Annotated in this window: 50 protein-coding genes, 1 tRNA gene, 2 rRNA genes, 2 pseudogenes and 1 riboswitch (2 of these 56 cut by a window edge); of the genes and pseudogenes, 50 read left to right on the top strand and 5 right to left on the bottom strand. The window is 62.2% G+C overall.

Annotated elements, in window-relative coordinates; genetic code table 11:
• The 4 genes and pseudogenes from AC4PTT_RS04465 to AC4PTT_RS04480 all read left to right on the top strand — a co-directional run.
• Positions 1–957, top strand: a 23S ribosomal RNA gene (locus AC4PTT_RS04465); it begins 1858 nt to the left of the window's first position.
• An 82-nt stretch (positions 958–1039) separates the two neighbouring features.
• Positions 1040–1154, top strand: a 5S ribosomal RNA gene (rrf, locus tag AC4PTT_RS04470).
• Positions 1155–1245: 91 nt separating this feature from the next.
• Positions 1246–1322 (top strand) — tRNA-Met (locus tag AC4PTT_RS04475).
• Between the two features lie 228 nt (positions 1323–1550).
• Positions 1551–2741 (top strand): annotated as a pseudogene (locus AC4PTT_RS04480) (integrase core domain-containing protein).
• Here AC4PTT_RS04480 and AC4PTT_RS04485 read toward each other — a convergent pair.
• On the bottom strand, positions 2683–3327 hold the full coding sequence (locus AC4PTT_RS04485) for a hypothetical protein (protein WP_492162177.1): 645 nt from the start codon (positions 3325–3327) through the stop codon (positions 2683–2685). The pseudogene AC4PTT_RS04480 and the gene AC4PTT_RS04485 overlap by 59 nt on opposite strands.
• A 458-nt stretch (positions 3328–3785) precedes the next feature.
• Here AC4PTT_RS04485 and AC4PTT_RS04490 point away from each other — a divergent pair, with 458 nt between their 5' ends.
• From AC4PTT_RS04490 to AC4PTT_RS04505, 4 genes are all read left to right on the top strand, one after another.
• The gene (locus AC4PTT_RS04490) at positions 3786–4478 is read left to right on the top strand and encodes a ParA family protein (protein WP_492162178.1); all 693 of its coding nucleotides are present in this window, start codon (positions 3786–3788) and stop codon (positions 4476–4478) included.
• Complete coding sequence (locus AC4PTT_RS04495) at positions 4475–4816, top strand: hypothetical protein (protein ID WP_492162179.1); 342 nt, start codon at positions 4475–4477, stop codon at positions 4814–4816. The genes AC4PTT_RS04490 and AC4PTT_RS04495 overlap by 4 nt, the downstream gene beginning before the upstream one ends.
• Before the next feature lie 53 nt (positions 4817–4869).
• Entirely contained in the window at positions 4870–6132 is a 1263-nt protein-coding gene (locus tag AC4PTT_RS04500) for an abortive infection family protein (protein WP_492162180.1), read from the top strand.
• 529 nt (positions 6133–6661) lie between these two features.
• The gene (locus AC4PTT_RS04505; RefSeq protein WP_492162181.1) at positions 6662–6886 is read left to right on the top strand and encodes a hypothetical protein; all 225 of its coding nucleotides are present in this window, start codon (positions 6662–6664) and stop codon (positions 6884–6886) included.
• Positions 6887–6945: 59 nt separating this feature from the next.
• On the opposite strand, the gene AC4PTT_RS04510 is transcribed toward AC4PTT_RS04505, so the two are convergent.
• A complete protein-coding gene (locus AC4PTT_RS04510) occupies positions 6946–8049 on the bottom strand; it encodes a tyrosine-type recombinase/integrase (protein ID WP_492162182.1) in 1104 nt (367 codons plus the stop codon).
• 934 nt (positions 8050–8983) lie between these two features.
• On the opposite strand from AC4PTT_RS04510, the gene AC4PTT_RS04515 reads away from it, so the two are divergent.
• On the top strand, positions 8984–9685 hold the full coding sequence (locus AC4PTT_RS04515) for a hypothetical protein (protein WP_492162183.1): 702 nt from the start codon (positions 8984–8986) through the stop codon (positions 9683–9685).
• A 6-nt stretch (positions 9686–9691) separates the two neighbouring features.
• On the opposite strand, the gene AC4PTT_RS04520 is transcribed toward AC4PTT_RS04515, so the two are convergent.
• A complete protein-coding gene (locus AC4PTT_RS04520; RefSeq protein WP_492162184.1) occupies positions 9692–10585 on the bottom strand; it encodes a MurR/RpiR family transcriptional regulator in 894 nt (297 codons plus the stop codon).
• Positions 10586–10722: 137 nt separating this feature from the next.
• Between AC4PTT_RS04520 and AC4PTT_RS04525 the strand changes: the two genes are divergently transcribed.
• The 7 genes from AC4PTT_RS04525 to AC4PTT_RS04555 all read left to right on the top strand — a co-directional run bounded on the left by AC4PTT_RS04525 (position 10723) and on the right by AC4PTT_RS04555 (position 18705).
• Entirely contained in the window at positions 10723–12327 is a 1605-nt protein-coding gene (locus AC4PTT_RS04525) for an ABC transporter substrate-binding protein (protein WP_206547913.1), read from the top strand.
• Between the two features lie 74 nt (positions 12328–12401).
• Positions 12402–13379, top strand: a complete 978-nt coding sequence (locus tag AC4PTT_RS04530; RefSeq protein ID WP_113153095.1) for an ABC transporter permease — start codon at positions 12402–12404, stop codon at positions 13377–13379.
• Positions 13380–13384: 5 nt separating this feature from the next.
• Entirely contained in the window at positions 13385–14293 is a 909-nt protein-coding gene (locus AC4PTT_RS04535) for an ABC transporter permease (RefSeq protein WP_222474007.1), read from the top strand.
• A complete protein-coding gene (locus tag AC4PTT_RS04540) occupies positions 14290–15285 on the top strand; it encodes an ABC transporter ATP-binding protein (protein ID WP_492162185.1) in 996 nt (331 codons plus the stop codon). Before AC4PTT_RS04535 ends, AC4PTT_RS04540 begins: the two co-directional genes overlap by 4 nt.
• On the top strand, positions 15282–16322 hold the full coding sequence (locus AC4PTT_RS04545) for an ABC transporter ATP-binding protein (RefSeq protein WP_206547911.1): 1041 nt from the start codon (positions 15282–15284) through the stop codon (positions 16320–16322). The genes AC4PTT_RS04540 and AC4PTT_RS04545 overlap by 4 nt, the downstream gene beginning before the upstream one ends.
• 7 nt (positions 16323–16329) lie before the next feature.
• The gene (locus tag AC4PTT_RS04550) at positions 16330–17205 is read left to right on the top strand and encodes an alpha/beta hydrolase family protein (protein WP_224873341.1); all 876 of its coding nucleotides are present in this window, start codon (positions 16330–16332) and stop codon (positions 17203–17205) included.
• Between the two features lie 72 nt (positions 17206–17277).
• The gene (locus tag AC4PTT_RS04555; protein WP_492162186.1) at positions 17278–18705 is read left to right on the top strand and encodes a M20 family metallopeptidase; all 1428 of its coding nucleotides are present in this window, start codon (positions 17278–17280) and stop codon (positions 18703–18705) included.
• A gap of 51 nt (positions 18706–18756) precedes the next feature.
• On the opposite strand, the gene AC4PTT_RS04560 is transcribed toward AC4PTT_RS04555, so the two are convergent.
• Positions 18757–19545, bottom strand: coding sequence for an IclR family transcriptional regulator (locus AC4PTT_RS04560; RefSeq protein ID WP_222473977.1), 789 nt, complete (start codon positions 19543–19545; stop codon positions 18757–18759).
• A 240-nt stretch (positions 19546–19785) separates the two neighbouring features.
• On the opposite strand from AC4PTT_RS04560, the gene AC4PTT_RS04565 reads away from it, so the two are divergent.
• From AC4PTT_RS04565 to AC4PTT_RS04690, 26 genes and pseudogenes are all read left to right on the top strand, one after another.
• Positions 19786–20850, top strand: a complete 1065-nt coding sequence (locus AC4PTT_RS04565; protein WP_113153089.1) for an ABC transporter substrate-binding protein — start codon at positions 19786–19788, stop codon at positions 20848–20850.
• A gap of 28 nt (positions 20851–20878) precedes the next feature.
• Positions 20879–22387, top strand: a complete 1509-nt coding sequence (locus tag AC4PTT_RS04570; RefSeq protein WP_206544295.1) for a sugar ABC transporter ATP-binding protein — start codon at positions 20879–20881, stop codon at positions 22385–22387.
• Positions 22384–23349 carry an ABC transporter permease gene (locus AC4PTT_RS04575; protein WP_206544294.1) on the top strand — a complete coding sequence of 322 codons (966 nt, stop codon included), beginning with the start codon at positions 22384–22386 and terminating at the stop codon, positions 23347–23349. The genes AC4PTT_RS04570 and AC4PTT_RS04575 overlap by 4 nt, the downstream gene beginning before the upstream one ends.
• Positions 23346–24287 (top strand): ABC transporter permease, encoded by a 942-nt coding sequence (locus AC4PTT_RS04580; RefSeq protein WP_206547908.1) that lies wholly within the window; start codon positions 23346–23348, stop codon positions 24285–24287. The genes AC4PTT_RS04575 and AC4PTT_RS04580 overlap by 4 nt, the downstream gene beginning before the upstream one ends.
• On the top strand, positions 24284–25240 hold the full coding sequence (locus AC4PTT_RS04585) for an amidohydrolase family protein (protein WP_206994711.1): 957 nt from the start codon (positions 24284–24286) through the stop codon (positions 25238–25240). The genes AC4PTT_RS04580 and AC4PTT_RS04585 overlap by 4 nt, the downstream gene beginning before the upstream one ends.
• Complete coding sequence (locus AC4PTT_RS04590; protein WP_492162187.1) at positions 25233–26546, top strand: alanine racemase; 1314 nt, start codon at positions 25233–25235, stop codon at positions 26544–26546. The genes AC4PTT_RS04585 and AC4PTT_RS04590 overlap by 8 nt, the downstream gene beginning before the upstream one ends.
• Positions 26547–26598: 52 nt before the next feature.
• Positions 26599–26943: a RidA family protein gene (locus tag AC4PTT_RS04595; RefSeq protein WP_113153084.1), complete on the top strand. Its 345-nt coding sequence runs from the start codon at positions 26599–26601 to the stop codon at positions 26941–26943.
• A gap of 54 nt (positions 26944–26997) precedes the next feature.
• Positions 26998–28011, top strand: a complete 1014-nt coding sequence (locus AC4PTT_RS04600) for a M14 family metallopeptidase (protein ID WP_492162188.1) — start codon at positions 26998–27000, stop codon at positions 28009–28011.
• Between the two features lie 10 nt (positions 28012–28021).
• A complete protein-coding gene (locus AC4PTT_RS04605; RefSeq protein ID WP_492162189.1) occupies positions 28022–29617 on the top strand; it encodes an N-acyl-D-amino-acid deacylase family protein in 1596 nt (531 codons plus the stop codon).
• A gap of 59 nt (positions 29618–29676) precedes the next feature.
• A complete protein-coding gene (locus tag AC4PTT_RS04610; RefSeq protein ID WP_492162190.1) occupies positions 29677–30861 on the top strand; it encodes a hypothetical protein in 1185 nt (394 codons plus the stop codon).
• Positions 30862–31127: 266 nt separating this feature from the next.
• A complete protein-coding gene (locus AC4PTT_RS04615; protein ID WP_371685972.1) occupies positions 31128–31928 on the top strand; it encodes a transporter substrate-binding protein in 801 nt (266 codons plus the stop codon).
• A 75-nt stretch (positions 31929–32003) separates the two neighbouring features.
• Positions 32004–32666 carry an amino acid ABC transporter permease gene (locus AC4PTT_RS04620; protein WP_025031477.1) on the top strand — a complete coding sequence of 221 codons (663 nt, stop codon included), beginning with the start codon at positions 32004–32006 and terminating at the stop codon, positions 32664–32666.
• Positions 32667–32670: 4 nt separating this feature from the next.
• Positions 32671–33336, top strand: a complete 666-nt coding sequence (locus tag AC4PTT_RS04625; protein ID WP_206994717.1) for an amino acid ABC transporter permease — start codon at positions 32671–32673, stop codon at positions 33334–33336.
• An 11-nt stretch (positions 33337–33347) separates the two neighbouring features.
• A complete protein-coding gene (locus AC4PTT_RS04630) occupies positions 33348–34118 on the top strand; it encodes an amino acid ABC transporter ATP-binding protein (protein WP_113153077.1) in 771 nt (256 codons plus the stop codon).
• An 86-nt stretch (positions 34119–34204) separates the two neighbouring features.
• Positions 34205–34381, top strand: a pseudogene (locus tag AC4PTT_RS04635) (PLP-dependent aminotransferase family protein); the annotation flags it as partial.
• Between the two features lie 90 nt (positions 34382–34471).
• Positions 34472–34684: riboswitch (cobalamin riboswitch) on the top strand.
• Positions 34685–34779: 95 nt separating this feature from the next.
• Positions 34780–37677 carry a ribonucleoside-diphosphate reductase subunit alpha gene (locus AC4PTT_RS04640; protein ID WP_492162191.1) on the top strand — a complete coding sequence of 966 codons (2898 nt, stop codon included), beginning with the start codon at positions 34780–34782 and terminating at the stop codon, positions 37675–37677.
• A gap of 146 nt (positions 37678–37823) precedes the next feature.
• Positions 37824–38939 (top strand): ribonucleotide-diphosphate reductase subunit beta, encoded by a 1116-nt coding sequence (locus tag AC4PTT_RS04645; RefSeq protein WP_113153075.1) that lies wholly within the window; start codon positions 37824–37826, stop codon positions 38937–38939.
• A gap of 3 nt (positions 38940–38942) precedes the next feature.
• Positions 38943–39167, top strand: coding sequence for a hypothetical protein (locus tag AC4PTT_RS04650; RefSeq protein ID WP_492162192.1), 225 nt, complete (start codon positions 38943–38945; stop codon positions 39165–39167).
• Between the two features lie 76 nt (positions 39168–39243).
• The gene (locus tag AC4PTT_RS04655; protein WP_492162193.1) at positions 39244–41787 is read left to right on the top strand and encodes a heavy metal translocating P-type ATPase; all 2544 of its coding nucleotides are present in this window, start codon (positions 39244–39246) and stop codon (positions 41785–41787) included.
• Between the two features lie 130 nt (positions 41788–41917).
• On the top strand, positions 41918–43000 hold the full coding sequence (locus AC4PTT_RS04660) for a LacI family DNA-binding transcriptional regulator (protein WP_492162194.1): 1083 nt from the start codon (positions 41918–41920) through the stop codon (positions 42998–43000).
• A 32-nt stretch (positions 43001–43032) separates the two neighbouring features.
• Complete coding sequence (locus AC4PTT_RS04665) at positions 43033–44055, top strand: polyamine ABC transporter substrate-binding protein (RefSeq protein ID WP_206544282.1); 1023 nt, start codon at positions 43033–43035, stop codon at positions 44053–44055.
• Positions 44056–44128: 73 nt separating this feature from the next.
• Positions 44129–44956 carry an ABC transporter permease gene (locus AC4PTT_RS04670; RefSeq protein ID WP_113153071.1) on the top strand — a complete coding sequence of 276 codons (828 nt, stop codon included), beginning with the start codon at positions 44129–44131 and terminating at the stop codon, positions 44954–44956.
• Positions 44953–45732, top strand: coding sequence for an ABC transporter permease (locus AC4PTT_RS04675; protein WP_025030355.1), 780 nt, complete (start codon positions 44953–44955; stop codon positions 45730–45732). The genes AC4PTT_RS04670 and AC4PTT_RS04675 overlap by 4 nt, the downstream gene beginning before the upstream one ends.
• Complete coding sequence (locus tag AC4PTT_RS04680) at positions 45725–46750, top strand: ABC transporter ATP-binding protein (RefSeq protein WP_113153070.1); 1026 nt, start codon at positions 45725–45727, stop codon at positions 46748–46750. Before AC4PTT_RS04675 ends, AC4PTT_RS04680 begins: the two co-directional genes overlap by 8 nt.
• Before the next feature lie 37 nt (positions 46751–46787).
• On the top strand, positions 46788–47684 hold the full coding sequence (locus AC4PTT_RS04685; RefSeq protein WP_245447773.1) for a nucleoside hydrolase: 897 nt from the start codon (positions 46788–46790) through the stop codon (positions 47682–47684).
• Positions 47681–49459 carry an adenine deaminase gene (locus tag AC4PTT_RS04690; protein ID WP_492162195.1) on the top strand — a complete coding sequence of 593 codons (1779 nt, stop codon included), beginning with the start codon at positions 47681–47683 and terminating at the stop codon, positions 49457–49459. Before AC4PTT_RS04685 ends, AC4PTT_RS04690 begins: the two co-directional genes overlap by 4 nt.
• A 176-nt stretch (positions 49460–49635) precedes the next feature.
• Here the strand turns inward: AC4PTT_RS04690 and AC4PTT_RS04695 are convergent, their stop codons facing one another.
• Positions 49636–50805: a M20 aminoacylase family protein gene (locus AC4PTT_RS04695; RefSeq protein WP_492162196.1), complete on the bottom strand. Its 1170-nt coding sequence runs from the start codon at positions 50803–50805 to the stop codon at positions 49636–49638.
• Positions 50806–50950: 145 nt separating this feature from the next.
• Here AC4PTT_RS04695 and AC4PTT_RS04700 point away from each other — a divergent pair, with 145 nt between their 5' ends.
• The 8 genes from AC4PTT_RS04700 to AC4PTT_RS04735 all read left to right on the top strand — a co-directional run.
• On the top strand, positions 50951–51676 hold the full coding sequence (locus tag AC4PTT_RS04700) for a phosphoribosyltransferase (protein ID WP_492162197.1): 726 nt from the start codon (positions 50951–50953) through the stop codon (positions 51674–51676).
• 134 nt (positions 51677–51810) lie between these two features.
• On the top strand, positions 51811–52569 hold the full coding sequence (locus AC4PTT_RS04705) for a gamma-glutamyl-gamma-aminobutyrate hydrolase family protein (protein ID WP_492162198.1): 759 nt from the start codon (positions 51811–51813) through the stop codon (positions 52567–52569).
• A 115-nt stretch (positions 52570–52684) separates the two neighbouring features.
• Positions 52685–53161: a DUF3830 family protein gene (locus AC4PTT_RS04710; RefSeq protein ID WP_113153066.1), complete on the top strand. Its 477-nt coding sequence runs from the start codon at positions 52685–52687 to the stop codon at positions 53159–53161.
• Positions 53162–53240: 79 nt separating this feature from the next.
• Complete coding sequence (locus tag AC4PTT_RS04715) at positions 53241–54275, top strand: ABC transporter substrate-binding protein (RefSeq protein ID WP_113153065.1); 1035 nt, start codon at positions 53241–53243, stop codon at positions 54273–54275.
• 121 nt (positions 54276–54396) lie between these two features.
• Entirely contained in the window at positions 54397–55218 is an 822-nt protein-coding gene (locus tag AC4PTT_RS04720; RefSeq protein WP_113153064.1) for an ABC transporter permease, read from the top strand.
• A complete protein-coding gene (locus AC4PTT_RS04725; RefSeq protein WP_113153063.1) occupies positions 55211–56014 on the top strand; it encodes an ABC transporter permease in 804 nt (267 codons plus the stop codon). The genes AC4PTT_RS04720 and AC4PTT_RS04725 overlap by 8 nt, the downstream gene beginning before the upstream one ends.
• 3 nt (positions 56015–56017) lie before the next feature.
• A complete protein-coding gene (locus AC4PTT_RS04730; protein ID WP_492162199.1) occupies positions 56018–57070 on the top strand; it encodes an ABC transporter ATP-binding protein in 1053 nt (350 codons plus the stop codon).
• 78 nt (positions 57071–57148) lie between these two features.
• A protein-coding gene (locus AC4PTT_RS04735; protein ID WP_206547891.1) for an aminobutyraldehyde dehydrogenase crosses the window boundary here: on the top strand, positions 57149–57192 show its beginning. The gene runs 1387 nt beyond the window's last position; only the first 44 of its 1431 coding nucleotides appear in the window; its start codon is at positions 57149–57151; its stop codon lies beyond the right edge, outside the window.

The following is a 57192-nucleotide window of genomic DNA, read 5'->3' on the forward strand; positions in this document are numbered from 1 at the left end:
GTAGCGAAATTCCTTGTCGGGTAAGTTCCGACCTGCACGAATGGCGTAACGACTTCCCCGCTGTCTCCAGCAGAGACTCAGTGAAATTGAATTCCCCGTGAAGATGCGGGGTTCCTGCGGTTAGACGGAAAGACCCCGTGCACCTTTACTATAGCTTTACACTGGCATTCGTGTCGGCATGTGTAGGATAGGTGGTAGGCTTTGAAGTTCGGGCGCCAGCCTGGATGGAGCCATCCTTGAAATACCACCCTTATCTACATGGATGTCTAACCGCGGTCCGTTATCCGGATCCGGGACAGTGTATGGTGGGTAGTTTGACTGGGGCGGTCGCCTCCTAAAGAGTAACGGAGGCGCGCGATGGTGGGCTCAGAACGGTCGGAAATCGTTCGCTGAGTGCAATGGCATAAGCCTGCCTGACTGCAAGACTGACAAGTCGAGCAGAGACGAAAGTCGGTCATAGTGATCCGGTGGTCCCGCGTGGAAGGGCCATCGCTCAACGGATAAAAGGTACGCCGGGGATAACAGGCTGATGACCCCCAAGAGTCCATATCGACGGGGTTGTTTGGCACCTCGATGTCGACTCATCGCATCCTGGGGCTGGAGCAGGTCCCAAGGGTATGGCTGTTCGCCATTTAAAGCGGTACGTGAGTTGGGTTCAGAACGTCGTGAGACAGTTCGGTCCCTATCTGCCGTGGGTGTAGGAATATTGACAGGATCTGTCCCTAGTACGAGAGGACCGGGATGGACGTATCTCTGGTGGACCTGTTGTGGCGCCAGCCGCATAGCAGGGTAGCTATATACGGAACGGATAACCGCTGAAGGCATCTAAGCGGGAAACCGACCTGGAAACGAGTATTCCCTGAGAGTCGTGGGAGACCACCACGTTGATAGGCCGGGTGTGGAAGTGCGGCAACGCATGGAGCTTACCGGTACTAATAACTCGATAGGCTTGAATCATTCTCATTGCTTATGCTCATCAAGAGCGACAAAATACTGGCCAAAAGGCCAACCAGCTTCTCGATTACATGCGCTTTGCCGACCTGGTGGTCATGGCGGGGCGGCTGCACCCGTTCCCTTTCCGAACACGGCCGTGAAACGCCCCAGCGCCGATGGTACTTCGTCTTAAGACGCGGGAGAGTAGGTCGCTGCCAGGTCTGCCAAACGCATGTAAGCTTCTCGACACAAACCAAAAACAAAAGGCCGCAAGCGCGGCCTTTTGGCATGCAAAAAGAACACAAAAGTTGACGCGGGGTGGAGCAGCCCGGTAGCTCGTCAGGCTCATAACCTGAAGGTCGCAGGTTCAAATCCTGCCCCCGCAACCAAAAATGCCAGTAAAAACAGCATGTTATCAAGCCGCCTCGGACAGCCTCCGGGGCGGTTTTTCGTTTTAGGGGCAGTTTAGGGGCAGTGCCTTCCAACCGTTCTCAATAGCCCCCAACACCTGTCGGCCAAGTTCGTCCTGAAATCGGGGCGACGAGGTTGGCGCTGACGTTGCCCCAATGAATTAATCCAGGTTGAAGTAGGCTCTGGCCCCACGCGAAGGACCAGAGATGAAGCGCAACCGATTTTCCGAAGAACAGATCATAGGCATATTGAAGGAGCACGAGGCCGGTGTTCCGGTTGCGGATTTGTGCCGCAAGCACGGCGTCAGCAACGCCAGCATCTACAAGTGGAAAGCCAAGTATGGCGGCATGGACATCAGCGAGGCGAAGCGGCTGAAGACGCTTGAAGACGAGAATGCCAAGCTGAAGAGGCTCCTTGCCGACAGCATGCTCGACAACGCTGCGCTGAAAGACCTTCTGTCAAAAAAATGGTGACGCCCGCCGTCGAGCGAGAGGCCGTCGCACATCTCCAGATCGCGTTTGGAATGAGCGAGCGGCGGGCGTGCAAGATCCTTGGCTGTTGCCGCATGACGATGCGCTATCAGACCAGGAGAACGGACGACGTGGTTCTGCGCGAGCGGATGAAGGCGATTGCCCATGAGCGGCGACGGTTCGGCTATCGACGGCTACACGTCCTGCTGCGCCGCGAAGGGCATGTGGTCAATCATAAGCGCCTGTTCCGCATCTACCCGGAAGCGCTGGCTGTCGGTCAACTGGTCCGAGACGAAGTCGAGCGACCATCTCTCGTTCGGGGCCATGGGGATCAGCATCGGCCGCCTTGTGCCCATTGCCCGTTTCCGGCCACCTCGTCGACGTACCGACAGCCGGCGCTTCCGGGTCCTGACAATCGTGGATGACTGCACCCGCGAGTGTCTGGCCTTGGTCGCCGACACATCGCTCTCGGGTCTTCGCGTAGCCCGCGAACTGGAAGCGCTCCTGGCACGGCGCGGCAAGCCGAAGATGGTGGTCAGCGATAACGGGACCGAGTTCACCTCGAACGCCATCCTGGGCTTCGCTGATCGAATGCAGATCGACTGGCACTACATTGCGCCAGGAAAGCCCATGCAAAACGGCTTCATCGAGAGCTTCAATGGCCGGCTGAGGGACGAACTGCTGAACGAAACGCTGTTCCCGTCGCTCTCGCACGCCCGAGCAACTCTTCAGGCCTGGAGGAACGACTACAACCTCAACCGCCCACACTCCCGGCTCGGTTGGCTGACCCCGACCGAATATGCCGACACCTTGAACCCGAAACGGGATCTGCCGCTCCGCTCGCTCGCGAGCTCCGCGTCAGACCCCGTCAATCGCCCCGGCCATATCGGCCAAACCCACCGCCAGAGTCTCCGTCAAACTGGATAAAACTTGGGGGCAACGTCACCCCGTGCCGCTTGGCCAAGCGCACCAGCCGCATATCAAGAATCTGGCCTATTAGATCAGAGATTACGGGCGAGCACGGACTTCCCTGGGGCAACGCGGTTCCGTCGCACGCAATCTGGGCTATCAGCGTGGCGATTTTCTCGTTCAGTTCGAAATTTTTATCTTTGAGAAAATAGCCGCGCACTCTGCCGAAATGGAAGGTTGGAAAGTAGTCTTCGATATCCAGGTTGAATACGTGACGCCGCCGCTTGTGCACCTTGGCATTGGTGATGATGGAATGGCCACGACGGAAACCATGCGACACCGAATTTCGGAAGCCTTCTCTCTCAATCTCGTCGCGGCACACATAGAGAAGGTTGGCCAAGTGCTTTTGGAGCTTCTTCAGCTCAGGGCTGGGCGCCTTGATAATTCGGTCGGAGCCATCCTTTTTCTTGATTGGGAATGTCGTATACTTTGCCTCCATCGGAAGGTGGTAAAGGATGTAGGCAAGACCTTTTGGTGAATAGCCCAGTAGCGCCGCAAATTCGTGTAATGTTGTTGCCTGCTTCAGCTTCTCCAGTGCCGACACATGTCCCCCTCCTAATAGAAAGGCTTGCAGGCACTCCTATGCGCATGGGCAACCCTTGTCACTCGGATAAGATGACCGGGCAATAGACATCATGAGGAGCACAAGTGCTCTCCTGACGTTGGATCAGATGCCTCGATAACCGGGCAATTATTCTGCCTGCAAGCCTTTCGCAGACTATGCATGTGAGGCCAGAATCCGTCAAGCAGCTTGTCTTCGCTGCATGTGCTATGGCTCTGTGAATCCTATATTTTTGACCCTGGACTGGCCGCAGCAATCCACTAGGTAGCGACTTCCTAGCCAATGCCTAGGGAGCAGCCATCGCCTACCTAGCTGCCTCCTATGGCATTCCTGCAACTTACCTAGTTTCTTTCTCGTCACTATGTGGTCGCTTCATAGCGAATATGCTTGGCGGCAGCCTGTTCCGTCCTGTCCAATGAAAGAAAAGGGAGGGGAAAATTATGCCTGTTATCGTATTCGCAAATTCAAAAGGCGGCGTTGGCAAATCCACATCTGCCGTGGTGCTCGCTCAGGTGCTCGCCAATCGCGGTGCGAGTGTGAGCCTGATTGATGCCGACCCAAACCAGCCGCTGTCGCAGTGGTGGCAGCGCGACCCGGAGCACGTTCCAGCAAATCTGACTTTGGTGCCGAACGTCACTGAGAACAGCATTACCGATACAATTGACGAGGCGGCCGCCAAGAACGCTTTCGTAATCGTCGACCTGGAGGGGTCGGCCAATATGGCAGTGTCCTACGCCATCGGTCGCGCCGACCTTGTACTGGTGCCCATGCAGGGTAGCCAGTTGGACGCCGACCAGTCCCGCCGTGTTATCGAACTCATCCGGCGGGAAGAGAAGGCATTCCGGCGCGCGATTCCCTATGCGGTGTTCTTCACGCGCACCAGCCCTGTCATCCGGTCGAAAGACCTCTCGCATATCGAAGCTGACCTGAAAGCAAATGCCATCCGTATGCTGCCCGTCGAGATGACCGAGCGAGCAGCCTTCCGCACCATCATGCAGCTTGGCGGCACCATCTATGATTTGACGACGGCCGAGGTATCGAAGCCAGAGGCCGCGATTGAGAACGCTGAAGCGTTCGCTCGCGCTGTCGCGGCGTTGCTTGCGTCAGCAGAGAAGGGGAGGGAAGCCGCATGACCCGTCAACGTCCCCAGACCTTTGCAGAAAATGCCGACCCGTTGGACAACGTAGCATCTTTCGAGCCGCGCAGCGAAAAGCCCACCATCTCAGTTGAGGAAGCGCGACGGATAGGAGAAGCTAGCGGCTTCAGCGCCCGCGAAACCGAGCAGAAGGCACCAACTCCGATCGTTGATGCACGAAGTTTGCGCACTACCAATCGCACGGCACAATTGAACGTCAGCGTTACGCCCGAAACGAAAAATCGGTTCTGGCGATACGCACAGGAAAACGGCTTTGGCGCAGGGGAGGAGGCGCTTGTCGCGCTTCTCTCATTGGCGGCGCTCGACAATAGTTAACGCTGTTTGCCACTGTAACAGTATGTGGCGGCTAGGTGCAGAGGCGCGATCCCTTGAGCTATTTATCCGAAAACTACGAGACATACTTAGCAACCGCGACAGAACTGCTTGTTGCCGAGGGCATGACTGAGGCGGCTGATGTCCTGCGAGTTTCAACGCCCAGAGTGGACGAAACCGGATACGATAATTGGAACGGCGGCACGACGATCTGGACAATTTATCTTCGAATGGAGCCGGCACGTTATGCGCAGCTTGGCGCTAATCGCGAGGCACTGGAAGAGCAGATTTATAACCGCCTGAAAATTGTTCTGGAACAATTCACGGACGATTGGTTCAGCGTCAAAATCGTGCCCGAAGTCTCGCCCAAGCCGGAATGGCGACAAGCCCAGGGAGATGTTTCACGCGTCACGCGCCAGAACATCTTCGATGGCCTACGAATAGACAATGTTCCGTGGAGCGGCAGATTGGAGGAAGTTGAGTTCCTACAGCGCCTCTATGATCTCCAAACGCTTCCTTCTCACGATAGCCGCTTTCCCGACGCTGCGGGCGACATCTGGCAGCATCGGGTAAACAACCCGCAGGATTGGGACGACGATTGGATCTATGCCGACCCGCGTTTCAATCTGCTGCAAGGCTCGTCGGACAATTTCCTCCGCTTTCTGTGCGAAATGGTGCATCCAGTCGTTCGACCGGACAGGAATGAGGCTCTGAAGCTTGTTCAACAGTTCAACGACCAACTGCGGCGAGAGGGGTGGCATCTGGTCGAGGAAGAAAAGATTGCCGGACGGCCTCGCTTTGTCGGACAGCGTATCAGGAATTCCAGCTATCGCTCGGTTTCGCGTGCCCGAACCGTTGCAGATGCGCTGGACGCCGGCTGGATGCAGAAAGAGATTGAGAGGCTTGAAAATGCGGTTGAGCGCGACCCCGCACTAGCAATCGGCACCGCGAAAGAGCTTGTTGAGACCTGCTGCAAGAGCATTTTGTCTAAGCGGGGTGTCGCCGTGTCCCGTTCCGATGATCTACCCAAACTGACAAAGGCGGTGGCCAAAGAGTTGAAGCTTGTCCCCGAGGGCATATCGGATGAGGCAAAGGGCGCGAATGCCATTCGGCTCATACTGCAAAATCTGTCGGCCATGACGCAGAATCTGGCCGAACTTCGTGGACTGTACGGGTCCGGGCATGGACGCGACGGAAAGCACCGCGGTTTGGAGCCTCGCCATGCGCGTCTGGCCGTCGGTGCAGCAGTGGCATTTATCGATTTTGTTACCGAGACCTATCATCAGCGGCACACTGACAAACAGAAGGACGCGAGTTGACCTTACCTCACGTGGCGCCCTGATCGCCGCATAGATGCATTTTCCCGACACGCCGCGCCCCTTCGGCATTCAACCAGCCGAAAATGCTCTGAGAGGCCGTTGAGGCGCGACCGAGTCCACCTCAAGGACACATCGTTGTTGTTGACCGGCATGATGCTGGCCATGAACGCTCGCAGGTCGTGAGCTATCCAATCCCGTGCCGTCATCTGCCAGAGGTGCCGATCGATGCGGCAACAGGTTCGCATCTGTCCGCTCGTCGCTGCATCGAGTGCTATCGGCCGCTGGTCCGGTGTTCGCCCCGACAGTCACCATTGGCTTTCTGACCGCTGTTTCAGCCTTCAGGGACAACGCACGCCTCGCTTGCCTTTTGCTTCATGGGATTTGTGACCCGCCCCGGCGCTCGGCAAGTGGCTGCCCGCTCGAATCCGTGTTGCCACTGTGCCTTCGCGCCTCATGAGGCCGGTTCTCCTGACATCCATGAAAGGCAGCGAGGGGCGCTGTCTTCAGAAATTGAAACAGGAGAAAGACCATGGCGACCCGCAACACGAACACCACCAAGATCAGCAAGAAGCCGACCCACGCACTCTTTCACGTGACGGACGGCAAGGACGACAAGGCTCATTGGGTACGCATCGGCGCCGCCTGGCCGCATAAGGACGGCAAGGGCATGAGCCTCCAACTCGACCTACTGCCCCGCGACGGCCGCATCATTCTGCGCAGCATCGACAATGACAAGCAGGGGGAGGGGCACTAGGCTCCTCTTCAAGCTCTCAGAACAGCCCGCCGTCGCAGGCGGGCTTCGCATGCTCATTGTCAGAAAATGCCCTCGCTGAGCTTTTCGGCGAGACCCTTCTTGTGGTCTTGCGACAGGTGGGAGTAGCGCTTCACCATCTGCAACGTCTTGTGGCCCAGCATGTCTGCTATCTCCAGCAGGCCAGCGCCCTGCATGGCGAGATAGCTGGCGGTGCTGTGCCGCAGATCATGAAAACGGAAGTCCTTCACCCCCGACGTTTCCAGCGCGTTTTCCCACGCGGTGCGGATGTCGATGGCGGCTTTCAGGTCGCGGCGCGGAAACAGCCATCGCGTATCGGCATCGGGTAGGGCTTCATTGTAGCTGTCCTTCACCCATTCGATGTGCTCGACAAGCACATCATGCAGGTGGCCGACGATCGGCACTGACCGGGTTTCGCCGTTCTTCGTATCCCGCAGGACCGCCAGCCCGCGCGCCATGTCCACATCGGGCAACGTCAAGCCGAGGATTTCGCCTTTCCGCGCACCGGTGGACAGCGCGAAAATCACGATAGGGTAGAGCTGGCTGTTATCGCTGGTCCGGCAGGCTTCCAGCAGTGCCTTACGCTCACCGTCATTGAGATACCTGTCCCGCTGGTCGCGGATGCCGGTAATCTTGTTGACGCCATCGAGCGGATTGCCGCCGACCCACCCCCAGGTCCGAGCATGGTTGAACAACACGGCGAGGGTGTCGCGGTAGTGTTTCAGCGTCTTGCGCGCCTTCGGCTTGGCTTTGCCTTCTTCCTTGGCGCGCGCATCCGGCGCAGTTTCCAGCTTTTTCATCTGCTCCGCGATGACTTCGGGCGTGATGAAGGAGAGGGCATAGCTGCCCAACTCTCGCTTCCAATGCCCCAGATACGTCTGTGCGGCGCGCTGAGTGCTTTTTGCCTTATGGGGAAGGACTTCACCCTCGTACCGTTCAATAACGTCACAGAGCGTCTTACGCTGCGCCGTGCGCACCACGTTGCGGAACTCGCCGTTGCGGATGGCTGTTTCGGTTTTCGACGCCCATTGCTTCGCGTCGGTCAGACGCTGAAACGTCTTCTTCTGACGTGGGAAGCCAGCAATGCGAATATCCACCATGTAGACCGTGCGACCCTTGCGGTCGCGTTTCTCGATGGTCGCCATGTCGCCCCCGTGAGTGTGCCTCTGAAACATCAGGCAGAAACAACCTGATGGTGCGGAAAATCCCCTTTGGGGGCAGTTTAGGGGCACTAATGTTCATGAAACGTCCAAAAATGTCAATAGCGGTCAATAGGCAACGCATTGACAAAGTACTGAAATCACGCAACTTTTTGATTGGCGCTTATTGGTGGCAATTGTCTTTCAACAGGCTCATAACCTGAAGGTCGCAGGTTCAAATCCTGCCCCCGCAACCAAATCAACGAACAAACCCCGCTGCACACGCCGCGGGGTTTTTTGCGTTCTAACGCTCCAGAAAACCGACCAGATTCCCAGAAACCCAAAGGCGCGGGCACAGCTGACATGCGTTGCCCCCGTCGCTCAGAGACGCTCCCGGGACGCTGAACCGCGCCTGTCCTCACCAAGCCCCGGACCACCCCGGTAAAGACGCTGAAGCGTCGAAACCATCTCCTCGAAACTCTTGTCCAGCTCAACGCAGCTCCGGCGCGTCGGGACAAGATGCGTCGAACGCCCGCTGCGCACTCGCTCCAGAAATCCAGAAGCCTCAAGCTCAAGGATCTTCCGGTGCGTCGTCGAAAGCGGAAGACCCAACGTCATCGAAAGCGAAGATAGATCGTAAAATCGACCCTCAATCTTACCCGTGATGATCGTACGAACAATCAAAGCATCCAAAGGACCGCCCCACAAACCAGTCTCAATCGCATAAAAACGGCAGCTGGTGTGCTTTATCTGTCCATCCTTTCGGGCGGGGCGCGTTGGCGCTCAGGGAAGGGGGCGGTTCCCCAGATCGGTTCCGGCGTTCTCAACCGCTGAAAATTGTAAGACAGTCGCACTTGATAGGTGTTCTTGGTCGATACGCATTGCTTCGTGATAGAGGTGAAACGGATATCTGCTCGAAGCGGTGCGGGGCGAAGCTCCGTTGTCCGCAGTAAACTGGTTTGGACAAGCCGCGTTCGGTTCGCCTGAGTTTGATGACGATGCGGGCGCCCTGATCTCCTTGCCGGTTCCCCGCGAGCCCGTCGCCATCGTTATTTCGCCCGATCACCTTGCCGCCCTTGCCGAACAAGAGTGTAAAGGCGGGCGTCCGCATATCCGGCTCACAAAGGCCACGTCTCCCGATCGCTGGGCCCCACAGATGGCGCGCATGTTTCGGGATGAGCTGGCGGGCGGCAATGGCGTCAACGAACTCTATGTCGATGCACTGCTCACCAAGTTCGGGGTCGAGGTGTTGCGGAGATACGACGATGCCGCGCGCCCGAAGAAGAGCGCGACGGGCGGGCTTTCGTTTCGCAATGAGAAAAGGATACGGGAGCACCTGGCCGAGAATTTCAGACGCAAGCTCAGTGTAGCCGACCTCGTCGGCGTCTGCGACCTTCACCGGGGCCTTTCATCGTGGCTTTCACAAACACGTTCAGTGAGCGCCCGCATCGGTATCTTATCAACCTTCGGCTCGATTATGCCCGGTGTCTTCTCACCGAAGGAGACATGCAGATACCCGGGCAGATACCCGGGCAGATACGCGAGATCGCCCGTCTTCCGGGTTTTCATGCCAGAAGCATCTGGCGACGTCGCTCAGAATACACCGGGGCGTGCCCCCAGGAAAACCAGGTCCGAGCGGTAGCTGTCTTCACGAACCGTCAGGGTCCTTGCCCGAAACCTTTCCGATGTCGGGCATGTAGCGTTCTGCCAGGCGGAGCTGAACGTCCGCGCCGTCCGTGCTCTGATTGGCGATTGCCGCCACGAGCGCGTCGACAAGCGCGAAGGCTGATGTGGCTGAATTGGGGAGCAGGCGTCTCTTTGCCTCGGCGAACAGAACCACGTCTGCGTCGCGTGCGAACGGGCTGGTCGGGCTGTCGGTGATGCACAGAATGCGCGCGCCGCGGCGCTTGGCAACACCACACAGCTCCACCGTGTTGGGAGAATAGCGCGGGAACGAGATGAACACGGCGAGATCGTTTTCATTGCAGTGAACCAGCCGCCGATAGGCTGAATTGGCGCCGCCCGTTGCGCCCATCATCGTGACATTGCCGCGGCAGAAGGGCTCCAGCCCGTGTGTCAGCATGCCGGCGATGTAGTAGCTGATGCCGGAACCGAAGGTGAAAATGCGCTGCGCGTCGAGAATAAGCTCGACCGCGTGGCTGCAGCTGGCCTCATTGAGACCGTCGAGCGTGTTCTGCAGATTGTCCAGATCCTGCGTGAGCCCGTTGCGCATGATGTCGATATTGCTCGCATCATCGTCAATTTCTGTGCGCAGTTTCTCCACGGCTGCCATATCCATGCGCAGCGCGTCCATCTGGCTTGCGCGAAACTCGGGAAACCCCTTGAAACCTATGGCCTTGGCGAAGCGATTCGCGGTCGCGTTGGAGACATTGCAGCGCGATGCCAGTTCCACGTTGGTCATCATCGCCGCTTCGGCCGGGGAGCGCAGGATAAAGTCCGCAATCCGGCGGTGGCCAAGGCTCAGATCCTGATACGCCCTGCCGATGCGACTGGCCACTTCCGAGTGGTACATCGTGTCCATGTCAGCCCCCTTGACCCTAATGAATTTTCATGTTTTTCATTTCGATGAAAATTTTCTTTCATCGTTTCAGCATATCAGATGCAGAAATTCAATGGAGCGCTTTTGCGCGCATGAACCGGGAGGGTGAACTGGTGAAAATGAAGTCGTTTCTCTTTGCAGGCACGGCAGCCATTCTGGCGTCGGCAACAATGTCGAGCCAGGCTGAAGAACTGAAGATCGCGCTGTCCTCGGAGCCCACGGCTGCCGATCCGCACTACCACAATCTGTCGACCAACAACGCGTTCGTTCAGCACATTTTCGAAGCGCTGACGGCGACCGACGCCAACCAGAATGTCGGGCCTTCGCTCGCTGAATCCTGGGAAGGCGTGGACGACAACACCTGGGTCTTCAAGCTGCGTGAGGGTGTGAAGTTCTCCGATGGAAGCGACTTCAATGCCGATGACGTCGTCTTCACCTTCTGCCGCGTGCTGAACAACGAGAACAACGTTTCGGGCTCGTTTGCGCCGGACGTGGAAAACTTCGCCAGCGTCGAGGTCAGCGATCCCTACACGGTGAAGATCACCACCAAGCAGGTCGAGCCGCTTCTGCCGGAACTCCTGTCGCAGATCTACATTCTCAGCGACGGCATTCTCGAGCATGGCGACCTGTCCTTCGACCCGGCCAATGGCTGCGGCGTCACCGGCGAATGGCCGAGCGTCGACAGCTTCAACAATGGTTCCATGACCATCGGCACCGGCCCCTTCGTCCTTGATGATTTCACCAAGGGTTCGAAGATCAAGATGAGCCGCAACGACGCCTATTGGGGCGAGGCTCCGGCCTGGGAAAAGGTCGAGCTCGTGCCCGTTCCCTCCGCAGGTCCGCGTCTGGCAGGTCTACTCGCCGGCGATTACGACTTCATCGAAAGCCCGGCTGCCCGCGACGTGAAGCAGCTTGGCGAAGAGTTCGGTTACACGGCCAAGCCGTCGAGCCGCGTCATCTTCCTGCAGATGGACGTTGCCCGCGATGACAGCCCGTTCATCGAGGCTGAAGGCGGCAAGAACCCGTTCCAGGACGAGCGCGTTCGCCGCGCCGTTGCGCACGCCATCAACCGTGAAGCGATCGTCGAGCGCATCATGGACGGTTTCGCAGAGCCGGCCAGCCAGTTCGTTCCGTCCGAAATGTTCGGCGCGCAGACGGACCCGGTTCCGCTGACCTATGACCCGGAGAAGGCGAAAGCGCTGCTTGCGGAGGCCGGTTATCCCGATGGCTTCAAGGTCACGCTTTCTGCGACCAACGACCGCTACATCAACGACTCGCAGGTGGCTCAGGCCATCGCGCAGTTCCTGACGCGCGTTGGCATCGAAACCGACCTCGACGCGATGACCCGCTCGATCTTCTTCTCCCGCCGCAGCAAGCGTGAGTTCAGCTTCTCCATGGGCGGCTGGGGCTCCACCTCCGGCGGTGCGGCATCCTTCCTGCGCCAGTATGTGACGACCGGCGACAAGGAGCGTGGCGTTGGCGGTTCGAACTATGGCGGCTGGTCCGATCCCGAGTTCGATGCAGTCATTCTCGAAGCCATCGAGACCGTCGATGCCGGGAAGCGCGCAGAGATGCTGCAGCAGGCAGGCCAGATGGCGCTCGACAAGCTGGGCCTGATCCCCGTGCATTTCGAGAGCACGCTGTGGGCCTACCGCGATGGTCTGGAGTTCGATGGCCGCATGGACCAGTACACCATGGCCAAGGACATCCGCCCGGCCAAGTAGCCACTTCAAACAGTCTGAACCATCCATCGGCGCGTCTTCGCGCCGATGGTCATTAACGGGCGGGAGCGCTTCCGGTGCTATTGTTTACCCTGCAAAGGATGCTGCAAAGCATCGCTGTTCTTCTTGCCGTGTCGGTTGCGGTGTTTCTTGCCGTCTACGCGGTCGGCGATCCCGTCGAGCTTCTGGTCAATCCGGAAGCCACGCAGCTTGAGCGTGAGGCGATGGTTTCCCGGCTGGGCCTCGATCAGCCCGTCTGGATGCAATATTTCACCTTTCTGTCCAACGCCGTTCAGGGCGATATGGGCACCTCCTTCGTGCATGCCGAGCCAGCGCTTCAGCTCATTCTGAGCCGCATGCCGGCAACCTTCGAGCTGGTGTTTCTCGCCATGCTCGTCGCCAGCATCATCGGCATTCCGCTCGGTCTCTATGTGGGGCTGAAAGAGGAAAACCGCATCGCCCGCGCGATCATGACCGGCTCCATCTTCGGCTACTCGATCCCGAGTTTCTGGAAGGGCATGGTCCTCATTCTCTTCTTTGCCGTCTGGCTTCAGTGGCTGCCTGCCTCCGGTCGTGGCGAAACGGTTTCCGTCTTCGGCATTCCGTTCAGCTTCCTCACCGTTGACGGCCTGCGCCATCTGGCCATGCCGGTCATCAACCTGGCCATTCCCAATATCGCGCTGATCACAAGGCTGACGGCCGCCGGCGCTTCCGAAGCGCGCATGCAGGATTACGTGAAATTCGCCCGCGCCAAGGGCGTGCGCGAAAAGCGCATCGTGCGCCGTCACATCCTGCGCAACATTCTCATTCCCATCATCACGGTGCTGGGCGTCGAGTTTGGCTCCCTGATCGCCTTCTCCACGATCACGGAAACCGTGTTCGCATGGCCGGGCATGGGCAAGCTGCTCATCACCAGCATCTACCAGCTCGACCGCCCGGTCGTGGTTGCCTACGTGATGCTCGTCACCTTCATCTTCGTCGTCGTCAATCTGCTGGTCGACTTCACCTACGCGCTGCTCGATCCGCGCGTCAGCCTGTCGGAGCGCATGTCATGAGCGAGATGCAGAACATGTCTTCTCAAACGCGCCCGCCTCTGGCCGACACACCGCAGCGCGGGGCCAATCTGCGCCGCATCAAGCGCCGGCCGAGCGTCAGGAAGGCGCTCCTCCTTCTGGGCATCGTGGTGGCGACGGGGCTTCTCCTGCCCTTCTTCGCGCCGCAGAACCCTTATGACCTCGCGTCGTTCAGCGTCATGGACAACCGCCTGCCGCCCGGCAGCGAGGGCATGAATGGCGAGATCTTCTGGCTGGGCACCGATTCCCAGGGGCGCGACATGCTCTCGGCCATCTTCTATGGCCTGCGCATCAGTCTTCTGGTCGGTCTTGTCGCCACGGCCATCGCGCTCATCATCGGCGTCACGGTGGGTCTTGCCGCCGCTGTGTTCGGCGGTCGGGTCGAAACGCTGCTCATGCGGCTGGTCGACTTCATTCTCGGCTTTCCCACCATTCTGGTGGCGCTGGTGATGCTCGCTGTCATCGGGCGCGGCGTCGACAAGGTCATTCTGGCCATCGTCGTGGTGCAATGGGCGAACTACGCGCGCATCATGCGGTCAGCCGCGCTGGTCGAGCGCAAGAAGGAATATGTCGAGGCTGCCTACAATCTCGGCTATTCGCGCCTGCGCATCATGTTCCGCCACATCATGCCCAACAGCCTGAGCGCCGTGCTCGTCGTGGCGACCATTCAGGTTGCCTCCGCCATCACGCTTGAAGCGACGCTCTCCTTCCTGGGTGTCGGCGTGCCGGTCACCGAGCCTTCGCTCGGGCTTCTGGTCGCCAATGGCTTCGACTTCCTGATGAGCGGCGATTACTGGATCAGCTTCTTTCCGGGCCTTGCCCTTCTGGTGTTGATCTTTTCCCTCAACCTGGCCGGCGACCGCCTGCGCACGGCCCTCGATCCAAAGCGTTCATGATGTCTGATCAGTCTTCATCTCCGTTGCTCGCGGTCGAGAATCTGCGCACCGTGTTTCACTTCGCCGATGGCGCCTATCCCGCCATCGACAGTCTTTCCTTCGAACTCAGGGCCGGTGAGGTTCTGGGGCTTGTGGGCGAATCCGGCTCCGGCAAGTCCGTCGCCGGGTTCTCCCTGATCGGTCTGGTGGATGCGCCCGGCGAGATCGTCTCCGGCGAGGTCCGCTTCAAGGGACGTGATCTGCGCAAGCTGAGCGACGAGGAGCTGCGCCGTGTGCGTGGCAAATCCGTCTCCATGATCTTTCAGGATCCGCTGACCACGCTCAATCCCGTGCTCACCATCGGCGAGCAGATGATGGAGGCGATCAGCGAGCACGAAACGGTCGATCCGGCCACCGCGCGCCAGCGCTGCATCGATACGCTCACCAAGGTGGGCATCACCTCGCCGCAAACGCGTGTCGACCAGTTTCCGCACGAGCTTTCCGGCGGCATGCGCCAGCGCGTCGCCATTGCCACGGCGTTGCTCAACCAGCCCGAACTGATCATCGCGGACGAGCCGACCACCGCGCTCGACGTCACCATTCAGGGCCAGATCCTGGCTGAGATGCAGACGCTGCAGAAGGAAACCGGAACTGCGCTCATCTGGATCACGCATGATCTGGGCGTGGTTTCGGAACTGGCTGACCGCATTGCCGTGATGTATGCGGGCGGCATTGTCGAGATCGGGCAGGTCGATGACGTGCTCGATACGCCCCGCCATCCCTATACGCTTGGCCTGCTCAACTCCGTTCCCGGCGACACGCCACGCGGCGAGGCGCTGCGCCAGATCGAGGGTGCTGCCCCGTCGCTCACGGCAAGGCCGCTCGGCTGTCCCTTCCATCCCCGCTGTTTCCGCGCCAGCGATCTGTGTCGCACCGAGGCGCCGCCGCTGGCGCAGGCCGGCGATCACAGCTGGCGCTGTCACCATCCGCTTGATCCGGAGAAGACGCCATGAGCCCGCGCAACGACATCACGAGCGCTCCGGACAGGGATGAGGACGCGATCCTTGAGGTTCGCAGGCTCTCCCGCCGCTTTTCGCGCAAGCCCGTACTGGCTGAGCAGCTTCTCGGTCTGGTTGGAAAAGCGCCGGAAATTCCGGTTCTCACGGCCGTCAAGTCGCTCGATCTGACCGTGCGGCGTGGCGAGGTTCTGGGCCTTGTCGGCGAGTCCGGCTGCGGCAAGTCCACGCTTGGCCGCATGATGACGGGCATCAACCCGCCATCGGAAGGCGAAATCCTCTACAATGGCAAGCGCACGGATGAGATGAGCCGTCAGGAACGGCTCGCCTATACGCTCGCCGTGCAGATGGTCTTTCAGGACCCGTATGCGTCGCTCAACCCGCGACAGACGGTCGGCGAGATCCTTTCCGAGCCGCTGCGCGTGCACAATCGATGCAAGAACCGGGCGGAAATCAGCGAACGTGTCGATGCGGCGCTCAATGAGGTTGGGCTCGACCCGTCCTATAGGGATCGCTATCCGCATCAGTTCTCCGGTGGTCAGCGTCAGCGTATCGGCATTGCCCGCGCCCTGATTGTCGATCCCGAATTTCTGGTCTGCGACGAGCCCATTGCCGCGCTCGACGTGTCCATTCAGGCGCAGGTCATCAACCTGTTCCTGGAGCTGCGGGCGCAGCGTGCGCTGACCTATCTCTTCATCAGCCATGACCTGTCGGTCGTCTGGCACATCGCCGACCGGGTTGCGATCATGTATCTGGGCGAGATCGTCGAACTCGCGCCGACAACGGAGCTGTTCGACAGCCCGGCCCATCCCTACACACAGACGCTGCTAGCCGAGATCCCCTCGGTGAAGCGCCGTCGCCGCGCCTTCCAGCCGGTCAAGGGCGAGCTACCCTCGCCGCTCAACCCGCCATCCGGCTGCACCTTCCATCCCCGCTGCCCCATGGCCACCGACCGGTGCCGCAGCGAACGCCCGATCAGCCGGACGATTGCGCCGGGCCGCACGGTCGCCTGTCATCTGCACGAACCTTCTTGAGGACTTCATGGAACTTCAACGCCTGCTCGACGGCAATGGCTCCAACGCCCTGCCTTTCATCTTCTCTGGTCAGCCGGAAAAGACCGTCATCCTGAACACCTACAAGGCTGCCGGATATGAGCCGGGCAAGCCGGTCGTGTTCGTCCAGCACGGCATGCTGCGCAATGGCGACGACTATCGCGATTTCTGGATTGCGGCTGCCGACAGGCACGACCTCCTGATCGTTGCTCCGACCTTCCCGAATGGCGATTTTCCCGAGCCGGAAAACTACAACAACGGCATGGTTCTCGATGCCGAGGGAAAGCCGACCCCGCGTGAAAGCTGGATCTACCGCGCTCCGGCGCTGATCGCCGAGGCCCTTGAAGAGGCCGGCGTCATGAAGGGCGTGAAGCCGAAGATTTTCGGTCACTCCGCCGGTGGTCAGTTCCTGCACCGCATGGTGTCGCTGTTCGGCATGGGGCCGTTCGAGGCCGTCGGCGCGGCCAATGCCGGCTGGTATTCTCTCCCCGATCTGGAAGCGAATTTCCCCGCCGGTCTTGGCGGTCTGGGCTACGGGCAGCAGGATCTGGTGGCGCTGCTCGCCACGCCGCTGCACATCATGGCCGGTCTGAATGACTGCGAGTCCAACGCCGACAACCTGCCGACCCAGCCCGAGGCCATCGCCCAGGGGCCGGGCCGTCTTCACCGCGCCCGCAACTACTTTGCCAGGGGCAAGGCGAAGGCTGAAGAGCTGGGCGTCCCGTTCAACTGGCAGATGACCGAGGTTCCCGGCGTCGCTCACGATGGCTGCGCCATGTCGGTTGCCGCTGCCGGTCTCTGGTTCGAAGGCGCTCTGCCGGCCGGCGACCAGCTCGGCGCTGGCACCGGTGGTTTCAACGCCTGACGCATATGTGGCCCATCCCGGCCACGACCATCATTCGACGCACGATCATTCATCCGACAAGGAGAGCCAAAAATGAAGAACAGCGATGAGATCTGGGATCTCGTTGATGCAAAGAAGGCCGGTTTCGAGGCGTTGAGCGATCGTGTCTGGGGTATGCCGGAAATCGCCTACACCGAGTACCGCTCCTGCGCCGAGCACACCGCCATGCTGCGCGAGCAGGGGTTCCGGGTGGTTGAGGACGTTGCCGGCATTCCCACCGCCGTCATGGGCGAGGCAGGCGAGGGCGGTCCGGTCATCGCCATCCTCGGCGAATATGATGCGCTTCCGGGCCTGAGCCAGGAGGCCGGCATCGCCGAGCCGCGTCCCCTGCCGGGCAGTGGCCATGGTCACGGCTGCGGCCACAACCTGCTTGGCAGCGCCGCACTTCTGGCCGCCACGGCAATCAAGGACTGGCTGGAAGAGACCGGCCGTCCGGGCCGCGTGCGCTATTATGGCTGCCCGGCGGAAGAGGGTGGCGCTGCGAAGAGCTTCATGGCGCGCGCCGGCGCGTTCGAAGATGTCGATGCGGCCATCACCTGGCACCCGGCGTCCTTCACCCGTGTTGACGAGGCCATGTCGCTGGCCAACACGCGCATGGACTTCGCGTTCACGGGCCGTTCGTCCCACGCTGCCGCCGCACCGCATCTGGGCCGCAGCGCGCTCGATGCCGTCGAGCTCATGAGCGTCGGCGTCAATTACCTGCGTGAGCATGTGCCGGCCGACAGCCGCATCCACTACGCCCTGCTCGACGCCGGCGGCATCGCGCCGAACGTGGTGCAGGCAAAAGCAAAGGTTCGTTATGCGATCCGGTCCACCAGCCTGCCGGGCATGTTCGCTCTCAATGAGCGCGTGCAGAAGGTGGCGCGCGGCGCGGCGATGATGACCGAAACGAAGGTCGACATCTCCATCATGAGCGCGGTGGCCAATCTGCTTGGCAACACGCCGCTCGAAGAAGCCATGCAGCGTCAGATGGACCGTCTCGGCCCCGTCGCCTTCGACGATGAGGACCGCGCTTTTGCCGCCAAGATCCAGGACACGCTGTCGGACGAGGATATTCACAACGACTATCTTCGCATCGGCCTGCCGGTGAAGGACAACACACCGCTGTGCGATTGCGTGGTGCCGCGCGATCTCGAGGGCGTTCCGATGATCGGCTCCACCGATGTGGGCGATGTGAGCTGGGTGGTTCCCACCGTTCAGGCCCGTGTTGCGACCCATGCCATCGGCACACCGGGGCACTCCTGGCAGATCACCGCGCAGGGCAAAATGCCCGCAGCCCACAAGGGCATGGTCTACGCCGCAAAGGTGATGGCGGGAACGGCGCTCGATTTGATCGGCGACGCCGATCTGCTGGCGAAGGCCAGGGAAGAACACGCCGCCCGCACGGCCGCGACGCCCTACACCTGTCCGATTCCGGAAGATGTGCAGCCGCCGCTGCAACCGCGCCCTGCGGATATCTGATCGTGAAACTGAAACGGGCGGCCAAAGCCGCCCGTTTTCATTTCCGGGTGTCTAACGGCTGAGTGGCGGAACGCTTGTCTGTCCGCTCAGGCGCTGCGAGGCGCGTTTGAGGCAGAGCAGGTATTCTTCCCTGTTCTCGATCCCGTCTTCCCGTGGCGCGACAAGGCAGAGCGTCGCCACGCAGCGTCGGTTCGCATCGAGAACGGGAACCGCGAAACAATGGGTGAAGCTGTCCACGATGCTGTCGAAGGTGAACTCGCCCTTGAGCCATGCTTCGCGCACTTCGCGAATGAAGACCGCCGGTTCCAGCCATTCGCCATTGGGCAGCTGAAAGTCCTGCGGCGGGATGAAGTCGATGATTTCCTGATCCGAAAGATGCGCGACCAGCAGGCGGCCTGACGCCGTCCACGGGATCGGCACCGACTGCCCCACATCCGATGAGATGCGGAACGGGCGCGCGCCCTCCTTCATGCGAACGACGATGTATTTGTTGCCGTCCAGCATGCAGAACTGCGAGGTCTCGCGCGTTTCATGCGCGATCATCTCAAGGGCTGCTTCGCACTCGCGGGTGAAATCGAACTGCTCCTCATAGGCCGCGCCCAGGAAATAGAGCTTGCGCCCGAGAAAGACCCGCCCGTCGCCGCCGGCGAGTTCAAGGATCTCGTTGCGCAGGAGAAGGTTCACCAGTTCGTAGACCGAAGAGCGCGGCGCGCCGATCTGGACCGCGATCTCGTTGGGGCGCATCGGGCTTTTCTGATCACGCAGAAAATCCAGTATCTCGAATGCGCGGTCGAGACCACGTGCGCGCTTGGCAGTGCTGGTCGGTGCGGCGGTATCCAACGGCCTCGTCTCCATCGCTTCTGGCTCTGTCCTTCTTCTGAACTCGTTGCAGCCTGTCAATGCTCTTGGCGTCACACCCGGAGTCGAAGGGCTGTTCGCCGTGATTTTTCGACCGCCACTTGCAGGGGCGTCAAAACCGGATAATATGCACTTCCACTATAAAGATCACTTGTACATTATAGCGGACATTGATTGGCGGCAAGCCTTTTGGGGCGCCGCATCTTGTTGAGGGAGGAAGACATGCATTTATCGGGTTCTGAAAATTCCAGGCGTCGTCGCGGCCTGCTCATGGGCGTTGCGGCGGCATCCATGCTGGTTGCCGGCAGCGGAGCGGCTTCGGCTGCGGCCAACTGCATCCAGGGAGACCGCGAAGCGCCCTATACGATCGGTTGGGCAAACATCTATTCCGTACCGACCTGGATGAAGCAGACCGAAGGCACCATCGCTGCCGAGGTCGAAGAGCTGAAGAAGGCCGGTCTGGTCGACGATCTCATGATCACCGACGCCCAGGGCAATGCCCAGACGCAGATCCAGCACATCCAGTCCATGATCGACGCCAATGTCGACGCCATCGTCGTCATCGCCGGTTCGTCCAACGCGCTTGACCGCGTGATCTCTGACGCCTGTGACAAGGGCATCGCCGTCGTCAACTTCGACAGCCTGGTCAACACCGACAAGGTGACCGCGAAGATCAACACCGATTCCGGTGAATGGGGTGCGGCTGCCGCACAGTGGATGGTCGATCAGCTCGGCGGTGAAGGCAAGATCATCGTCATGAACGGCCCGGCAGGTATTTCCGTCAGCGATGACCGCCGCAAGGGCGCGCAGCCGGTTCTGGATGCCAATCCCGGCATCGAGATACTGACCGAGACCAACACCGAATACAATGTTGCGCCCGCGCAGGAGGCCATGACCAGCCTTCTGTTCGCCAACCCGGAAATCGACGGCGTTCTTTCGCTTGGCGGCGCGCTTTCGGCCGGTTCCGTTCTCGCCTTCGACCGTCAGGGCCGCGAGCAGGTTCCGACCACCGGTGAAAACGCACGTCAGTTCCTTGAGCTCTGGAAAGAGAAGGGTCTGGAAGGCTGGGCAACCATGCAGCCGAACTGGCTGGGCGCCCTGTCTGTCTACGCGGCGGTTCAGGCGCTTGAGGGCAAGGACGTTCCGGCTTTCATCAAGGTGCCGCTGCCGGTCATCGGCGACGACACGATCGACGGCTATCTCGCGCGCGCCGATCAGTTCCCGGCCGACGGATACATCTACTCCGACTACGACCGCGCGCTCTTCGACAAGCTGCTGGCGCAGTAAGACACGAAGACGAAAAGGCCGGTTCCTGATGACGAAAACCAAGCCCCTGCTCGAAGCCAGGCAGGTGTTCAAGGGGTTTTTCGGCAACCCGGTGCTCAAGGGCGTGGACATCGCCCTTGAGCCCGGACGCGTTCACGCTCTTCTGGGTGAGAACGGTGCTGGAAAATCGACACTGATCAATCTGCTCTCGGGCGCTTTGCAGCCCGACAAGGGCGACATTGTCGTGGACGGCAAGCCCGTCTCGCGTTTCAGCCCTGCTGCTGCGCGAGAGGCGGGCATTGCCGTCGTTCAACAGGAGCTGAGCCTTGCCGCCGAGCTGTCCATTGCCGAGAATATCGGCCTTGGCGCTCTGCCACGGCGCTTTGGTCTCATCGACTACAAGGCGCTTTCTGCCTCCGTCGCGGAGGTCTGCGAGCGGGTCGGCCTGACCGAACCGCTCGACATGCCCGTTGGCGATCTCTCGCTTGGCCGCCGGCAGATGGTGGAAATCGCCAAGGCGCTTTTCCGCAAGCCGCGTGTGCTCATTCTGGACGAGCCGACATCCTCCCTGTCCGCGCATGAGGCGGGCATTCTGGCAGGCCTCATCCGCAAGCTGCGTGATGAAGGCATCGCGCTTCTCTACATCTCCCATCGCCTCAACGAGGTTCAGGCGCTGTGCTCGCATGTCACGGTGCTGAAAGATGGCGTGGTGACCGCCGACCAGCCGCTGGCCGGCGTCGATGATGAAGGTCTCGTGCGCCTGATGGTGGGCCGCGATGCGGGCGACCTGTTCCCCGCCTGGCAGGACCATCCCGCCGGCGCCGAACTCATCCATCTGAAGAAATTTTCCGCAGGCACGGCCCTTGATGTCGATTTCCAGGCATCCGCCGGCGAGATTATTGGCATCGGCGGTCTGGTGGGGCAGGGACAGGAGGATTTCCTGCTCGGCCTGTACGGCGCAATTCCCGCTTCCGCAGAGAAGGCGGAAATCTCGGGAAGTCACCGCCCGCTGAAAAGCGTCGAGGCGGCCAATCAGGCCGGCCTTGCCTATGTGCCGGCTGACCGCAAGCATGAGGGGCTCGTTCTGCCGCATTCCATTGCGTCGAACCTCCTTCTGCCCTCGCTTGGCAATCTGGTGAAACATGGTCTGCGCGACCGCGCGGCCGAGCGCAATCTGGTTGCCGACCTCGCCAAACGCCTGACGATCAAGGGCGATGTGACCCGTCCGGTTCAGGCGCTTTCCGGTGGCAATCAGCAGAAGGTGGCGCTGGCCAAATGGCTGCCGCTCGATCCTTCGGTGCTGCTCCTCAACGACCCCACGCGCGGCGTCGATATCGAGACCAAGCGGGAAATCTATCTGATGCTGCAATCCTTCGCGCGCGAGGGAAAGCTGGTTATTCTTCTGAGTTCCGACACACCTGAACTCGTCCATCTTTGTGATCGTGTCGCCGTGTTCCGCGAGGGGCGCGTCGTGGCCACGCTGCCGCGCGCAGACATCTCCGAAGAAGCGATCGTCGGCGCCGCCATGGGCGTCTCAGCGAAGGGAGCTGCGGCATGAGTGCCACCACCGTTCCGGCAAATCTCTATGCCGCCGTCCAGAAGCGCCGCAATCGCGGCCTGACGGGCCTTTATCTGGTCGTCGCCGCGTTTCTCGTGGTCTACGCCATTCTGTTTCCGGGCCTTCTCAGCGTTGGCGGTTTTTCCAAGTTCACGCAGAACTGGTTCCCGCTGGCGCTCGTCACCATGGCGCAGGCCCTGATGATGCTGAATGGCGGCATCTCGCTTGCCATCGGTCCGATGGTCAGCCTCGGCGCGGTCATTGCCGCCGTCACCATGGGCGGTCCGCTGGGTGTTCTGGGCGGGCTGATCGCCGTCTCGGTCGCCGGCCTGTTCATCGGTGCGGTAACGGGCGGCATCGTCGCCTATCTGCGCCTGCCGGCCATCATCGTCACGCTGGCCGGATCGTTCATCATCACCGGCATCGCGCTCATTCTCCTGCCGCGTCCCGGCGGCTACATCCCCGACTGGTTTTCCGACCTGCTTGCCGGTCACACGCCGGTTGCCTTCGGCCTTCTGGTCCTGCTTCTGATCGGCTGGAAACTCTATCTGGCAACGCCGCTCGGCCTTGGCATCTATGCCGCCGGAAACAATCCCGTCGGCGCGTTCCGCTCGGGCGTTCCCGTCGAGCGCGTCAAGGTGTTCGCCTTCGCGCTTTCGGGTCTGCTTGCGGCCCTTGCCGGCCTTTTCGTTGCAGCCCAGACCGGCTCTGGCGATCCGGTCATCGGCACGCCCTTCACGCTCAACTCCATCGCCGGCGCGGTGCTTGGCGGCGTCGCCTTTCTCGGCGGCAAGGGCACGATGCGCGGCGTCATCTGCGGCAGCCTGCTTCTCTCGGTCATGATCAACGTCATGTTCTTCCTCGGCTTCCCGCCGGTCGCTCAATATGTGGCGCAGGGCCTCATCATCGTCGGCGCCGTCGCGATCCCGCAATTGACCAGCCAGTGGAGGGCAAAGCCATGAACGCTCTCAAGTCGGCCTTCCGCAATCCGCCGCTTCTGACGCTGATCCTGGTGATCCTCGTCTGGATCGTCGCCAGCCTCACGCTGCGTGGCTTCGGGGCCTTTGGCCACCTGCGCTACCTGCTGGAACTCTCCGCAGTCATCGGCATCGTCGCCGCCGGCCAGACGCTCGTGATCCTGATGGGCGGCATCGACCTTTCGGTCGGCGCGGTCATCACGGTCACGGCCATTCTCCTGCCGCTCATCTCGCCCGACATCGATCCCACCGGCCTCGTGGGCATCGTGCTTGCGCTGGGCATCGCGTCCAGCATCGGCTTTCTCAATGGCGTTGGCGCGGCCTATCTCAGAGTGCCGCCCATCATCATGACGCTGGCCATGGCGACCTTCCTGCAGGGCATGCTGGTCATCGTCGCCGGCGGCAGCGCCGTCTCCGTCACGAACGCAACCGTCATCTGGCTCGGCCAGGCGCGGCCCTTCGGCATTCCCGCCGGCGTTCTCCTGTGGGTGGCCGTGTCGATCGTGGTGCTGCTCATCATCCACCGCATGCCGGCCGGCGCGCGTTTTCTGGCGCTGGGGGCCAACCCGCTGGCAACCGAGCTTTCGGGCGTCAGCGTCAAGCGCAACACGCTGCTCCTGTTCACGCTTTCGGGCTTCTTTGCCGGTCTTGCCGGCATCCTGATCCTCGGCATGAACCGTCAGGGCTATGTGGGCATCGGCGATCCCTATCTTCTGACGTCCATCGCCGCCGTGGTTCTGGGGGGCACCTCCATTCTGGGCGGGCGCGGCACCTATGCCGGCACCATTCCCGGCGCGATCCTTCTCGTCACCACCACGGCGCTGATCACCGTGGTCAACGCGTCGCCCGGCTGGCGGTCCATTATGTTCGGATCGCTCATTCTGGCGCTGCTCCTGATCTCGGGGCGTGAGGCGCGACGATGAGTTCTGCCTATGCGGGTCCGGTCATCGACCCGCACCACCATCTGTGGGACCTGTCGCTTGGCAGGCACCCCTGGCTTGCGCCGCCTGAAGCCGCTGATGAGGAGATGGTGTTCGGCAGCATCGCGCCGATCCGTCGCGACTATGGCGTGGGCGAATATCTGTGGGACGCGGCCCGGCAGAACATCGTCGCCACCGTCCATGTCGAGGCCGGCTGGTCGGATGATTTCCCGCTGGAGGAAACGCGCTGGCTCGACAGTCTCGACAGGCGTTTTGGCGTTGCCGCGCGCTATGTGGCGCGCGTGCCGCTTGCCGGTGCGGATGCGCAGCGTCTCGTTGAGCGTGAGGCTGCAAATCCCGCTGTGGTCGGCATTCGCGATATCGTCAGCTGGCATCCCGACCCGGCAAAGAGCTTCGCCTCCCGCGAAGGCATGATGAGCGACCCGCGCTGGCGCGAGGGGCTTTCGCGCGCCACCGAACTCGGCCTCAGCTTCGATCTCATGCTCTTTCCCTGGCAGATGGGGGAGGCGGCGCGCCTCGTCGCCGATCATCCCGACACGCAATTCGTGCTCAACCATTGCGGCAGCCCGGTTGACCGCAGCGAGGAAGGCTTGGCGCTTTGGCGCAACGGGCTTTCGGAGCTTTCCAGTGCGCCCAACATCGCCATCAAGATCTCCGATCCCGTGGCCTATGATCACCACTGGACAGTCGACAGTCTGCGCATGGTGATCGACCACTGCATCGCCTGTTTCGGGCCGCAGCGCGCCATGTTCGCCAGCGATTTTCCCGTTGCCGGTCTGCACGCGGATTTCGATGCGCTTTATGGCGCGTTCAGAACCATAGCCGCCAGCCATTCGCATGATGAGCAGGAGGCCCTGTTCTTCTCGACGGCGAACCGCATTTACCGCCTTGGCCTGTCGCCTTCGCAAACATCACAGGATGCTTCCCATGTCTGACGCCACGCTCACCACTGCGAGCGATCCCGTCATCGATGACCGCGTTCGCGGTTTTCCCGCAGGCCATGCAGCCCTTGGCCTCGGCGCCATTGGCGATCAGGGGTGGAAGCCCTTCGACGGCGCCATGTCCCTGCCATTGATCTCGCTCGATGAAACGGCGTTCGCCAACAATGTCGATCTGATGATGACCTATGTGCGCGAGCAGGGCGTCGAGATCGCACCACACGCCAAGACGCCGATGTCGCCGGCCATCGCCGCCCGTCTCGTCGAGGCCGGGGCATGGGGCGTCACGGTGGCCGACATTCGTCAGGCTTCCGTCATGCTGCGCGCGGGCTTCCGCCGCCTGATCCTCGCAAACGAGATCGGTGGCCCGGCGGCAGTGAGACGGCTTGCCCGCCTGGTCTCCGCCTATCCCGATGCCGATCTCTCGATCTTCGTCGATTCACGCGAGATGATGGAGGCGCTCGCTTCCTCCTGGTCTTCTTCCAGGGATCTGCCGCCGCTCGGACTTCTGGTCGAGCTGGGCGCTGCCCGTGGCGGGCTCCGCTCCGGTGAAGCCGCGTTACAGCTCGCCGAGGCCATTCTCGAACGCGAGACCGACACTTTCCGGCTCGCCGGCGTCGCGGCTTACGAAGGTGCAGCCGCAACGCCCGATGCGGCTGAGACGGCGCTGCGCATTTCTGCTCTGGTCGAACGCACGGCAACGCTTTTCTCTGCGCTGCGCCAGCGGCTTGGACCGGAGCGTCCGATGATCGTCACCGCCGGCGGTTCGGTTTATTTCGACATGGTGGTTCGCGGTCTGAAGGCGGTGGTCGCGGCAGATCAAAACGCGGTTCTGGTCCTGCGCAGCGGCGCGATCTTCTTTCATGATCACGGCATCTATGAGCGCGGTCTCACCGGCCTCGACAACCGGTCTGGTTTCGTGATCAGCGGAAAAGCGGTTTCGGCGGCCACCGGTTTCCGTCCCGCGCTTCGCGTCTGGGCCGAGGTTCTTTCGAGGCCGGAGCCGGGGCTTGCCGTTTGCGGCATGGGCCTGCGCGATGTGGCGGCCGATCAGGGCCTGCCGCGCCCACTGGCGTTCTATCGTGATGGCGTGCGCACCGCTCTTTCTAAGACGGTTCGCGTCACCGCGTTGAACGATCAGCATGCCTTCGTCTCACTGGGCGAGGGCGTCGATCTGCGTGTCGGCGATGTGGTGGAGTTCGGCATCTCGCACCCCTGCACCTGCCTCGACCGGCACGCGATCCTCTACGGTCTGGACGACGATCATCGCGTTGTCTCGGCCTATCTCACCAGCTTCGGCTGAAACTGTTCCAACCCCACCCCACCCCCTACCCAAGCAAAAGGAATTTTGGAAAATGATCATGCGCTACCAGAAAGGTTCCCGAATGAGCCAGGCCGTCGTCTATGGCGGTCTCGTCCACATTGCGGGGCAGGTTCCCGATGACCGCAAGGCGAGCATCGAGGATCAGACGGCAGATGTTCTGCGCAAGATCGACGCGCTCCTCGCCGAAGCCGGAACCGACCGCTCCAAGCTCGTGGCCGTCAACGTCTTCCTGCCGGCCATCATCGATTTCGACGCGATGAACAGCGTCTATGATGCCTGGATCGACCCGGAGAACCCGCCGGCCCGCGCCTGCGTCGAGGCGCGCCTTGCCGATCCGGACCTGCGCGTCGAAATGACGGCTGTTGCCGCAGTCTGACACCTGGCCGGTGCCCCGCGCACCGGCTCTTCTTCTGGCGACCGGAGTCCTGCCATGCATACGGGCATTGTTCATTCCATTGATTTCGAGGCCGGGGGCGTCCAGTCCGGCTTCCTGGCAATTCCCTATTCGGTGGACCGGTCGCCCTATTACCAGATCCGCATCCCCTGGCTGCGGGTCCGCAATGGCGAGGGACCGAGCCTCCTTTTGATGGCGGGCAATCACGGCGACGAGTATGAGGGCGAACTTCAGCTCGCCCGGCTCATGCGCCGCCTGAAGACGCTCGACATCAGCGGAACGGTCACGGTTTTGCCGATCGTCAACCAGCCGGCTGTCATGGCGGCCCGCCGCTGCTCCCCCTTCGATGGCGGAAATCTCAACCGCGCCTTTCCCGGCAACCCTGCCGGAACGCCAACCGAGCGCATCGCCCATTTTCTGGAACATGAGCTGTTCCCGCGCCACGATGTGGTGCTCGATCTCCATTCGGGTGGAACCTCCATGGCGCATCTGCCCTGCACGCTGATCGAGCGTCAGGCGGAGCCGGCACGCTTCGAGCGCACACTTGATCTCATGCGCCAGATGGGTGCCGCCCACGCCTTCATCGCCGACAATGGGCCGGCAGCGCCGACCTCGATGGGCGCTGCCGGCCGCGCTGGCGCAGTCGGTCTTTCCGGCGAGTTCGGTGGCGGCGGCACGGTCACGCCCGACAGCATGGCCTTCACGGAGGGCGCAATCGATCGCCTGCTTGTTGCGCTGGGCATCGTGTCCGCGCCGGTGCTCTCCGCCTCGCTTGATGAAAAGGTCCAGCCGCTCCAGCTTCTTTCGCTGTCGCGCCACAGTCAGGGCATCTACGCCACCCGGCGCGGCTGGTTCGAGCCCGCCTCCCGTCTGGGCGACCGCGTTGCCGCTGGCGATCTCGCCGGCTGGTATCACGATCTTGAACGCATCGACGCACCCGAGGAAGCACTGCACTTCGCCGAGGGCGGCATCGTCATCTCGCATCGCCTTCATTGCGACAGCCAGTCCGGCGATTGCCTGATACAAGTGGCCGAGCCGATTGAAGCCTGAGAGGATCTGAATGACCGACACGCTCATCCGCGGGGCGCGCATCATCGATGGAACCGGTGCGCCCTGGTATCGCGGCGATATTCTCTTATCGGGCGGGCGCATCGCCCGCATCGGGCGCGATCTGCCCGTTTCCGGCGCGCATGTGGTGGATGCCGAAGAGCGCTACGCCGCACCCGGCTTCATCGATGCGCATTGTCATGACGACCTGATCTTCCTGCGCGAGCGCGGGCGTCCGGAAAAGGCGTTTCAGGGCGTCACCAGCATTGTTGTCGGAAACTGCTCTTTCTCGCTCTATCCCGCCACGTCCGGATCCCACGAGGATCTGCGCCGGCACTTTTCCGGCCTTCTCGGCGAAACGGCGCATGAAGAAATCTTCGCCGATCTCGATGGCTACCGTCACGCGCTGCGCGGGGCAGAGGGCGCTGGCATCGCGCTCAATCTCGTGTCGCTTGTGGGGCATGCCGCACTGCGCCTTGCCGTCATGGGGCATGACGACCGCCCGGCCACGCCGGCAGAAACGCAGGCCATGTGCGACCTTCTGGAAGCCCAGCTTGTGCAGGGCGCCGCAGGCCTGTCGCTCGGCCTTGTCTATCCGCCAAGCGCCTTTGCCGACGAGGCGGAGCTGATTGCGCTCGGCCGCGTTGTCGGGCGTCATGGCCGGGTGCTCGCCGCGCATATCCGTTCCTATGAGGCCGGGCTGATCGACGCCACTCAAGAGTTCGGGCGTGTGCTTGGGGCGTCGGGTGCTGCTGGCCTGCTCTCGCATCTCCAGTCTGCCGGTCGCCCCAACTGGGGCCGCATTCCCGATGCCATCGCGCTTCTGGAGACAATGCGCCGGGATGGCGTCGATGTCAGCTTCGACATGTATCCCTATCCCGCCGGCAGCACATGGATACTCCAGCTCCTGCCCGCCGCTGTCATGGAAGGCGGGCTTGCCGGGCTGCGCCGGCGTCTGGCCGATCCCGCCCAGCAGGCGCTCCTGCGCCGCTGGGTCAATGAGGGAGGCCCGGAATTCCCCGGCCAGAGCAAGGTGTCGCTCATCGGCTGGGAGAATGTTCGTCTCTCCGCCGTGGGCGTTGATGCGCTCAAGCATCTTGAAGGGCTCGACATGCAGGCCGCGGCAGCGAAACTGGCTGTCGATCCGTTCGATCTCATGCTGCGCTTCATAGAAGAAGATGACGGGCAGACCGGCATCATCCTGTTCCAGCTTGCAGAAGAAGATCTGCACGCCGCCTGTTGCAACCGCCTCTACATGGCCGGGTCCGATGGGCTTCCGCGACCGGGCTCCAAGCCGCATCCGCGCGCCTTCGGCACCTTTCCGCGCATCGCCGGACCGCTTGTCCGCGACCAGAACTGGTTCTCGCTGGAAGATGCCGTGCGCCGCATGACGTCCATGGCCGCGCAGCGCTTTTCGCTCACGGATCGCGGGCTTCTGCGCCCCGGCATGGCCGGCGATGTCGTGCTCTTCGAGGAGAGCATCGCAGACCGCGCGACCTTCGACGATTCATCGCAACTGCCCTCCGGTGTCAGCCATCTCTTCGTCAATGGGGGCATGGTCATCGAGGATGGCCGCGAGACGGGCGCGCGTCCCGGCCGCGTTCTCTAGCCAATTCCGCGGCCGCCCCCGGCGGCCCGATAATGTTTGATTTCAAAGGAGTGCCCGCCATGCATCTGTCGATGTGGACTTACCCCTGGGATGTTCAGGATCAGGGGCTGGAGCGGCTTGTCGCCGATCTGCGCGACCGCGCCGGGCTCAACACGGTCAGCCTCGCCACGTCCTATCACGCCGGTCGCTTTCTCCAGCCGCGCAGCCCGCATCAGAAAGCCTATTTTCCCGAGGATGGAACGGTCTATTTCGAGCCGGATGAAGCGCTCTGGGCGGATCGGGAGATCAAGCCGCTCAAGGCGCGCAATGTTGCCGAGCGTGGCGACATGCTGAAGGTGCTCACAGACGCGCGCGCACAGACCGGCATGAAAGTCTCCTGCTGGACCGTCTGCCTGCACAACACGCGTCTGGGCATGGAGCATCCAGACCACGTCACCCGCAACGCGTTCGGCAATCCGAACTATTACAATCTCTGCCCGTCCAGCCCGGCTGCCCGCGCCTATGTCACGACGCTCGTTCAGGATGTGAGCACCCGCTACCGGCCGGACATGATCGAGCTTGAAAGCCCCAACTTCATGGGGTTCGCGCACGAATATCACCACGAGAAGGACGGCGTCGGCCTCAATGCGGAGGATGATTTCCTCCTGTCGCTCTGCTTCTGCGACCATTGCATGGCGCGTGCCGGGGCGGCTGGCGTCAATGCAAAGGGCGCGCGCGAGACGGTTGGCCGTTTCATCGCAGAAATGTGCGCCCGTGAAATTCCGGAAAAGCAGTTCCCGGATTTCCCGGAAGCGGGCCTCGATGCGTTCAACGCTCATGAAGACCTGCGCGCCTACCTTGCCTGGCGCAGCGAGCCGGTCACGTCGCTGATTGCCGAGATCCGTGACGCCGCACATCCTGAAACAAGGGTGGTCCTGATCGACCTTGCCGACGGATGGCTGGGCGGGGTCGAACTGGAAGAAGCGGCAGGGGCCTGCGATGGCGTGATCCTCTGCTGCTACTGCATGGAGCCGCAGGCCGTGAGTGCGCTATTCGAAAAAGCGCGTGGCATCGTCGGACCAGAAAAATTCCTGGGCGTCGGGCTGCGCGTCTTCTACCCGGAGATGGAAAACGGCGACGACCTTGCCGAGCGGGCGCAGGCCGCCATCGCCGCCGGTGCTGATGGCGTGAATTTCTACAATTACGGCCTGATCCCGGAAAAGCGCCTCGACTGGGTGCGCACCGCCACCGACCGCCTGTCGTAAGACAGCGCCATTTCGCGAGGTGTCAGACGCCGCCACATGTCTGTGCGCGGCGCCCGCTGGCATGCGGGTTTTCCGCATTGCCCGGGCCTGTGCAGTTTCAAAAAAGCGCTGACGGCATTCCTTGACAACAAGCCGGCTATACGGCTTGATGTGGAAGTCCACTAATATGGATATGTGTCCATAATAATGGAACTGACAAATTTGGGAAAGGGGAACTCAGCATGGCTATTCCGTTTCGCGCACATGCGCTTCTGCTCACCACCGCAATGATGGTCGCGGCCGCACCGGCGGTCGCGCAGGACAAGAGCAAGCTCGACGAGGTTCTGGAACGCGGTCACCTCGTTCTTGGCACCGGCAGCACCAACGCGCCCTGGCACTTCAAGAGCGTCGACGACAAGCTTCAGGGCTTCGATGTCGACATGGGCCGCATCATCGCCAAGTCGCTGTTCGGTGATCCCGACAAAATCGAATATGTGACGCAGTCCTCGGATGCGCGCATTCCGAACATCACCACCGGCAAGGTCGATGTCACCTGCCAGTTCATGACCGTCACCGGTGAGCGCGCCCAGCAGGTTGCCTTCACCATCCCGTATTACCGCGAGGGCGTCGGCCTCATGCTGAAGGCCGATGGTGATTATGCGGATTACGAGGCGCTCAAGGAGGCCGGTTCTTCCGTCACCGTGTCCGTTCTTCAGAATGTCTACGCGGAAGACATGGTGCACGCGGCGCTGCCCGAGGCGAGCGTCGACCAGTATGAGTCCGTCGATCTCATCTATCAGGCGCTGGAATCCGGCCGCTCTGACGCCGTCGCCACCGACCAGTCGTCGCTTGCCTGGTACATGACGCAGAACCCCGACCGTTACCGCGATGCCGGTTATGGCTGGAACCCGCAGTCCTATTCCTGCGCCGTCGCGCGCGGCGATCAGGACTGGCTCAACTTCGTCAACACCGCCCTGCATGAGGCGATGACGGGCGTTGAGTTCAACTTCTATGCGGACTCGTTCAAGACCTGGTTCGGCAAGGATCTGCAGCCGCCGCAGATCGGCTTCCCGGTCGAATACAAGTAAGCATCGCATCTGCATGAGGGCGGCGGGTGACCGGGTGCGTCATCCGCCGGCCTTCCTGCATGGCTGGGACCCGATATGGGCTATACACTCAATTTTTCCGCCGTCTGGCGCAGCTTCGATCAGCTTCTCTGGGGGCTGCTGCTCAGCCTTGAACTGGCGATTGGCGCGATCCTGATCGGCGCCGTCATCGGCCTCGTAACCGCCTTTGGCCTCATCTCCAAAAGCGGCTGGGCGCGCCGCCCGGCAGCGCTTTACGTCACGGTGATCCGCAATCTGCCGATTCTCGTTCTGATCCTGTTTTCCTATTTCGCGCTGCCGCAGATGGGTGTCCGTCTGGGCAAGATCGAGAGCTTCGTGGCAACGCTCGCCATCTATTCCGGCGCCTATCTGGCGGAGGTGTTTCGCGCGGGCCTTCTGTCCATCCCCAACGGTCTGAAGGAGGCGGGCCTCGCCATCGGTCTGACGCCGATGCAGATCCGCACCTCCATCGTCATACCGCTGATGTTCAGAAACGTGCTGCCGTCGCTTTCTTCCACGCTGATCTCGCTTTTCAAGGACACGTCTCTGGCCGCAGCCATCGCGGTGCCGGAACTCACCTTCGAGGCGCGCAAGATCAATGTCGAAACCTTCCGTGTGGTCGAGACCTGGATCGTCGCTTCCTGTCTCTATGTCGCCACCTGCACGGTGCTGGCCGCGCTTATGCGCATGGTCGAGCGTCGTCTTGTGATTTCGAGGTGAGCCGATGAACGAGTTTCTCGCATTTCTCGATCAGGTCTGGCTTGCCCGTTTCGTGATCCTGCGCGGCCTTGGCCTGACCGTTTCAATCTCGCTTCTGGCCATCGCCCTGGGCTCCGTGCTGGGCGTTATGGTCGGGCTTGCGCTGACCTATGGAAACAGGCCGCTGCGTTTTGTCGTGCGCGCCTATACGGATTTCATCCGTGGCACGCCCGTGCTCGTTCTGGTGCTCGCCAGCTTCTACATCCTGTCCACGATCGGCATTGAGCTGAACGCGTTTCAGGCGGGTGTATTTGCGCTGGCGGTCTTCTGCTCCTCGCATGTGGGTGAAATCGTGCGCGGCGCGCTGCAGGCCATTCCGCCCGGGCAGACAGAAGCGGCCAAGGCCATCGGCCTCACCTTCAGCCAGACCTTCACTTCGGTTCTGTGGCCGCAGGCGCTGCGCCAGATGCTGCCCACCTGGGTGAACACGGCTGCGGAGATGGTCAAGGCGTCCACGCTTCTGTCCGTCATCGGCGTGGCCGAGCTTCTGCTCCGCACGCAGGAGATCATCTCCCGCAATTTCATGAGCCTGGAGTTCTATTTCCTGGCCGGCCTTCTCTACTTCGCCATCAATTACGCCATCGAGCGCTTCGGCAAATATGTCGAGCGCAAGGTGTCTGTTCCATCCTGAGAGTACCCGACATGACGAAGAACCTTCTTGAAATTCAGGCCCTGCGCAAGCGCTACGGTTCGGTGGAGGTGCTCAAGGGCGTCGACTGCACCATGCAGCAGGGCGAGGTGATCTCGATCATCGGTTCGTCGGGCTCCGGCAAGACAACCATGCTGCGCTGCATCAACATGCTGGAGGATTTTCAGGGCGGCCGCATCCTCATCGATGGCGAACCCATCGGCTATGAAGAGCGCAACGGCGTGCGCGTTCGCAAGAGCGAGAAGGAAATCGCCCGCCAGCGCGCGCTGACGGGCATGGCCTTCCAGCAGTTCAACCTGTTCCCGCACATGACCGCAGCATCCAATGTCATGCTCGGCCTGATCAAGGTGAAGAAGATGGCGCGCGACGAGGCGCGCAGCGTCGCGGAAAAATGGCTCGAGCGCGTCGGTCTCGGCCAGCGCGCGGATCACTACCCCGGCCAGCTGTCCGGCGGTCAGCAGCAGCGCGTGGCCATCGCCCGCGCCATCGCCATGAACCCGCGCCTCATGCTCTTTGATGAGGTAACGTCTGCGCTAGATCCCGAACTGGTGGGCGAAGTGCTTCAGGTGATCAAGGATCTGGCTGCCGATGGCATGAGCATGCTTCTGGTCACCCACGAAATGCGCTTCGCTTTCGAGGTTTCCTCCCGCGTCATCTTCATGAACCAGGGGGTAATCGGCGAGGAGGGGGATCCGAAGGTGATGTTCCTGAAGCCGCAGACCGAACGCCTTGCCGAATTCCTCAAGACGTCGAGCTTCGCCTGAGATCTTGACCAACTGCCGGCGGCGCGCCTGAGCGCCCGGCGGAAAATCTGGCGCCTGCCACGCACAGAATGATGGCGGCGGTGACCGACGGGCTGGATGCGGCCACGCTTGCCCGCCATGCGCTTGAGAGGGACGTGGTGCTCGCGCCCGGAAACGCCTTCAGCCTGTCAGGCTCGGCCTGCGGGTTCCTGCGTTTCAACGTTGCTCAATGCGACGATGAACGGATTTTTTCCGTTCTGGAGGAGATCACACGCGTGCCGTAGAGCCATGCCCAAAGCGGCGTTGCGAATAATCCAGCAGTTTGTTTCTGCTTTCCCCGGAAACAATATATTGACTTCATATATCCAGAAGATACCAACTGTAGGGGTTATGGTTCTTTCGATTCCTCGTGGGATCGGAAGTGAAAAGGGAAGCCGGTGCGCCTCTGGGCAAGGCCGGCGCTGCCCCCGCAACTGTAAGCAGCGAGCCGCTTTCACTTTGTGTCACTGATGCCCCAGCGCATCGGGAAGGCCGGAAAGCGGTGATGACCTGCGAGCCAGGAGACCTGCCATGACGAAATAAACGTCCACGGGCGGGGTGTCCCGGTGGTGCGTGTGTCGCCACGGCAATGCCGTCGCGCCGCATGTCTCCGCGCCCCCGTCCAACCGCCACGGGGGTCTACATGCCGGCGACTGAAGCACAACACACCACTGAAGCACAAAACACCAACGGCACCGCCACGGTTCCGCATTCCACTGCAAACACCGAAACTACATCTCTTGAACCGGGTTACCGCGTCATCCGCCGTAGTGGCGGTGTAACACCGTTCGATCCGGCAAAGATCGCGGTGGCGCTGACCAAGGCGTTTCTGGCGGTTGAGGGTTCCACCGCCGCTGGCTCGCGCCGTGTCCATGAAATTGTCGAGGAGCTTGCCGTACAGGTCGTGTCCGCGCTCACGCGCCGGGCCGATGCCGACCGTCTGTTCCACATCGAGGAAATTCAGGATCAGGTGGAACTCGCCCTCATGCGTGGCGAGCATCATCGGGTTGCCCGCGCCTATGTGCTCTATCGCGAGGAGCGCGCCCGCGAACGCGCCGCCGGGACGGCCAGTGTGGAAGCCCCGCAATCCGCCCTGCAGATGACGGCGGATGACGGAACGCTGGTTCCGCTGGACGAAGCGCGGCTTGCCGCAATCGTCGAAGAAGCCTGTGCCGGCCTCAAGACCGTTTCCGCCGAACCGATCCTCACGGAAGCCCGCCGCAATCTCTATGACGGCATCCGTCAGGACGAGCTGTCGCTTGCGCCCATCCTTGCCGCCCGCACGCTGGTGGAGCAGGAGCCTGACTATGCGTTCGTCTCCGCGCGTCTTCTGCTCGACAAATTGCGGCGCGAGGCTTTGACCTTTGTGGCCGGCAGGTCCGAGCAGGCGACGCAGGCCGAAATGGCGGAGCGCTATGCAAGCTATTTCCCCGACTTTATCGCGAGCGGCATTGCCAGCGAGCTCATCGACCCCGAGCTTGCCCGTTTCGATCTGGCGCGCCTTGGCGCGGCGCTCAGGCCGGAGCGTGATCTGAACTTCCAGTTCCTTGGCCTCCAGACGCTCTACGACCGCTATTTCCTTCATGCCGGGGGCATTCGGTTCGAGTTGCCGCAGGCGTTCTTCATGCGTGTCGCCATGGGGCTTGCCGTGCGCGAGATCGACCGCGAGGCGCGCGCCATCGAGTTCTATGACCTTCTGTCGTCCTTCGACTTCATGGCCTCCACGCCCACCCTGTTCAATTCCGGCACGCTGCGCCCGCAGCTTTCTTCCTGCTTCCTCACCACGGTGGCTGACGATCTCGACGGCATCTTCAAGGCGGTGAAGGACAATGCGCTGCTTGCCAAATATTCCGGCGGTCTCGGCAATGACTGGACGCCGGTGCGCGGTCTCGGCGCGCATATCAAGGGCACCAATGGCGAGAGCCAGGGCGTCGTGCCGTTCCTCAAGGTCGCCAATGACACGGCCATCGCCGTCAACCAGGGCGGCAAGCGCAAGGGCGCCGTCTGCGCCTATCTGGAGAGCTGGCACATCGACATCGAGGAGTTCCTCGATCTGCGAAAGAACACCGGCGACGACCGCCGCCGCACGCATGACATGAACACGGCCAACTGGGTGCCGGACCTGTTCATGGAACGCGTCGAGGCGGACGGTTCGTGGACGCTGTTTTCGCCTGACGAGACGCCCGACCTGCACGATCTTTATGGCAAGGCGTTTCGCGCTGCCTACGAGGTCTATGAGGCAAAGGCGGAAGCCGGTGAACTGCGTGTCTTCAAAACCGTGCGCGCGGTCGATCTGTGGCGGCGCATGCTCACCATGCTGTTCGAGACCGGCCATCCCTGGATCACCTTCAAGGACCCGTGCAACATCCGTTCGCCGCAGGGCCATGTGGGCGTCGTTCACTCATCCAATCTGTGCACGGAAATCACGCTCAACACGTCCAGGAATGAGGTGGCCGTCTGCAATCTGGGTTCGGTGAACCTCGTCAATCACATTGCCGATGGCGTGCTCGATCTGGCGCGGCTGGCGCGCACGGTCGGCACCGCCATGCGCATGCTCGACAATGTCATCGACATCAATTTCTACACCATTCCCGAGGCGCGCCATTCCAATCTGCGCCATCGCCCGGTCGGTCTCGGCCTGATGGGCTTTCAGGATGCCCTGCAAAAGCTGCGCATTCCCTATCAGAGTGAACAGGCGGTCGCCTTTGCCGATATGAGCATGGAGGCAATCGGCTATCATGCGATTGCCGCTTCGGTGGAACTTGCCGCCGAGCGCGGGCGCTATGCCAGCTTTGACGGTTCGCTCTGGTCGAAGGGCATTCTGCCGATCGATTCCATCCGGCTTCTGGAAGAAGCGCGACCGGGCGTTGAGATGGACAGTGCGGCAACGCTTGACTGGGAGAGCCTGCGCAAGCGGGTGAAGAAAACCGGCATGCGCAATTCCAATTGCATGGCCATCGCGCCCACCGCCACCATCTCCAATATCTGCGGCGTGTCCCAGTCCATCGAGCCCGCCTATCAGAATCTGTTCGTCAAATCGAACATGTCGGGCGATTTCACCGTGGTGAACGCGGCGCTGATTCACGATCTGAAAGAGCGCGGCCTGTGGGATGAGGTCATGATGTCGGACCTCAAATATTTCGATGGGTCCGTCGGTCAGATAGACCGCGTGCCGGATGATCTGAAGGCGCTCTATGCGACCGCGTTCGAGATCGATTCCGCCTGGCTGATCGAGGCCGCCTCGCGCCGCCAGAAATGGATCGATCAGGCCCAGTCGCTCAATCTGTACATCGCCAATCCGAGTGGAAAGAAGCTGGACGAACTCTACCGGCTGGCATGGCGTAAGGGCCTGAAGACGACCTATTACCTGCGCTCGCGCTCGGCCACCCATGTGGAGAAATCCACGCTCAAGGGAACCGACGGCAAGCTCAACGCCGTCGCCGCCACGAGCGTTCCTGCTGCGCCCATCGCCATCGATCCGAACGCCGCATGGGGCAGGGCCTGCGCCATCGACGATCCCGAGTGCGAAGCCTGCCAGTAGCCCGGCCTTCGCATCTCCCGCTCCGCGCCCCAACCCTCATCGTGAGCCTGAGCCCCCCCTCATCCTGAGCCCCCCACCTTCATCCTGAGCCTGTCGAAGGACGAAGGTGGGTACGTAGCGCCCAAACCCAATCGGAAGACAAAAAAATGCTGAACTGGAACGAACAATCGCAGCCCGCCACTGCCGCGAACCCTGCCGCTGACGAGGCCGACGCCACGGGCCTCGGCGAGATCGAGCGCGGGGCGGCCCGCGTCTCGGTGGATGACAAGCGCATGATCAACGCGCGCGCCGACGTCAACCAGCTCCTGCCGCTCAAATATCGCTGGGCCTGGGAGAAATATCTCGCCGGCTGCAACAATCACTGGATGCCCACCGAGGTCTCCATGCAGGCCGACATTGCGCTCTGGAAATCGCGCGATGGCCTGACCGAAGACGAGCGGCGCATGATCAAGCGCAATCTCGGTTTCTTCGCCGCCTCTGAATCCCTTGTCGCCAACAACATCGTTCTGGCGATCTACCGGCACCTCACCAATCCCGAATGCCGGCAATATCTGCTGCGTCAGGCCTTCGAGGAGGCGATCCACACGCACACTTTCCAGTACATCGTGGAAAGCCTGTCGCTGGACGAGGGCGAGCTGTTCAACATGTATCGCGAAGTGCCCTCCATCACCGACAAGGCGGCATGGGCGCTCGACTTCACGCAGCATCTGGACGATCCCGAATTCAGGACCGGCACGCCGGAGGCCGATCAGGCGTTCCTGCGTGACCTCGTGGCCTTCTATGTCATCTTCGAGGGCATGTGGTTCTACACCGGCTTCGCACAGATCCTGTCGCTTGGCCGCCGCAACAAGATGGTCGGCATCGCCGAGCAGTATCAATACATCCTGCGCGATGAATCGATCCATCTGAACTTCGGCATCGACGTCATCAACCAGATCCGCATCGAGAACCCGCATCTTTGGACGCCCGCCTTTCAGGACGAGGTGCGGGGCATGATCGCGCATGCTGCCGAACTGGAAGCATCCTACGGGCGGGATACGATGCCGCGCGGCTTTCTCGGTCTCAACGCGGCGCTGTGCGAACAGTACATGCACTTCATCGCAAACCGCCGCTGCGCCCAGCTTGGCCTGGCTCCGGTCTTCGCCGAAACCGAAAACCCGTTCCCGTGGATGAGCGAGGCGATGGATCTGAAGAAGGAAAAGAACTTCTTCGAAACCCGCGTCATCGAATATCAGAACGGCGGCGCGCTGAGCTGGGACTGATCCATGGCGTATGACGCAACCAGAATGAAGCTGTTGCGCGCGGGGTCGATCCCCGCGCAGCAGCGCGCTTTCATGGAGTGGCTTTTGAGCCTCCCGGGCGATGCCGATCTCGAATATGCAGCGCGCCGCCAGCTTGCCGAGATCGACCGGCGGCTGCCGAACCACCCGGAAGTGCAATATCTGCGCCTGCTCCTGAGCGCCTTTTCCGGCTCCGACACGATGCAGTGATTTTCTCGCTTGACCTTCCATTGACTGGAAGGTTTAGAAGCGCAATCCTGAACAATAGTCATTCAGGGTGAAAGCGATGAATACCCTTCCTGCCGGCACGTCTTCGGCCAATGTAAAACGCTTCCGCATCGAGGGACTGAGCTGCGCTTCCTGCGTCAAACGCGCGGAGAAGGCGATTGCCGCCGTCGATGGCGTTGAAAGCGCCTCGGTCAATCTGGCGACCGAGACGGCTGATGTGGCGGTGCATCCCGGCGTTGATTTTTCCAGCATCGTCAGTGCGGTGGAACGTGCCGGCTATGGCGTGCCGGAGAGCCATCTCGATATCGGCATCGAGGGCATGACCTGCGCATCCTGCGTGCGGCGTGTGGAGCAGGCGATTGCCGCCGTGCCCGGCGTTTCAAAGGTCGCGGTGAACCTCGCCACCGAAAGCGCATCCGTCGAACTTCTGAACGATGAAGCGCGCCGCGGCGTTGAAGAGGCGATCCGCAAGTCCGGTTACACGCCGGTTGCCCGTTCCGATGGCGCTGCCGCCCGTGACGCGCATGAGGAGGCAAAGGCCGCCGAGTTTCGTTCGCTCAAGCGCGATTTCACGCTGGCTGCAATCTTCACCCTTCCGATCTTCATTCTCGAGATGGGCAGCCATTTCATACCGGGCATGCATGCCTGGCTGATGGGGATCGCCGACCGCAAGACGCTTTACCTCCTCTATTTCGTGCTGGCGACCATCGTGCAGTTCGGGCCGGGCCTGCGCTTTTATCGCAAGGGCTTCCCGGCGCTGATGCGCTTTGCGCCGGACATGAACTCGCTTGTCATGCTCGGTTCCACCGCTGCCTGGGCCTATTCGGTCGTGGCGACTTTCGCGCCCGGCGTTCTCCCGTCCGGCACGGTCAACGTCTATTTCGAGGCGTCCGCCGTCATCGTCACGCTCATCCTGCTCGGCCGGCTTCTGGAGGCGCGCGCCAAGGGCCGCACCGGCGAGGCCATCAAGCGGCTGATGGGCCTGCGCGCCAAGAGCGCGCGTGTTCTCCGCGATGATGCCTTTGTCGAGCTGCCGCTTGAGGACGTGGTTGTGGGCGACCGGCTTCAGGTGCGCCCCGGCGACAAGGTGCCGGTCGACGGTCTGGTCGAAAGCGGTTCTTCCTATGTCGATGAAGCCATGATCTCCGGCGAGCCGGTGCCTGTCTCCAAGGCCGAAGGCGACGAGGTGATCGGCGGAACGATCAACAAGACCGGCAGCTTCGTCTACCGCGCCACCAAGGTCGGCTCCGACACGGTGCTGGCGCAGATCATCCGCATGGTCGAAAACGCGCAAGGGGCCAAGCTGCCCATTCAGGCGGTGGTCGACCGGGTCACGGCCTGGTTTGTGCCGGCCGTGATGCTTGCCGCCGCGCTCACCTTCGTCGTGTGGATGGTGTTCGGTCCCGATCCCGCATTCGCCTTCGCGCTGGTCAACGCGGTCGCGGTGCTCATCATCGCCTGCCCGTGCGCCATGGGGCTCGCCACGCCCACCTCCATCATGGTCGGCACCGGCCGCGCTGCACAGCTCGGCGTTCTGTTCCGCAATGGCGAGGCGCTGCAGAGCCTGCGCAACACAAGTGTCGTCGCCTTCGACAAGACCGGCACGCTGACGCTCGGTCGCCCCGCACTCACCGATTTCGTGATGCAGAATGGGTTCGAGCGCGCCGATATCCTTTCGCTCGTAGCATCGGCGGAAGCCATGTCCGAACATCCGGTGGCCGAGGCCATTGTCGAGGCCGCGCGCGCCGAGGGGCTCACCCTCAAGCCGGTCGCCGCGTTCGATGCGGTTCCGGGTTTCGGCATCGCAGCCACCGTTGACGGCCGCAAACTCCACATCGGTGCGGACCGCTACATGCGCCAGCAGGGCGTCGAGATCGGCAGCGCATCCGCCGATGCCGACAGGCTCGCAACCGACGCCAAGACGCCGCTTTATGCGGCGGTCGATGGCCGGCTTGCCGCCGTGGTCGCCGTTGCCGATCCGGTGAAGGAATCGACGCCGCGTGCCATCGCTGCACTGCATGCGCTGGGGCTCGAAGTGGCCATGATCACCGGCGACAACCGCCACACCGCCGAAGCCATTGCCGCAAAGCTGGGCATCGACCGGGTCGAGGCGGAGGTTCTTCCCGAGGGCAAGGTCGAGGCGCTCAAGCGCCTGCGCAGTCTGGCAGGTCCGGTCTCCTTCGTCGGTGACGGCATCAACGATGCTCCTGCACTGGCAGAAGCCGATGTCGGCATCGCCATCGGCACCGGAACGGATGTCGCCATCGAAAGCGCCGACGTGGTTCTCATGGCGGGCGATGTGACCGGTGTTGCCAATGCAATCGGCCTCTCGCAGGCGACCATGACCAACATCAGGCAGAACCTGTTCTGGGCCTTCGCCTACAATGTGAGTCTCATTCCGGTTGCTGCCGGCGTCCTCTATCCGGCCACGGGCACGCTCCTGTCGCCCATGCTCGCTGCCGGTGCGATGGCGCTCTCCAGTGTCTTCGTGCTGGGCAATGCCCTGCGCCTCAAGCGCTTTCAGGCGCCGCTTCCTGCCCGGTCCGCCGGGCAGGAGGGAGCACAGGTCGGCGAGGCGAGGGCGGTCACGGCGTCCGCCTGATCGCCATAGCGGTCATGATATTGATATGTCCTGACCGCTATTTCTGGGGATTTTCAAAATCCGATTCGACATGATGGTTCTTGCCGGGCATAATGCTTAAACGCTTAACCTTCATTTGAATCGGGCTTTGATGGCTTCTCGCGCCAATCTATCCGATATTGCCAAAGCTCTTGGCGTATCGGTTGCGACCGTTTCAAACGCGATGTCCGGAAAGGGCCGCGTGTCGAAGGAGCTCGGCCGGGCGATCCGCGAAAAGGCAAAAGAGCTGGGCTATGTGCCCAGCCTCGCAGGCCGGGCGCTGAGCACCGGGCGCAGTCATGTGCTTGGCCTCGTTCTGGCCGATATCGGCCACCCGCTCTTTCCCCAGTTTGCGCAGGCCATCGAGCATGCCGCCTCCGAGGCCGGCTATGGCGTTCTCATCGGCGACAGTCGCGGGGATATCGAAGCCCAGTCCCGCGCCATCAACCGGCTGATCGAGCGCGGCGCGGATGGCATCGTCGTCGTCCCGCGCCACGGCACCTGCATTGCCGATATTGGCCGTCCCGTTGCGGTCATCGATTCCCCTTCCACGCCGGGCAACACGGTCGCCGCAGATCACCGCAATGGCGGCCTCGAAATGGGCCGGCACCTGCTGGAGCTCGGCCACCGCTCCGTGGCGATCATCGGCCTTCATTCCGATTCCAACGTTCAGAACGACCGCATTGCCGGCATTCGCGAAGCCTTCGCCGGCAAGGGCGAAGCCCGCCTGATCTGGATCGGCGAAATGGAGCGCAGCCATGGTTCCGGCTGCCCGCTCGGTCTTGTGCGTCTGGTGGAGGAGGGCGTTACGGCCTTCGCCGCCGTGTCCGATCTTCATGCCCTGCGCGCCATCACCGAGCTGCAGCAGGGCGGCGTCTCCATTCCCGACGATGTCAGCGTCACCGGTTTTGACGATCTCATCTGGGCCGGCGTCATCGCGCCGAGCCTCACCACCATGCGCATGGATATGGAGCGCATTGCCGAGATCGCCATTGCCGACCTCATTTCCCAGATCGACCAAGGCGGCGCGCGCGATGCGTCGTCCGATCTGCCGGCCCTCAAGGGCCAGAGTTCCATCCCGATGGAGCTCATCATACGCCAGTCAAGCGGCCCGGTGTTGGGTCGGGCCGCTCCTGGTGACAGGACGTCGGTCCATCGCTGGCCCGCGTCATCATCCGCCACGGACCCAGTCTAGAAAAGCACCACCAGAGAAGGAAGCGATTAGACATGTTCAAGAAACTCATGGCCTCCGGCGTTGCGCTGGCCGCACTCAGCGGCGCAGCACAGGCAGCCGACAAGACCCTCGTCATCTCCGTCTATGGTTTCGCCCAGGACGCCTTCAAGGAGATCGTCTACGATCCGTTCGAGGCCCAGTGCGGCTGTGAGCTGGTGGTCGAGACCGGCAACTCCGTGGAGCGTCTGGCAAAGCTGGAAGCCCGCAAGGACGATCCGGAAATCGACATGGCCGTCATGTCCACGCACGACGCGCTTTCGGCATCGCGCAAGGGCATCACCCAGTCCATCGACGTCAGCCGCCTGTCGAACTACGACAAGCTCTATGACATCGCCAAGGACCCGCTCGGCGACAATCTGGCTGTCGGCTACACCTTCTACGCCACCTCCATCGCCTACCGCGCCGACGAGGTGACGATTGAAAGCTGGGCCGACCTGTTCCAGGACAAGCTGAAGGGCCGCGTTGCGTTCCCGAATGTCAGCACCAATCAGGGCCCGCCCGCGCTCTACATGGTCGGCAAGGCCATCGGTGACGATTCCGCAGACCTGAAGGCCGCCATTGCCGAAGTCGCCAAGAACAAGGACGACATCGTCACCTTCTACGAGCGTTCCTCGCAGGTCGCACAGCTCATGCAGCAGGAAGAGATCCTGGCAGCACCCATTGGCCGTTTTGCCTGGGGCGCATACGCCAAGATGGGCTTCGACATGGCCTGGGCCACCCCGAAGGAAGGCCAGACCGGCGGCATGAACGTCATGATCCTGACCAAGGGCGCGAAGAACGAAGATCTCGCCTATGAGTTCATGGATTTCTGGCTCTCCACCGAGGTCCAGACCAAGCTTGCCGAAGCGCTGGTGGACAGCCCCGCCAATTCGGAAGTGAAGGTCTCCGAGGAGATCGCCGAAAACCTCACCTATGGCGCCGAGACCGTTGAGAGCCTTCAGCTGCTCGACCCGGCTGTCATCCTCGACAACCGCGAGACCTGGCTCTCGGAGTGGAATGCTCAGATCGGCCAGTAAGCCGATACGCTGATGCGATGGTCCGGGGGCGGGTGGAGGACCCGCCCCTGAACCCAACACAAGGTTCCAACACATGTTTCAGAATCGGATGGAAGGACTGGCGCTGGCGTTGCCTGCGGCGGTCTTCGCGGCGATCGTTTTTCTCGTTCCCGTGGGCATCCTGCTTTCCGAGGGCTTTCGCGCCGAGGGAAGCTGGACCCTGGCGTCCTATGCCAGCTTCTTTGAAAGCGACCTGAACCGCACCGTCTTCTGGCGCACGCTGAAGCTCGGCGCGATCGTGACTGCCGTGTCGGCGGTCATCGGCTATGCCACGGCCTATTCCATCGTCACGCTGCCGCCCACCGCGCGTGGCCGCATGATCGGCCTCGTCGTCATGCCGCTGATGATTTCGCCCGTCGCCCGCACCTATGCCTGGATCGTCATTCTGGGCCGCACCGGCTTCGTCAACGAAACCATTGTCTGGCTCGGTCTTTCCGACACGCCCATCCGGTTCCTGTTCACCGAGACGGCCGTCTTCATCGGTCTTCTGCAGCTCTTCCTGCCGCTCATGATCCTGTCGCTCATCAGTGCGTTGGAAAACATGCCCAAGGATGCCGTACCCGCCGCGCGCGTTCTGGGGGCAAACTGGCTGCAGGTCTTCGTCAAGGTCATCCTTCCGCTGACCAAGGAAGGGCTCGTCATCGGCGGCACGCTGGTCTTCACCGGCTCGCTCACCGCCTACATCACCCCCGCCATTCTCGGTGGCTCCAAGGTCTTGATGCTGGAAACGCTGCTCTATCAGCGCGTCACCGTCGCCAATGACTTCGCCTCGGCAAGCATCATCGCCATGATCCTCATGGTCATGAGCTTTTCGGCCAACCTGCTTCTGAAACGCCTGGCCACCGCGAGGAACAAGCGATGACCTCCCGCCTTCTGTCCTACGTCACGCTGACGCTCGTCCTCATCTTCCTGCTCGGGCCGTTCGTCATCATCGTCGCGGCGGCCCTTTCGGGCGGCGAAACGCTCGCCTTCCCGCCACAGGGCCTGTCGCTCAAATGGGTGATGAAAGTGTTCGAGGTGGAGAGTTTCAGGGCAAGCTTTGCGCTTTCCATGTTCCTCGCCATCTTCGGCACGCTCGCTGCACTCGTGCTTGGCGTGCCGGTGGCCTATGCCGCCTCGCGCTATCGTCTGCCTTTCGGCGAGACCATCCGCACCATCGTCTCCGCGCCGATCATCGTGCCGGGCATCATCGTCGGTCTGGCGCTGCTGCGCTATCTGGTGATCCCGCTTGATGTCAGCGTCGGCGTGGCGCTGTTCATCGCCCACACGGCGCTGATCCTGCCCTATGCGGTGCGCGTGGTTTCGGCCTCGCTCGACAATCTGCGCAGCGACATCGAGGAGGCTGCGGTCATCCTCGGCTCTTCGCGGGTCGCCACTTTCTTCCGGATCGTGCTGCCCAACATTCAGAGCGGCATTCTGGCGGCCTTCATTCTGGGCTTCGTCACCAGCTTCAATCAGGTGCCGGTGTCGCTCTTCCTTTCAGGACCGGGCGTGCGCACGCTGCCCATCGACATGATCTGGTACATGGAAATCACCTATGATCCGTCGGTGGCCGCTCTTGCCGCGCTGCTCGCCTTCCTCTCCATTTCCATCGTTTTCCTCGCGGAACGTTTCCTGGGGTTCTCCCGCTATGTCTGATGAAACCTATCTCGATCTGAGCAATCTGACGCTCGCCTACGGCAAGACCGTCGCGGTCGAAAGCCTCAACCTGTCCATCCGCAAGGGCGAGCTGATTGCACTGCTCGGCCCCTCCGGTTGCGGCAAGACCACCACCATGCGCGCCATCACCGGCCTTCTGCGTCCGGCGTCCGGCAAGATCACGCTGGATGGCGCGGACATCACCTATGTGCCGGCCAACAAGCGTCATGTCGGTCTGGTGTTCCAGTCCTACGCGCTGTTCCCGCACCTGACCGTGTTCGAGAACGTCGCCTTCGGCCTGCGCCTGAAAAAGCTTCCCACGGTGGAGATCAACCAGCGGGTCGAGGCCGGCCTCGCCATGGTCGGACTTTCCAGGTTCCACAGCCGCAAGCCGGCGGAACTCTCCGGCGGTCAGCAGCAGCGCGTCGCGCTTGCCCGCTCGCTGGTCATGGAGCCCAAGGTTCTGCTGCTCGATGAGCCGCTGTCCAACCTTGATGCGCGCCTGCGTCTGGAAATGCGCACCGAGCTGCAGCGCGTTCAGCGCGAGAGCGGCGTCACGATGGTCTTCGTCACGCATGACCAGAACGAGGCGCTGGCGCTGGCCGACCGCATCGTCGTCATGAAGGAAGGCGCAATCGAGCAGGTCGGTTCGCCCGAGGATGTCTACAACCGGCCGCAGTCCCGCTTCGTCGCGGACTTCGTCGGCTTCGAGAACATCTTCCCGGTGGAAGGTGACGGCATTCGCACCGAAGCCGGCGCGATGCAGCTTTCCGCAAAGCCCGCCGCCGGCGCATCCGGTCTTGCCTGGCGTCCCAACATGGTGACCCTCGGCGAGGGGCGCTTTGAGGGCGAGGTGCTTGGCGCTGCCTTTGCCGGCGGCTCGCGCGAATACCTTCTGAAGAGCCCGCTCGGCCCCATCAAGGCCGAGATGGATGCCGCCGCACCCGCTTTCGAGCCGGGCAGCCGGGTCGCCTTCGACCTGCCGCCGGAACGCGCTGCCGTTCTCGAACGCATGTAGAAAGGGAGTGTCCGCCTTGGTCTGGATCGACACGGATATGGGCTTCGACGACATTCTGGCGGTGATGATGGTCGCCGCCTCGTCGAAGCCGGTCGCTGGCGTCTCGCTGGTGTTCGGCAACGCGCCGATGGATGCGGTGCGCGCCAATGCCGCCGGAGCCGCATCGCTGCTGGGCTGGCGGTTCCCGATCCACACCGGCGCGGAACGGGCGATCCTGGGCGGGGTGGAAACACCCGCCCATGTTCTCGGCCCCACCGGCATTCCGACCCGTGGGCGCAGCCTTCCTCAAGCCGAGGCGCTGCCGCGCACCGATGCGCTTGCGGCCCTGACTGCATGGCTTGAAGGGCTCGATGCGCCGGGCGAAATCCTGGCGCTCGGGCCGCTCACCAACATCGCGATCCTGTCGCTCGCCCGCCCGGACCTGCTTTCAAAGATAGACAGCGTGACCTGGATGGGCGGCGGCGCAACGCGCGGCAATCACACGGCGTCCGCCGAGTTCAACGCTTTCGCCGACCCGGAGGCCGTCGCCATCGTTCTGGCAAGCGGCATTTCGCTGCGCGTCGCCGATCTCGACCTGTGCCGCCAGGTACTCGTCGGTCCCGAAGATGTCGATGTCGTGCGCGCCGCCGGCACGCCGCGCGGCGAAATTCTGGCCGATCTTCTTGGCGCTTATGTCGACATCGCGCTCACGCGCGGCCGTCCCGCCATGGCGCTTTACGATCCCACCGCCGCCGCCGCCTTTGTCGCGCCTGACGCCTTCGTCTTCGAAGAAGCGGAGGTGACGATGGAGCTTGCCGGCGCGCACACGCGCGGCCGCACCATTGTCGACCAGCGCCCGCATGTGAAACCCAACGCCCTGTGGGGCATGCGCGCCGATGCCGCCCGCGTTCGCGCGCTGGCGCTCGATGCCCTCGTGGAGGCTGCCCGCTCATGACCGTCGAACCCCGCGATCTCGACAATGCCGCCCTGCGCGACCGCGCCGTTGCGGCCGCACGCGGCGATGCGCCGTTTGATCTTCTCATTCGCGGCGGCACGCTGCTCGATGCGGTGACCGGCGAACTGCGCCCCGCCGATATCGGCATTGTCGGCGCGCTCATCGCCAGCGTCCACGAACGGGGCGCGCGCGAAGACGCAGCCGAGATTATCGAGGCGCAAGGGCTCACCGTCACGCCCGGCCTGATCGACATGCACATGCATGTGGAAAGCTCCATGATCACGCCGGCCGCCTATGCGCAGGCTGTCCTGCCGCGCGGCGTCACCACCGTTCAGTGGGACCCGCACGAATTCGCCAATGTGCACGGGCTCGACGGCGTTTCATGGGCACTGGAGGCGGCAGCCGGTCTGCCGCTGCGCATGATCGTGCTTGCGCCGTCCTGCGTTCCCGCAGCACCGGGGCTTGAAATGTCCGCCGCCGATTTCGGCGGAGCCGAGCTTGCCGACATGCTGGCGCGTCCCGGCATTGGCGGCGTTGCCGAGGTCATGAACATGCGCGGGGTCATCGACCGCACCGCTCCCATGCGCGATGTGGTGCAGGCCGGCCTTGAAAGTGGCAAGCCCGTCTTTGGCCACGCCCGCAGCCTCGCAGGCGCAGACCTTAACGCCTTCATGGCCGCCGGCGTCAGCTCCGATCACGAACTCGTCTCCGGCGATGATCTGATGGCCAAGCTGCGTGCCGGCCTGGCGATCGAGATGCGCGGCTCGCACGATCATCTCCTGCCGGAATTCGTCGAAGCGCTGAACGCACTCGGGCGGCTGCCTTCCACGGTAACGCTGTGCACCGACGACGTGTTTCCCGACTCGCTTCTGAACGAAGGCGGCCTTGACGATGTGGTGCGCCGTCTGGTGCGCTACGGCATGCCGGCGAGCTGGGCCATTCAGGCCGCAACGCTCAATGCCGCGCACCGGCTCGCGCGCCCCGATCTCGGCCTTGTCGCCGCCGGTCGCCGCGCCGACATCGCGCTGTTTGACGATCTGGAGAATTTCCGCGCCGCCGCCGTCATCGCCAATGGCGTTGTGGTCGCGCGCGATGGCGCTTTGACCGCCCCGGTGAAGGCGCATTCCACCGCGCCGCTCAAAGGCTCGATCAAATGCCCCGCCTTCACGCCCGATGATTTTCGCGTCCGGGCGGAAGGGGAGCGTGTCCGCGTCGCCACGATTCACCGGCCCCGCTTCACCGAGTGGGGCGAGGCCGAAACAACGGTGCGCGATGGCTTCGTCGTGCCGCCCGAGGGCGCGACGCTGATCAGCGTCATCCACCGTCATGGCCGCGCGCCGGCCATTCCCCGTGTGGGCTATCTCACCGGCTGGGGCGCCTGGCGTGGCGCATTCTGCACCACGGTTTCCCATGACAGCCACAACGTCACGGTCTTCGGCGGCAATGAGGAAGATGTGGCGGCAGCGGCCAACTGGGTGATCAAGGCTGGCGGCGGCATGGCCGTTGCGCAGGGCGGTCGCATCGTCGCCTCTCTGGCGCTGCCCCTGTCGGGCCTAGTTTCCGATGAGCCGCTGGCCGATGTGGCAGCGGGCTTTGCGGCCCTGCGCTCCGCCATGGACGGCATTGTCGACTGGGAGCCGCCCTATCTGGTGTTCAAGGCCTGTTTCGGCGCGACGCTCGCCTGCAATGCCGGCCCGCACCAGACCGATCTCGGCATTGCCGACAATGCCCGCCCCGCCGTTCTGGAAACACCGGTTCTCGAGGTTCTGGGATAGGTTTTAGAAGTCAGCGCTCGCCCCTCATCCTCACCTTCTCCCCGTGAACGGGGAGAAGGGGGCATAGAAGCCGCATCTTGGTTTTTGAGCGAGAGAAAATCCGCGCTTTCCTTCTCCCCGCAGGCGGGGAGAAGGTGCCGGCAGGCGGATGAGGGGCGCGCGCCCCTCATCAAAAATCAGGCCGCCAGTTCCTGCTCCACCAGCGTCGTCCAGAACTTCACGCCGGTGCCGATTGCCCCGTCATTGAAGTCATAAGCCGTGTTGTGGTGCAGCGCGCCATCAACTGCCGGTCCATTGCCGAGCCACACATAAGCCCCCGGCACGTCCTGCGAGAAGAAGGCGAAGTCGTCGCCCGCCGTCGAAGGCGGAAAGTCGGTGCGCACCTTGTCGCCGCACACGGCCTGTGCCGCCGCCAGCGCACGCGCCGTCGCATCCGCATTGTTCACCACGGGCGGAATGCGGCGGATGAAGCGGTATTCGGCCTCAATGCCGAACATCGCAGCAACGCCATTCGCCAGTCGGCCGATCTCTTCTTCCAGCTGGTCGCGCACACGCGGCGTGTAGGCGCGGGCGGTTCCTGCGATGTCGATGAAATCGGGGATCACGTTGAGCGCGTTGGGATCGCCCGCCTGCACCGAGCAGGCGCTCACCACGGCTGGCTGCAACGGGTCCACCACGCGGCCGACAATCGTTTGCAGGCTTGCGAGAAAATGTCCGCCCGCCGTCACCGGGTCCTTGCCCAGATGCGGTTTTGCGCCATGGGTGCCGACGCCGCGAAAACGCACTTGCCAGCTGTCGGAGGAGGCGAGCTGCGGGCCGGCCACCACGGCCATCTCGTCGGTGTCGAGGCCGGGCATGTTGTGCAGGCCATAGACCGCATCGCAGGGGAACATCTCGAACAGGCCGTCTTCCACCATGCGCTTTGCGCCACCCCGGCCTTCTTCCGCCGGCTGAAAGATGAAGTGCACCGTGCCGGAGAAATTGCGTGTCCGCGCCAGTTCGCGCGCCGCGCCCAGAAGCAGCGTCGTGTGTCCGTCATGCCCGCAGGCATGCATCTTGCCGGGCACGGTCGATTTGTAAGGGCGGTCGGCGGTTTCGGGCATGGCGAGCGCGTCCATGTCCGCGCGCAGGCCGATCGTGCGCAGGCCATTGCCCACCGTCAGCGTGCCTACCACGCCGGTGCCGCCAAGGCCGCGATGCACCTTCATGCCGGTCTCTGTCAGATGCTCGGCGACAATCTGGCTGGTCCGCTCTTCCTCGAAGCCCAGCTCGGGATGTGCGTGCAGATCGCGCCGCAATGCGACGAGAAAATCCATCTCCGCGCGAACATCCTCGTTAACAGCCATCAATACGCCCTTTCCATTTATGCGTCTGCCCGGATAAAAGGTGCCTTCCGCAACAAGGCGGCCGGCGTGGAGATATACGCTCTGTCCGGGAACAGAAATCCAGGTGAAAACAGCTCATTCTTAACGCGGGGCCTTTCGGCAGACAATGACGCATTCCGATTTCCAGATCGATCCCCAGGCATTCTGGCAGGAGCTCGAACCGGCAGGAACCTACGAGCGCGCCCCGCGCGGCGGCCATAAGGGGTTCTTCCCCGCAGAGCTGCCCGATGGGCGTCAGCTCGGCCTCCCGATCCGCGTTCTTTCAGGCGGGGAGCGGGCGCTGGCTTCGCTGATCGTCAACCAGGCGAGCTTCTCCGTCTCCGACGCGCTGGCGAAGGCGCTGGCTGAAAAGGCGTCCGCCTTCAGGCCGGATGTTGTCGTCGGTCTGCCCACTCTCGGCCTGACGCTCGCCTCGCAGGTCGCCCGCGCGCTCGGTCACAGCCGCTATGTGCCGCTCAGCACGTCGCGCAAGTTCTGGTACGAGGAAGAGCGCTCGGTTCCGCTGCGCTCCGTCACCAGCCCCGATCAGCAGAAGCGCCTTTATGTGGACCCCCGCATGCTGCCCCTCATCGAAGGGCACCGCGTGCTTCTGGTGGATGATGTCATCAGCACCGGCAGTTCCATTCTCGCCGGTCTGAAACTCCTCAAACTGTGCAACATCGAGCCCGTCGCCGTCGGTGCGGCCATGTTGCAGACGCGCCGCTGGCGCGAGGCGCTTTCGGCCGAGAGCGATGGCATCTGCGACCGCGTTGTCGGCGTGTTCGAAACGCCGGCCCTTGCGCCAACGCCTGAAGGCGGTTGGCTCCCTGAACAACCGGCTGCGACCGAATAGCGGGTTGATTTATTGCTGGACTGGTCGTTTGGTCCAGAAGCTTTTCGCGGCTGTCTTATTCTCGTAGCGTTGTCCGGGGCGTTATGAGCCTCGCCGCTGTTTGCCGTTTTCCAGTTCCCGAAAGGAAGAAGTTCATGTCCGCTTTGCCTGTCATCGGCGTCATCGCCTGCACCCGCGCGGTGGAGGGAGAGAATGCCCAGATCGTCAAGGAGCGTTATCTGAACGCCGTGCGGCAGCACGCGGACGCGCTGCCTCTCATCCTTCCCAGCAATCTCGATGGGGATGATGTCGCGGCACTCCTGCCCAGAATGGATGCCCTGCTTCTGACCGGCAGCAATTCCAACATTTCGCCCGCACGCTATCGCTCGCCCCATGCGCAGCGCGGCATGCTGGATGCTGCGCGTGACAGCGCAACCGCGCGTCTCATCGATGCAGCGGTAGAAGGCGGCACGCCGCTGTTCGGCATCTGCCGTGGCCTTCAGGAAATCAATGTCGCTTTTGGCGGCACGCTTGTCGACGAGCGTGATGCCGGCACGCCGGAGTTCTCGCACCATGCGCCCGATGGCGTCGATCTCGATGCCATGTTCGCCTATGGGCATGACGCCGAGGTGGTTCCGGGTGCGGCCTATGAGAAGGCGCTCGCCGTCTCCGGTCCCCTGAAGATCAACAGCGTTCACTATCAGCGCATTGGTGAGCTGGGCGAGGGGCTTTCCGCCGCAGTTCGTTCACATGACGGTGTTGTCGAGGCTGTCGCAGCCGCCGGGACAAAGGCTCCGGTCTTCGCCGTGCAGTGGCATCCCGAGTGGGAAGCGGAAAAACGGCCGCATGACCTGGCGTTTTGGCGTTACGTCGGAGAGGCAGCGCGTCGTGCGGCGGGATTGTCACAGGCGTAAGCGCGCTCTGATCTGACTGGCGATAAAATTTCTTTATAGGCAGAATTCCGCATTGCGATTGGACATGCACCCGGCCTTGCCTTGAAATATGGGCGTAACAAACGGGTTTAGGTTCATGACTGACAAGAATATCTATCTGAAATTCGTCGAGGCAGACGTAAAGGGTATCATTTCTCTTTATTGGGATACCGCGCCCAAGACCTGCGAAGCGATCTGGGGTGCACTGGAGAAGCCGATTCAGGTTCCTGCCAGCCATGCCATCTTCTCCGGCCCGGAAATCATGATGGGTCTGCCGGAAGAGGCCCGCAACTTCGATCCGACCAGCCTGCCGCCGGAAAACCAGACGGTTCTCCCGGAGCCTGGTGATATGCTTTGGTTCTATCAGCCGAAGAACTTCTTCAAGATCGATCCGGACGAGTTCTGGGAGATCGGCATGTTCTACGGTGTTGGTGGCCGCACGTTCGGCCCGACCGGCTGGATCCCGTGCACCTACTTCGGCAACATGTCCGAAGGGCTCGACGCAATCGCCGAGCAGTGCCGCCTGATCCGCAAGGAAGGCCTGAAGACGGTCGAGATCGGCCGCATCGTTTGATGATCCGGCAGCCAGCCCTTCTCGGGGCCGGCTGCCCAACTTCCAGAAGATCAAACATAAAGACAGCAAGGGAACAGCCATGAAGACGATTTCCAAGATCACGGTCGCCGGCGTTGGCGCTCTGATGGCAGGCACGGCGCTTGCCCAGGCCGAAACGCTCACGATCAACTCCTTCGGCGGTGCTTACGAAGAAGCACATCGTGAGTGCATTCTCACCCCGTTCGAGAAAAAGACCGGCGCTCAGGTGCGCGTGGTGACGGCCTATTCCGCCGACGCTTTCGCCCAGCTTCGCGCTCAGAAGAACGCTCCGCAGTTCGATGTCATCCACTTCTCCGGTGGTCAGGAAATCGTGGCTGCCGAAGAAGGCCTCCTGTCGCCCATCGACGAGGCCAAGCTGACCAACGCCGCCGATGTCTATGACTTCGCGCGCGCCAACCTCGCCAAGGGCGAAGGTCCGGCCTACTCGATTGCTGCGATCGGCCTTCTCTACAACGACGAAGCTGCCGATCCCAAGCCGACTGCCTGGAAGGATCTTTCCAACGAGGCCTATGCCGACCACATCGTCCTGACCGACATTTCCAACGGTTACGGCATGCTCGGCTTCCTCATGATCAACCAGGTCAATGGTGGCGATCTCGACAACATTCAGCCGGGTCTCGATGCAGTCACCAAGCTGCTCGAAAATGGCGCAATCGTTGTTTCCACCTCGCCGGAAATCCAGCAGGAGTTCGCCCAGAACGACGCCTGGATCGCGGCCTACGCTTCCGATTACGCCTACACGCTGCGCAAGGCCGGTCTGCCGACCGCCTTCACCCAGGGTGCAGAAGGCACGCCGGCAAGCTTCATCACGGCAAACCTCGTGGCAGGCCGTCCGAACCAGGATCTCGCCGTTCAGCTGATCGACATGTCGATCTCGCCTGAGGCGCAGGCCTGCTTCGCAGAGAAGCTGCGCTATTCGCCGACCAACGCGAAGACCGAGCTTGCCGGTGAAGTCGCCGCGGACGTCGCCTATGGCGAAGAAGGCGTGAAGGGCCTCATCCGTTTTGACCCGGTCAAGATCGAGGCCAACCGTTCGGCCTGGGTCGACGCCTGGAACCGCACCATCGCCCGCTAAGCCGAAAGCATGAATTGCGGCGTCGCATCCCCTTGCGGCGCCGCGCCTTGCGCCTGCACATTCGCGCGGCCAAACCCGCTGGGCCTTCACCGGTCCAATGCAAGCTGAAACAAGGACGACCATGACAGACCGCGCGGAAAACTCGCTTCTGATCCTGCCGGGCCTCTTGCTCCTGGTGCTCGCCTTCTTCGTGCCGATTGCACAGATGCTGATGCTGTCTGTCTCGGGCGAGAACGGGCTGACCCTGGCCCATTTCACCCGCTTCCTGAGCGACCCCTATTATCTCAATGTGCTGTGGCGCACCGTGCGCCTGTCGGCGATCATCACGCTCATCTGCGCGCTGATCGGTTTCCCGATGGCCTATATCATGGCGCATGTCAGCCCGAAGCTGCGGCTCTGGCTGGTCATCATGGTGATCCTGCCGCTGATGACCTCCGTTGTCGTGCGTACCTTCGGCTGGATGGTGCTTCTGAGCCGCAGCGGCCTCGTGCCCGAGGTCCTGCGTGACCTTGGCCTCGTCGGGCGCAATTTCAGCCTGATGCAGACCGAGACCGCCATCGTCATCGGCATGGTGCAGGTGCTTCTGCCCTTCATGACCCTGTCGATCCTCGGCGTCATCACCCGCATCGACAGCCGGCTTGAAGAGGCGGCGCGCACCATGGGCTGTTCCTTCCTGAAGACCCTGCGCACGGTCGTCCTGCCGCTTTCGGTGCCGGGCATCGTCGCCGGTTCGCTTCTGGTTTTCACGCTTTCGGCAAGCTCGTTCGTCACGCCGAACCTTCTGGGCGGCGCCCGCATTCAGGTTCTGGCCGCGTCCATCTACCGTTCGGTCACGCAGACGCTCGACTGGCCCTTCGCCGCAGCCCAGGCTGTCATCCTGTTCCTCGGCATCATCGTTCTCCTGATGCCCTATGCCAGACTTTCGGGGCGCTCCAATGGTTAGAGCCGTTTCCACTCCGCTGCGCATCGGCGCTGTCGCCTTCGTCGTCCTGACGGGCATCTTCCTCCTCGCGCCGCTGGTCGTGATCGTTGGTGTGTCCGTTTCGGAAAGCCAGTTCATCTCGTTCCCGCCAACGGGCTTCTCGCTGCGCTGGTACGAGGCGGTCCTGTCGTCCGACGCCTATCTCAATGCGGCCTGGATCAGCATCCAGGTGGCGCTTCTGGTCACCGTCACCTCCTGTCTCGTGGGTGGTGCGGCGGCCATCGCGCTCCACCGGCGCAAGCTGCCCTTCTCGGGCCTGCTTTCGACGCTGTTTCTGTCGCCGCTGGTTCTGCCCACCATCATCTACGCCATCGGCATGCTGATGCTGTGGAGCGCGATCTTCGGGCCGGTGTCGGTGCTCACCCTGTGGGTCAGCCACACGATCATCACCACGCCCTATGTCATCCGCACCACGCTGGCGGTTCTGTCGGAGTCCAACCCCTTCCTCGAGGAAGCGGCGCAGACCATGGGCGCGAGCCGTTTCCAGCGGTTGCGGCTGGTGGTTCTTCCGCAGTGCCTTCCCGGCCTTGCGGCGGGCACCTTCTTCGCCTTCAACATCTCTTTCGATGAGGCCGTTCTGGCGCTGTTCCTGCGCAAGCCCGGCATGACCACGCTGCCCGTGCAGATCTACGGCCAGCTCGAATTCAGCCCCGACCCGTCGGTGGCTGCCGTTTCCTCCATCATGATCGGCCTGACCGTCCTTCTGATCTTCGTGATCGACCGGATGCTTGGCCTGCACCGTTTCGCGAGCACCTGATCCATGGCTGAAGTCCGTCTCAACGCAATCAAGAAGTCCTTCGGCCCGGTCGAGGTTCTTCACGGCATCTCCATCGATATCGCATCCGGCGAGTTCGTGAGCCTTCTGGGCTCCTCCGGCTGCGGCAAGACCACGCTTCTGCGCATCGTTGCGGGTCTCGAAAGCGTCACCTCCGGCACTGTCGAGATCGGCGGGCGCAACGTCACCGACCTGCCGCCCGAGAAGCGCGACATCGCGATGATGTTCCAGTCCTACGCGCTTCTGCCGCATCTGAGCGTTGCCGAGAATGTCCGCTTCCCGCTGCGCATGCGCCGCATCGGCACGCTTGACGAGCAGCGCGACAAGGTGCGTGATGCGCTGGAGACCGTGCAGCTCGGCCATCTGGCCGACCGCCGGCCCAACCAGCTCTCCGGTGGCCAGCAGCAGCGCGTGGCGCTCGCCCGCGCCATCGTTTCGCGTCCGCAGATCCTGCTTCTCGACGAGCCGCTGTCCAATCTCGACGCGCGGCTTCGCGAAGACATGCAGGTCGAGCTCATCGAGATCCACAAGCGTCTCGGCCTCACCACCCTGTTCGTCACGCACGATCAGGAAGAGGCGCTCAGCCTCTCGGACCGCATCATTCTTCTGAACAAGGGCAAGATCGAACAGGAGGGGGCTCCCCGCGAGATCTACGCCCAACCCGCCACCGGCTACGCTTCGAGCTTCCTTGGTGCGGCCAACCTCGTGTCGGCCAACATTACCGAAGAAGCTGGCGGGCCGGTGGCAACACTTGCCGACGGGCAGACCCTGCCGGTCGGCAAGGACGAAACGCGCCGTGGCCCGGCCGTCGTCGCACTGCGTCAGGAAGATGTGGCCATCAAGCCGAAGGGCGAGGGCGTCATCGAGGGCAAGGTGCGCACCCGCGTCTATCTTGGCGCGCGCAATCGCTACGTGATCCAGATCGGCAAGGAAGAAATCCGCGTTCTGGCCCCGCACGATCTCGATTTCGAGCGCGGCGAGACGGTTGGCCTCGCCATCGATCCGGCGCGCCTGCGCGTTCTGTCCGAAGGGGAATAGCGGCTTCGGCCGCGTTCTGCCGGACGCATTCACATACAGTTTTGAAAACCGATCGCCCTTGAGCGAATGGAGACACGCATGAGCAGCCTTGAAACACGTCTTTTCATCGATGGTGAGTTCGT

It is taken from the genome of Nitratireductor sp. WH36-1 (assembly GCF_058725515.1).

Bases quoted from the DNA above. Each gene is read 5' to 3' on its own strand.
- AC4PTT_RS04490 (WP_492162178.1), top strand. From the start codon at position 3,786: ATGCCTGTTATCGTATTCGCAAATTCAAAAGGCGGCGTTGGCAAATCC.
- AC4PTT_RS04495 (WP_492162179.1), top strand. From the start codon at position 4,475: ATGACCCGTCAACGTCCCCAGACCTTTGCAGAAAATGCCGACCCGTTG.
- AC4PTT_RS04505 (WP_492162181.1), top strand. From the start codon at position 6,662: ATGGCGACCCGCAACACGAACACCACCAAGATCAGCAAGAAGCCGACC.
- AC4PTT_RS04510 (WP_492162182.1), bottom strand. From the start codon at position 8,049: ATGGCGACCATCGAGAAACGCGACCGCAAGGGTCGCACGGTCTACATG.
- AC4PTT_RS04520 (WP_492162184.1), bottom strand. From the start codon at position 10,585: ATGGACACGATGTACCACTCGGAAGTGGCCAGTCGCATCGGCAGGGCG.
- AC4PTT_RS04525 (WP_206547913.1), top strand. From the start codon at position 10,723: ATGAAGTCGTTTCTCTTTGCAGGCACGGCAGCCATTCTGGCGTCGGCA.
- AC4PTT_RS04535 (WP_222474007.1), top strand. From the start codon at position 13,385: ATGCAGAACATGTCTTCTCAAACGCGCCCGCCTCTGGCCGACACACCG.
- AC4PTT_RS04540 (WP_492162185.1), top strand. From the start codon at position 14,290: ATGATGTCTGATCAGTCTTCATCTCCGTTGCTCGCGGTCGAGAATCTG.
- AC4PTT_RS04545 (WP_206547911.1), top strand. From the start codon at position 15,282: ATGAGCCCGCGCAACGACATCACGAGCGCTCCGGACAGGGATGAGGAC.
- AC4PTT_RS04550 (WP_224873341.1), top strand. From the start codon at position 16,330: ATGGAACTTCAACGCCTGCTCGACGGCAATGGCTCCAACGCCCTGCCT.
- AC4PTT_RS04555 (WP_492162186.1), top strand. From the start codon at position 17,278: ATGAAGAACAGCGATGAGATCTGGGATCTCGTTGATGCAAAGAAGGCC.
- AC4PTT_RS04565 (WP_113153089.1), top strand. From the start codon at position 19,786: ATGCATTTATCGGGTTCTGAAAATTCCAGGCGTCGTCGCGGCCTGCTC.
- AC4PTT_RS04570 (WP_206544295.1), top strand. From the start codon at position 20,879: ATGACGAAAACCAAGCCCCTGCTCGAAGCCAGGCAGGTGTTCAAGGGG.
- AC4PTT_RS04575 (WP_206544294.1), top strand. From the start codon at position 22,384: ATGAGTGCCACCACCGTTCCGGCAAATCTCTATGCCGCCGTCCAGAAG.
- AC4PTT_RS04580 (WP_206547908.1), top strand. From the start codon at position 23,346: ATGAACGCTCTCAAGTCGGCCTTCCGCAATCCGCCGCTTCTGACGCTG.
- AC4PTT_RS04585 (WP_206994711.1), top strand. From the start codon at position 24,284: ATGAGTTCTGCCTATGCGGGTCCGGTCATCGACCCGCACCACCATCTG.
- AC4PTT_RS04590 (WP_492162187.1), top strand. From the start codon at position 25,233: ATGTCTGACGCCACGCTCACCACTGCGAGCGATCCCGTCATCGATGAC.
- AC4PTT_RS04595 (WP_113153084.1), top strand. From the start codon at position 26,599: ATGATCATGCGCTACCAGAAAGGTTCCCGAATGAGCCAGGCCGTCGTC.
- AC4PTT_RS04600 (WP_492162188.1), top strand. From the start codon at position 26,998: ATGCATACGGGCATTGTTCATTCCATTGATTTCGAGGCCGGGGGCGTC.
- AC4PTT_RS04605 (WP_492162189.1), top strand. From the start codon at position 28,022: ATGACCGACACGCTCATCCGCGGGGCGCGCATCATCGATGGAACCGGT.
- AC4PTT_RS04610 (WP_492162190.1), top strand. From the start codon at position 29,677: ATGCATCTGTCGATGTGGACTTACCCCTGGGATGTTCAGGATCAGGGG.
- AC4PTT_RS04615 (WP_371685972.1), top strand. From the start codon at position 31,128: ATGATGGTCGCGGCCGCACCGGCGGTCGCGCAGGACAAGAGCAAGCTC.
- AC4PTT_RS04620 (WP_025031477.1), top strand. From the start codon at position 32,004: ATGGGCTATACACTCAATTTTTCCGCCGTCTGGCGCAGCTTCGATCAG.
- AC4PTT_RS04625 (WP_206994717.1), top strand. From the start codon at position 32,671: ATGAACGAGTTTCTCGCATTTCTCGATCAGGTCTGGCTTGCCCGTTTC.
- AC4PTT_RS04630 (WP_113153077.1), top strand. From the start codon at position 33,348: ATGACGAAGAACCTTCTTGAAATTCAGGCCCTGCGCAAGCGCTACGGT.
- AC4PTT_RS04640 (WP_492162191.1), top strand. From the start codon at position 34,780: ATGCCGGCGACTGAAGCACAACACACCACTGAAGCACAAAACACCAAC.
- AC4PTT_RS04645 (WP_113153075.1), top strand. From the start codon at position 37,824: ATGCTGAACTGGAACGAACAATCGCAGCCCGCCACTGCCGCGAACCCT.
- AC4PTT_RS04650 (WP_492162192.1), top strand. From the start codon at position 38,943: ATGGCGTATGACGCAACCAGAATGAAGCTGTTGCGCGCGGGGTCGATC.
- AC4PTT_RS04655 (WP_492162193.1), top strand. From the start codon at position 39,244: ATGAATACCCTTCCTGCCGGCACGTCTTCGGCCAATGTAAAACGCTTC.
- AC4PTT_RS04660 (WP_492162194.1), top strand. From the start codon at position 41,918: ATGGCTTCTCGCGCCAATCTATCCGATATTGCCAAAGCTCTTGGCGTA.
- AC4PTT_RS04665 (WP_206544282.1), top strand. From the start codon at position 43,033: ATGTTCAAGAAACTCATGGCCTCCGGCGTTGCGCTGGCCGCACTCAGC.
- AC4PTT_RS04670 (WP_113153071.1), top strand. From the start codon at position 44,129: ATGTTTCAGAATCGGATGGAAGGACTGGCGCTGGCGTTGCCTGCGGCG.
- AC4PTT_RS04675 (WP_025030355.1), top strand. From the start codon at position 44,953: ATGACCTCCCGCCTTCTGTCCTACGTCACGCTGACGCTCGTCCTCATC.
- AC4PTT_RS04680 (WP_113153070.1), top strand. From the start codon at position 45,725: ATGTCTGATGAAACCTATCTCGATCTGAGCAATCTGACGCTCGCCTAC.
- AC4PTT_RS04685 (WP_245447773.1), top strand. From the start codon at position 46,788: ATGGGCTTCGACGACATTCTGGCGGTGATGATGGTCGCCGCCTCGTCG.
- AC4PTT_RS04690 (WP_492162195.1), top strand. From the start codon at position 47,681: ATGACCGTCGAACCCCGCGATCTCGACAATGCCGCCCTGCGCGACCGC.
- AC4PTT_RS04695 (WP_492162196.1), bottom strand. From the start codon at position 50,805: ATGGCTGTTAACGAGGATGTTCGCGCGGAGATGGATTTTCTCGTCGCA.
- AC4PTT_RS04700 (WP_492162197.1), top strand. From the start codon at position 50,951: ATGACGCATTCCGATTTCCAGATCGATCCCCAGGCATTCTGGCAGGAG.
- AC4PTT_RS04705 (WP_492162198.1), top strand. From the start codon at position 51,811: ATGTCCGCTTTGCCTGTCATCGGCGTCATCGCCTGCACCCGCGCGGTG.
- AC4PTT_RS04710 (WP_113153066.1), top strand. From the start codon at position 52,685: ATGACTGACAAGAATATCTATCTGAAATTCGTCGAGGCAGACGTAAAG.
- AC4PTT_RS04715 (WP_113153065.1), top strand. From the start codon at position 53,241: ATGAAGACGATTTCCAAGATCACGGTCGCCGGCGTTGGCGCTCTGATG.
- AC4PTT_RS04720 (WP_113153064.1), top strand. From the start codon at position 54,397: ATGACAGACCGCGCGGAAAACTCGCTTCTGATCCTGCCGGGCCTCTTG.
- AC4PTT_RS04725 (WP_113153063.1), top strand. From the start codon at position 55,211: ATGGTTAGAGCCGTTTCCACTCCGCTGCGCATCGGCGCTGTCGCCTTC.
- AC4PTT_RS04730 (WP_492162199.1), top strand. From the start codon at position 56,018: ATGGCTGAAGTCCGTCTCAACGCAATCAAGAAGTCCTTCGGCCCGGTC.